We start from the raw sequence: 57,671 nt of genomic DNA on the forward strand, positions 1-57,671 counted from the left end.
TAGACCCAGTCGTGGATCAGGGTCTTGCCCTGGGCCGCCGCCGCGATCGCCGCGAAGAACGGGACGTTGTCGATGTTCAGGCCCGGGAACGGCATCGGGTGGATCTTGTCGATCGGCGCCTCCAGCTTGGAGGGGCGGACGGTGAGGTCCACGAGGCGCGTACGCCCGTTGTCGGCGACGTACTCGGCCGAGCGGTCGTGGTCGAGCCCCATCTCCTCCAGGACGGCCAGCTCGATCTCCAGGAACTCGATCGGCACCCGGCGCACGGTCAGCTCGGACTCGGTGACCATCGCCGCGGCCAGCAGGCTCATGGCCTCGACCGGGTCCTCGGACGGCGAGTAGTCGACGTCCACGTCGATGTGCGGCACCCCGTGCACGGTCAGCGTCGTCGTGCCGATGCCGTCGACCCGGACGCCCAGGGCCTCCAGGAAGAAGCACAGGTCCTGGACCATGTAGTTGGACGAGGCGTTGCGGATCACGGTCGAGCCGTCGTGCCGCGCCGCGGCGAGCAGCGCGTTCTCCGTCACGGTGTCGCCGCGCTCGGTCAGCACGATCGGGCGGTCCGGCGTGACGTCCGCCTGCACCTCTGCGTGGTAGAGCCCCTCGGTGGCCGTGATGTCCAGGCCGAAGCGGCGCAGCGCGATCATGTGCGGCTCGATCGTGCGGGTGCCGAGGTCGCAGCCGCCCGCGTACGGCAGCTTGAAGCGGTCCATGCGGTGCAGCAGCGGGCCGAGGAACATGATGATCGAGCGGGTGCGGCGGGCCGCCTCCTCGTCGATGGCGCCCATGTCCAGCTGCGCGGGCGGCACGATCTCCAGGTCCACGCCATCGTTGACCCAGCGGGTGCGCACGCCGATCGAGTTGAGCACCTCCAGGAGGCGGTACACCTCCTCGATCCGTGCGACGCGCCGCAGCACCGTGCGCCCCCGGTTCAGCAGGGAGGCGCAGAGCAGCGCCACGCACGCGTTCTTGCTCGTCTTCACGTCGATCGAACCGGACAGCCGGCGGCCGCCGACCACCCGCAGGTGCATCGGGCCGGCGTAGCCCAGGGAGACGATCTCGCTGTCCAGGGCTTCGCCGATGCGGGCGATCATCTCAAGACTGATGTTTTGATTGCCGCGCTCGATGCGGTTCACGGCGCTCTGGCTGGTGCCGAGTGCCTCGGCGAGCTGCGTCTGCGTCCAGCCCCGGTGCTGGCGGGCGTCGCGGATGAGCTTGCCGATACGTACGAGGTAGTCGTCTGCCATGGCGGCAGGCTATCTCAGATATGAGATGACGCATGTCGGGTGGTCCGAGTGGGCGACCGGCCCCGACGGCGGCACTCAGTGACGCTTCGCCGTATGGGTCCGACGCCACCCGAAGGGGCCCGGCAGGTCCATCGAGGTCGTGCGGCGTCCGGTACTGCTGTGCGTCCGCCGCGGCCCGTGCGAGCCGCCCGTCGTGATCGACCACGACTTGCGGTTGATGTTGAGACGTACTCCCGGCAGGATCCGGAAGCTTTTGCGGAACGTGAGCGGCATGAGAGCTGGCTCCTTCCGTGCGGTCTGCGGTCTCTCCCGCATACCCCCGCGTCCCCCGATCAGTCGCGGAGGGGGCAGCGCTGGTGCTTCCCCCGGGCCCGTACGACGATGAAGGGGTGATGGTGAGGGTGGCCGGGCGTGCGCGACGGCACGTCGGAGGGCACCGCTTGATGGCACCACGGAGTGATGTACTAGAGTTATCTCGACATCGAGATATCTGCCGAGGCGCACCGCGGCCGCACGGCACCGTCGAGTCTGACGGTAAGGGTTACCTAACTTAGCCTTACCTCGGCAGATCGGCAACGTGGCGAGGCGGCAGGATCGCGGTGGAACGCGCACATATATGAAGGAGACTGTCGTGTCGGCGAACAGCTTCGACGCCCGCAGCACGCTGCGCGTGGGCGACGAGTCGTATGAGATCTTCAGGCTGGACAAGGTCGAGGGCTCTGCTCGCCTTCCCTACAGCCTCAAGGTTCTGCTGGAGAACCTGCTCCGCACCGAGGACGGCGCGAACATCACCGCCGACCACATCCGCGCCGTCGGCGGCTGGGACTCCCAGGCCCAGCCCTCGCAGGAGATCCAGTTCACGCCGGCCCGCGTGATCATGCAGGACTTCACCGGCGTGCCCTGCGTCGTCGACCTCGCCACCATGCGTGAGGCCGTCAAGGAGCTCGGCGGCGACGCCGACAAGGTCAACCCGCTCTCCCCGGCCGAGCTGGTCATCGACCACTCCGTCATCGCCGACAAGTTCGGCACGAAGGACGCCTTCGGCCAGAACGTCGAGCTGGAGTACGGCCGCAACAAGGAGCGCTACCAGTTCCTGCGCTGGGGCCAGACCGCCTTCGACGACTTCAAGGTCGTCCCCCCGGGCACCGGCATCGTCCACCAGGTCAACATCGAGCACCTGGCGCGTACGGTCATGGTCCGCAACGGCCAGGCCTACCCCGACACGCTGGTCGGCACCGACTCGCACACCACGATGGTCAACGGCCTGGGTGTGCTCGGCTGGGGCGTCGGCGGCATCGAGGCCGAGGCCGCGATGCTCGGCCAGCCGGTCTCCATGCTCATCCCGCGCGTCGTCGGCTTCAAGCTGACCGGTGAGCTCAAGCCCGGCACCACCGCCACCGACCTCGTGCTCACGATCACCGAGATGCTGCGCAAGCACGGCGTCGTCGGCAAGTTCGTCGAGTTCTACGGTGAGGGCGTCGCCGCCACCTCCCTCGCCAACCGCGCCACCATCGGCAACATGTCGCCGGAGTTCGGCTCCACCGCCGCGATCTTCCCGATCGACGGCGAGACGCTGAACTACCTCAAGCTCACCGGCCGCTCCGAGCAGCAGGTCGCGCTCGTCGAGGCGTACGCCAAGGAGCAGGGCCTCTGGCTCGACCCGGCCGCCGAGCCCGACTTCTCCGAGAAGCTGGAGCTCGACCTCGCCACGGTCGTCCCCTCGATCGCCGGCCCGAAGCGCCCGCAGGACCGCATCGTCCTCGCCAACGCCTCGCAGCAGTTCGCGCAGGACGTGCGCAACTACGTCTCCGACGACGAGGAGGCCGGCAAGGAGTCCTTCCCGGCGTCCGACGCCCCGGCGACCGGCAACGGCGTCCCGACGAAGCCGACCACGGTCACGGCCCCCGACGGCTCGACGTACGAGATCGACCACGGCGCCGTCACCGTCGCCGCGATCACCTCCTGCACCAACACGTCGAACCCGTACGTGATGGTCGCCGCCGCGCTCGTCGCGAAGAAGGCCGTCGAGAAGGGCCTGACCCGCAAGCCGTGGGTCAAGACCACCCTCGCCCCGGGCTCCAAGGTCGTCACCGACTACTTCGACAAGGCGGGGCTCACCCCCTACCTCGACAAGGTCGGCTTCAACCTCGTCGGCTACGGCTGCACCACCTGCATCGGCAACTCGGGCCCGCTGCCCGAGGAGGTCTCCAAGGCCGTCAACGACGCCGACCTCGCCGTGACGTCGGTCCTCTCCGGCAACCGGAACTTCGAGGGCCGCATCAACCCCGACGTCAAGATGAACTACCTGGCGTCCCCGCCGCTGGTCGTCGCGTACGCCATCGCCGGTTCGATGAAGGTCGACATCACCAAGGACGCGCTCGGCGTCGACCAGGACGGCAAGCCCGTCCACCTGGCCGACATCTGGCCGACCGAGGCCGAGGTCAACGACGTCGTCGCCAACTCCATCGGCGAGGACATGTTCAACAAGTCCTACGCCGACGTCTTCGCGGGCGACGCCCAGTGGCAGGCGCTGCCGATCCCGACCGGCAACACCTTCGAGTGGGACAGCGAGTCGACGTACGTCCGCAAGCCCCCTTACTTCGAGGGCATGACGATGGAGACCACCCCGGTCTCCGACATCACGGGCGCCCGCGTCCTCGCCAAGCTGGGCGACTCGGTCACCACCGACCACATCTCCCCGGCCGGTGCGATCAAGGCCGACACCCCGGCCGGCAAGTACCTCACCGAGCACGGTGTGGAGCGTCGTGACTTCAACTCCTACGGCTCGCGCCGTGGCAACCACGAGGTCATGATCCGCGGCACGTTCGCCAACATCCGCCTGCGCAACCAGATCGCGCCGGGCACCGAGGGCGGCTACACCCGCGACTTCACCCAGCCGGACGCGCCGGTCTCGTTCATCTACGACGCCTCGCGCAACTACATCGAGCAGGGCACCCCGCTGGCCATCCTGGCCGGCAAGGAGTACGGCTCGGGCTCGTCCCGCGACTGGGCCGCCAAGGGCACCGCGCTCCTCGGCGTCAAGGCCGTCATCGCCGAGTCGTACGAGCGCATCCACCGCTCGAACCTCATCGGCATGGGCGTCCTGCCGCTCCAGTTCCCGGAGGGCCAGAACGCCGAGACCCTCGGTCTCACCGGCGAGGAGGCCTTCTCCTTCACCGGCGTCGAGGAGCTGAACAACGGCACGACCCCGCGCACGGTCAAGGTCACCACCGACACCGGCGTGGAGTTCGACGCGGTCGTCCGCATCGACACCCCCGGCGAGGCGGACTACTACCGCAACGGCGGCATCATGCAGTACGTGCTCCGCAACCTGATCCGCAACTAAGGGATCCGGTACGGCGGTTGGGCCGCACCCCGCTCGGCGGGGTGCGGCCCTTCGCCGTGTCACGGCCTGCGCCGGAGGTCTCCGCGGGTGACGCGGGAGGGCCCTATGGTGGACGGCGTGCGTGTGTGTCCAGAGGCGCACGCCGACGGGGGTGGGCAGTGGAACCGGGGGCAGTGGGGCTGCGGATCGCGTCCGCGGTGGTGGTGCCGTTACTGAAGCGGCTCGTGCTGCCGCCGGCCAAGGTACCGGGGGCCGAGTTCGGCGAACGGCCCGTCCGGATGAGGCACATGCTGTCCTTCGTGGGGGACCACCCCACCGTCAGCCGGGACGATCTGCACCGGCTCTCCCGCGAACTGGTGCGGCGCGCGGTGCGCGCGGCCGGCCCGCACGAGCGGCCCATCGAGGACGATGAGCACGACGCCGTCGGCCAGGCCCTGACCCGGACCCTGTTCGCGTTCGGCGAGCTGGACATGGACGACGTACGGGTCTTCCTGCTCGGGCCCGAGAAGCTCGCCGCCGCACTGTCCCGTCAAGCCGGTGCCGACACCCGGCGGCTGCTGACCCGGGACGCCGCGCTCTTCCACGACCGGCTCCTCGAGACGGCCTGCGTCCACCTGGTGCGGTTCTTCACCCAGCGGCCCGGGTTCGAGGCGCGGGCGCGCCTGGAGGACTCCCGTGAACTACGGGAAGTGCATGCCACGTTGGACGTCGTGCTGCGCCGCGTGTCGGGTGACGACTGGGGGCCCCTCGACGGCCGCTTCGAGGAGAGCTACGCGCGCTACGTCGTCCAGCGGCACGGCCGGCTCACCCTCTACGGTGTCGACCTGCGCGACCCGAGCGGTCACGAATGGCCCCTGGAATCCGCCTACTTGAGACTGCGCGCCGTCGCCGCCCCGGCCTCCGAGGACGTCCCGTCCGACACGGTCGACGACGACCGCGAGACGGGCCTGGAGGAGAGCGTCGAAGCGGCCCTCGCCACCCGGGGGCGCGTCCTGCTGCACGGCCTCGCGGGCACCGGCAAGACGACCTTCGTGCAGTGGCTCGCCCTCACCACCGCCCAGCAGGACAGCGTGCCGGGCCATCTGCCGCAGCTCCTGGGCCGCGTCCCCTTCGTGCTCCCGCTGCGCACCCTCGCCCGCGACGGCGCCCAACTCCCGCTGCCCGGGGACTTTCTGCGCTGGATGGACTGTCCGCTGGTGGGCACCGAACCCGACGGCTGGGCCACCCGCGTCCTGCAGAACGGCCGCGGCCTGCTCCTCATCGACGGCCTCGACGAGATCCCCAAGGCCGACCGCACCCGCACCCGCGCCTGGCTGCGCGAACTCCTCGGCGTCTTCCCCGGCAACCTGTGGCTCGCCACCACCCGCCCCTCCGCCCTCGGCCCCGGCTGGCTGAGCGGCGAAGGATTCCACGAGTTCACCCTCGACGCGCTGCGCCCCGGCGACCTCAAGACCTTCATCCGGCGCTGGCACACGGCGGCCGGCGCCCGCCCCGGACTCGACGAGGAGCTGATCCAGGCCCTGCGCGCCGGTCCTGGCCTGAGCAGGCTCGCCACCAACCCGCTGATGTGCAGCCTGATCTGCGCCCTGCACCGCGAGCGCCGCGGATTCCTGCCGCGCGGCCGCGCCGCCCTCTACAAGGCGGCCCTGTCCATGCTCCTCGAACGACGCGACATGGAAAGGGAGTTGTACGGCCGTGGCGGGGGTCCCGAGCTGGACGAGGAGGCCGCCACCGAACCGCTCAAGCGCCTCGCGTACTGGCTGATCCGCAACGAACGCACGCAGATCGAACGCGACGACGCCGTGGACGTGGTGCGCCGCCTCCAGCCCCAAGTGCCCAGCCTGGACCGTCTCGGAGAGCCCGAGGACGCCCTCCAGCACCTGCTCGAACGCTCCGGACTGCTGCGCGAACCCGCCGCAGGCGCCGTCGACTTCGTGCATCGCACGTTTCAGGACTACCTGGGTGCGAAGGCTGTACTGGAGGAGCGGGACTTCGGCCTGCTGGTGAAGAACGCTCACCTCGACCAGTGGGAGGACGTGGTCCAGATGGCCGTCGCACAGGCCGATCACAACGGCCGCGCCGATCTGCTGATGCGGCTGAGCGACCGCGGCAACCGTGAGAAGGACGTCACCGTCCAGGCCCGCCTGCGCCTGCTCGCCCTCGCCTCCCTGGAACAGGCGACACGGCTGGAACCCGCCGTACGGCAGACCATCGAGACCGAGGCGTCCCGCATGCTGCCGCCCCGCAGCCTGCGCCAGGCCAGGGTGCTCGCCCGCACCGGACCCCTACTGCTCGGCCTGCTGCCCGGCGCCGACGCACTCGACGGCGACGAGGAGCTCGCCACGGTCCACGCGATCTGCCAGATCGGCGGGGACGCCGCCATCCCGCGACTGCGCGAGTTCCTCTCCACCCGCCAGTCCGCCGTCCGGGCCCAACTCCTGGGCCACTGGGACCGGTTCGACACCGACACCTACGCCGACGAGATCATCCGGCCACTGCTCGCCACCTCCCCGGCAGAACCCGTCACCGTACGCTCGGCGGCCGAGCTGGCCGCCCTCGCCACCATGCCCGGCTGCGAACGCGTCGGCATCCACGGCGACTTCGACCCCGCGGCGGTCCGGGCCGCCCTCGACCCGGGCCGACTGCGCGAGCTGCGGCTGCGCGGCGCGCTGCGCCTGGACGACCTGGCGCTCCTCGACGACTTCGGAGCCCTCGAAGAGCTGACCCTGCAGAGCTGCCGCAACCTCACGGACCCGGCGCCGCTGACCCGGCTGCCCCGCCTGCGCAGCCTCGCCCTCGCCGACCTCCCGCAGTTCGAGCCGCTGTCGGACCTGGCGGGCTGCGCCGGACTCGACGCCCTGCACGTGGGCGCCGACGTACCCTGGCGCGGCATCGCCGAACTGCCCTACCTCGACCGGCTCCGGGTCCTCGCGGTACCGCCGGGCACCGTCGAACTCGGCGACATCGACCGCGCCGCGCAGCTGACGGAGCTGCGCCTGCACGAGGCCGGGGACAAGCTGCTCCCCGACGACTGGGGCAAGGCCCTGGCCAAGGTGGAGACGCTGCGCACCCTGACGCTGTCGCCGGAGCAGCTGAGCGTGCTGCTCTTCGGCCAGCGCGCGGAGATCTCCGCGGTCACCCACCTCTACGTGTACGCGAAACCCGGCGCCCCCGTGTCGCTGCGGCGCATCGCCCGCTGGCTGCCCGGCCTGGTGGAGCTGCACCTCACCCAGGGGACCGACATCGACCTGTCGTCCCTGAAGGCCATGAGCGCGCTGCGCCGGGTACGGCTCGCCTACTCGCGCAACGTGAGCGCGGCCGAGCACCTGCCCGCCGGAGTCGGCCTGGAGATATATCCGCAGCCTTGAGAGAGCTGAGCACACCGAAAGCGCGCCGAGAACACACCGAGGGGAACCGGGACACATCTGATGGGCAGGTCGCCAGCGCCATTCCTGTACGCACGCGACCCCGTGGTGCGCTCACTCGTCCCCTCGCTCACCGGCCTCGCCTACGACGAACGGGCCCGGAGAAAGCGGGAGTTCGGTGACGACGTGCCGGTCGTCCTGCTCACCGGCCAGCACGGCACGGGCCGCAGCGCCGTCCTCGACGGGCTGGCCCGGCACTACCACCGACGACTGCCCCTCGCCCATGTACGGGTCGTCCCCGCGGGCACCCCCGTCGAGCCGGACGCCGCACGGCCCGTCCCGGCGGGCGGGCCCGGCGCGGCACGCGCCGCGGACCTGGCGGAGATCATGGAGCAGCTGGTGCGCGCGTTCACACCGGCCCTCACCAGGTTCCCGGTGCTCGTGCCCGGCCTGTTCGCCGTGTCCGGCTGGCACGCGGGCGACGCCGAGGAACGGGACGCCGTCTGCGCCCGTCACGCCCGCCTGCTCCTCGCCTGCGGCCTGCGCACCGGCGACGAGCGGGAGGTCGCCCGGGCATGGTCCGCGCAAGTCGAGGCGTCCATCGCCGCGCACACCGGGGCCCCGGCCGACGCCGCCGAGGAGGCCGACTCCCTCCCGGTCACCCGGGCCGTCCTGCGCGAACTGGAGACGCTGCGGCCGCTGGGCCCCGCCCGCCAGTGGTACGAGCGCCGCCGCCTCCGGGCCGACGACGCCGACGACGGCCGGGACCCGCTGGTCGAACTGGGCCGCCGCTTCCACCGCGGGGGCGACTACCGGCGCGCCGTCGAGCACGACCTCATGGCGGCCTTCCTCCAGGAAGTCGCCGGCGCCTACGGAGGCCTGCGCCGCTGGAACCGCGAACCCTGGCCGCTGATCCTGCTCGACGAGGCGCACACCGTCGCGGGACAGCGCTTCCTCGAACTGCTCCTCGACCACCGGGCCGCACCACAGCGCCCCGTCCGCGACCGGATCACCGTCGTCGCCACCCGCCTCGGCGACGTGCCCGAGGACGAGGCCCCGTACGCCGTACGCCGCGAGCTCGACGATCTGCTGCCCCCGGCGGGCGGCCCGCAGCGCGACCACGTCGCGCACGTCTGGCAGCGCACGGGACACGACCCGTCCGCCGGGCTGCTCGTCGTGCCGCTCACCCCCCTCGGCCGCGATGACGTCCTGGCCATGCTCGACCGGGCCTCGTCCCGGCTGCTCCACCCCCATCTGGCCTCCGCGCTGCACGCACTGACCGGCGGGCACCCGCTGGCCGGGAAGCTGCTCTGCGACGCGGTGGTGCACGCGGCCGGGCAGCACCGCACCGTCACCCCCAAGGATCTGCTGAACCTGGAGACCGAGAGCGGCAGGCCCGTCACCCAGGTGCTCCTGGAGGAACTGCTCCCCGACCGGCGCCAGCGCGAGCGGCTCGTCGTGCTCTGCCTCGCCCGGGACCACGAGGCCGCCGAGGCGCTCGCCGAGGACCTGGGCCTCGACGGCCCGGAGCAACTGCCGGTGAACGCGGCGGCCCGGTACCTCGTGGAGCGGCAGTGGCAGCGGCCAGTGCCCTCCGAACTGCCGCTGGTGGAGCACACGTTGCTGCAGACGCTCCTCGTCCACGAGGCCCGCCGCACCCTGCCGCACAGCGACGAACCGCACAGCTGGCACGAGATCCACCGCTTCCTGCACCTGCACCACGTCCGGCGCGCCGACACCGAGGAGGCCGACGCGCTGCGGCACAGCCTGGCCGCCGGGAACGCGGCACAGGTGGTGGACATGCTGGCCGACGAGTTCGACGCCGAGGAGGCCGAACAGAGCGTCGAGCACTGGCTGCTGTGTCTGCGGCGCTGCGCGTCCGCCCCGACGCCGCCCACCGGCAGCTCCGCCGACGGCGCCGCCCTCTGGACCGACCAGCGCGTGGAGATCGCGCTCGGCGAGCACGCCTCCCGCTACACCCACCTCGACGAGGCGGGCCGTGGCATCAACCGGCTCCTGCACGCCCTGTGGTACCTCTCCGAGCCGTACGCCGACGCGGCCATCGACCCCGACGCCGAGACGCTGTGCCAGGCCGTCGGCGACGAACTCGGCTTCCTCTCCCGGCGCCACTCCACGTGGTACGCGGCGCTCGGCAGGGGCGCCCGCGACTGGCCGTCCGCCGCCCGCAGGAGACAGCCCCTGCCCATCCCCGCCAGCGAAGGATCATGATGTTCAGTGGCCGGCCCAAGGAGTGGGGTCCGCTGGATTGGTGCGTCGCCCTCGTCGTCGTACTCGCGCTGACCGGCACCCTCGTCATCTGGCAGCAGTCCCGTCCGGGTCCGTGCGGCGACGGCATGGACAAGCGCGGGGACGACTGCGTCGGCGTCACCGCGCGGGCCTTCGATACGGGCGACCCCGCCATCGACCGCCTCGTCCGCGCCGTGGCGGACGAGAACGCGAGTGTGGAGCGCCAGTGGGACGATCCGCAGGGCAGGACGGCCCGCATCCCGTACGTGCGGATCGCGCTGATGATGCCGTTCACCTCGGACTCCACCAGCGCCATGACCCGCGAGATGATCCAGCGCGCCCTGGCCGGCGCCCTCGCGGCGCAGCAGCAGGCGAACCGGACCGGTGGCCCCCACTACCAACTGCTGCTCGCCCCCGACGGCCGGGACCTCGACGAGTGGCAGGACGTCGTCGACCGGCTCGACGAACTGACCCGGGACGAGGAGGCGCCGCTGGCCGGCGTGACCGGCATCCCCAGCAGCACGACCCACACGCGCGAGGCGGTCGCCGACCTGTCCGGCCGCGCGATCCCCACCGTGGGCCCCGTGATCACCGCGGCCTCGATGAACTCCCGCTACTTCTTCAAGACGTCCCCCAACAACGAGCAGTTCTCCCAGGCCCTCGACAGGTATCTGAAAGCGCACCGGGAGAAGGGCCGCGGCTTCCTCGTCTGGGACAGCCGCGAGGGCGACGTCTACTCGCAGGACCTGCGGGCCGTGTTCGAGAAGCGCTTCGACGCCACCTACGACCTGGAGAAGAACAACTCCCACTTCATCGGCTCCTCCGGCGACGACCAGGGCATTCCGCAGCGGTTCGCCGACGCGGCCGAGAAGATCTGCCGCAACGAAGTGGACACCGTCTTCTTCGCCGGCCGCGACCAGGACCTGCCCGCCTTCATCAACCGCCTCGCGGAGACCGGCAGTTGTGACGGGAGCCGGAGGCTGCGGATCCTGAAGATCGGCATCGGCCTCGAACCCACCCTGAGCACCGAGGCCATCGAGCGCAGCCTGCGCTCCATCAACGCGACGATCGTGGACGCCTCCGCCTACGACCCCGCCTGGGCGGACGGCGAAGGCTCCCCGCCACGGGGCTCCGCCGCCTTCCTGGCCCGCTTCCAGGAGATCGAGAAGGAGTACGACCTGGGTCCCTCGGCGCTCTCCGACGGCTACGCGGCGATGTACTACGACGGCTTCGGCCTGCTCGCCGGCGCGGTGGACCGCACCTACCGCGAGGTCAACGAGGGCGGAGCGCAGACCCCGGAGCCCGCCCGGCTGCCGACGGCCAAGGACGTGTACAACACGCTGACCACCTCGACCGTCGACGGATCGGTCTGCAGCGGCTGTCTGGTGGGCGCGAGCGGCACCTACGGCTTCACGGGCCCCGGGGAGAACGACCAGTGGGCGGTCTGCAAGCCGGTCCCGGTCGTCGAGTTCCCGCCCGCGTCGGGCGCCGCCGCGCAGCAGCGGTCGCCGTACCGCACCTACCGCGGTGACAAGAAGGGCAGCTGCCCCTCCTGAAAGCCGCGGGCCCGCGCTTCCCGGAACGCCAAGGGCGGGCGTGAACTCTCCACGCCCGCCCCTGACTTCAGTTCACGCCCTCACCTCGGGCGTGTCACGAAAGCAGCTCCACCTCCGCCACCGTCGCCGCCCCACCGGTGAACACCAGCCGGTAGTGCTTGTAACTGTGCGGCGACGGGACCGAGAAGGCCCGCGTCTGCTTGTCCCAGGTGAAGGACTCGCCGGACCGCTTGTCGAGTGCCTTCCAGGACGTGCCGTCGTCCGATGCCTCCAGGGTCCAGCCCGTCGGGGCCTTCGCCTTGTCGGCCGACGTCAGCGTGTACTGCACGGCCTTCGTGCCGTCCGAGTTCTCCGTGCCCACCGGCAGCTCCACCGACTCCGTACTCGCGCTCGTCGCCGAGGAGTTGTCGAACAGCGGGCCCGAGCCCGTGATCGCGTCCTTGCGGGGCGTCGGCGCCTTGTCGTCCTTCGTGATGGACGTGGGCGCCGCGTCCTTGCCGGTGCCCCACGTCGACGGCTTCGAGCCCATCGCGAACTCGATGGTGCCACCGTTGGAGACGACCGAGTTCGGCAGCGATGTCTTCGACCAGGTGCGGCCGTTGACCTTCACGCCCTGCACGTAGATGTTCTTCGCGCTGTTCTTCGGCGCCTTGACGACAAGGCTCTTGCCGTTCTCCAGGTGCAGCGTCATCTTCGTGAACTGCGGGGAGCCGATGGCGTATTCGCCGCTGGCCATGTCGAGCGGGTAGAAGCCGAGCGAGGAGAAGAGGTACCAGGCCGACTGCTCGCCGTTGTCCTCGTCACCGTGGTAGCCCTGCCCGATCTCGCTGCCCGTGTAGAGGCGGGAGAGGACCTCACGGACCTTCTCCTGCGTCTTGTACGGCTGGCCCGCCGCGTCGTACATGTACGTGATGTGGTGCGCCACCTGGTTGGAGTGGCCGTACATGCCCATCCGGACGTCGCGCGCCTCGGTCATCTCGTGGATGACACCGCCGTACGACCCGGCGACGTCCGACGTCGCGGTCTCCGGCGTAGCGAAGAACGTGTCGAGCTTCTTCGCGAGGCCGTCCCTGCCGCCGTACAGGTTCGCGAGACCCTTGCTGTCCTGCGGCGCCGTGAAGGCGTAACCCCAGGCGTTGGTCTCGGTGTAGTCGTAACCCCAGATGCTCGGGTCGAACTTCGCCGAGTCCACCCGCCAGTTCCCCTTGGCATCCTTGCCCTGGAAGAAGCCGGCCTTGTCGTCGAACATGTTCACGTACTCACGGGCGCGGTTGAGGAAGTACTCCGACTCCTCCTTGTACTGCTTCTTGCCCGTCTTCTTGTAGAGGGCCTGGCCCATCTGCGCGATGCCGTAGTCGTTGATGTAGCCCTCCATCGCCCACGACATGCCCTCGCCGGTGGCGGTGCTCGTGTAGCCGAGGAAGGGGGAGGTCTCCATGCCCTTGCGGCCGACACCCGAGGCAGGCGGCACCACGGTCGCGTTCTTCACGGCCGCCTTGTACGCGGACTCGGCGTCGAAGTCGACGCCCTTCACGTACGCGTCGGCGAACGCCACGTCCGACGACGTGCCGGTCATCAGGTCGGCGTAACCGGGCGACGACCACCGGGAGATCCAGCCGCCGTCCTTGTACTGCTGCACGAACCCGTCGACCAGCTCGCCCGCCTTCTTCGGGGTCAGCAGCGAGTACGCGGGCCAGGTCGTGCGGTACGTGTCCCAGAAGCCGTTGTTGACGTACGGCTTCCCCTCGACGATCTTCGCGCCGGTGTGGGTCGGGGTGTCGGGACCGGTCATCGGCGAGAACGGCGACGCGTACTGGTACTTCGAACCGACCTTCTCGAAACCGGAGTTGGGGTACAGGTACAGGCGGTACAGGGACGAGTACAGCGTCGTGCGCTGGTCGTCCGTCGCGCCCTCGACCTCCACCTTGTCCATCAGCGCGTCCCACTGGGCGCGCGCCGCGTTGCGCACCGACGTGAACGACTTCTTCTGCGGCAGCTCCTGCGCCAGGTTGTCCTTCGCCTGGTCGATGCTGATGAGCGAGGTCGCGAGACGCAGGGTGACCGTGCGGTCCTTGCCCGCGTCGAAGGTGAAGTGCCCCTTCACACCGGAGGCCTCGGCGTCCTTGACCGGCTTGTCGAAGGTCCCGTAGACGAAGAGGCGCGTGGCGCCCGTCGACAGGCCCGACTTGACGTCCGAGTAGCCGGTGACGACTCCGCTGTCCTTGTCGAGCGTGAGGCCGCCCTGCTCGGAGACGTTGTCGAAGATGACGCTCGCGTTGTCGCCCGGATAGGTGAAGCGCAGCGCGGCGGCGTGATCGGTCGGCGCCATCTCCGCCTGTACGCCGTTCTCGAACTTCACGCCGTAGTAGTACGGCTTGGCCGTCTCGTTCTCGTGCTTGAACGGCAGCGCACGCCCGGTCCTCGACGTGTCCACCGTGGCCGCGGCCGACGGCATCATCTGGAACGTCTGGCGGTCGCCCATCCACGGACTCGGCTCATGGCTCGCAGCCAGCGCCTCCATCGTGGGCAGGTTGTCCGCGTTGTTGTCCCGCGCGTAGTCGTACAGCCAGCTGAGAGACCCGGCGTTGGTCACCGGCGTCCAGAAGTTGAAGCCATGGGGGACGGCCGTCGCCGGGAACGTGTTGCCGCGCGAGAAGCCGCCACTGGAGTTCGTGCCGCGCGTCGTGGACGCGTAGTCGCTCAAGTGCGCCTTGGGACGCGTCGGTTCGGCCCGGTCGATGGAGACGTCGTCGACCCAGCCGCGGAACTTCGACGGCCCCTTCGCGGAGTCGTACGCGACCAGGACCCGGTCGATCGTCTTGCCCGCGGCGACGGACCCGATGCCCGACTTCACGGCGTTCCACTGGTTCACGTACAGCCGCTTGGCGTCGCCCTGGCCCTGGGGCGTCAGCAGCCCGCCGTTGGAGTCGACGGCCTTCAGGTCGCTCAGGTACGTGCCGTCGGTGAAGGCGAGGTCGACGGAGACGTTCGTGGCGTCGTAGTCCCGGTCGGTGTCCGCCATCGACGGGAAGATCTTGTACGACAGCTCGGTGTCCCGCTGCACCGACACATTGACGTCGAAGACCTTGTTGTACGAGTACGCGCGCCCGTCACCCTTGTGCGTACCGGCGTAGCGCAGCGCGTTCTTGCCGGTGAAGCCGGCGCCCGCCTTGGCCGTCGGCGAGGCGCTCGGCCCGTGGTCCACGAGGGACAGCATGTCCTCGGGAGCGGGGCTCTGTTCGTCACCGGTCGACAGCTGCAGGTCGGCGAGCTGGGTGGCGTCGCTCGCGCCGTTGTTCTTCGTGAACTCGATCCGGAAGTGGGCGTACTCGGCCGGCTTCTCGATCTCGTACGTCTTCGTCTGGAGCCGCTTGTCGAACGCCTCGCCGGAGCGGGAGTCGAGCGTCGTCCACTCCTTGCCGTCGGCCGAACCCTTCAGGGTCCAGTCCTTCGGGTCGCGCTCGTCGTGGTCGTTGGCGGAGGTCAGCGCGTACTTGGTGACCTTGGCCGGCGCGTCCAGGTCGTACTCGACCCAGGCGGTCGGCGTGAACGCCAGCCACTTGCTGCTCGACTCGCCGTCGAGCAGGTTCTCCTTGGTCTCACCGCCGCCCGTGTTCTCGTCGCTGGCACGGACGTCCGTGACGTGCGCGTTGACACTGCCCGGGATGCCGCCGCCGAAGCCGCCGTCGACGCCGCTCGCCCGCTTGCTGCCGTCCTTGGCGGTGTCGACCGTGTTCAGCCAGTCCGGGGCGGGCTGGCCCGCCTCGAAGGAGGAGCTGAACTCCTGGGCCGGATGCGGCTTCTGGGTCTGCGCCGCGGCCGCGGCCCCTTGACCGACCGCCGTCAGTACCAGTGCGGCAGCCCCCAGGGCCGCCGTGGTGGCGAGGCGGTGTCTGTATCGGCTTGATCGGATTGATCTGCCCTGCATCGGTGAGCACCCTCCGGCGGTGTCGACAACGTTGTCAGTTCGCTGCGCAACGTCCAGTAGGGAGGTAAGTGGACAGTGGTGTCAAGGGTGTTGGCGTGGGTCGGGGGACGGGTTGGCATCCTTGATTCAGTCGCAGCGTTTCGATCCGGTCCCGGCCTCCGGCGGCCGGCCGCTCCCGGATCCGGGGTTCGGGGCCGGCCGGCACCAGCGGTCGCCGGGGCGGGGTGAGGCCGCCCGCGAGGGCGACGAGGGTCTCCAGGGCGCTGTCGGCCGGGTGGTGAACCTGCGTCGGATCCACCGTGATCTCTTCGGCGCAGCGGCTGTACGCGGCCACGGCAGGCGCCAGGGAGGCTTTGTGGGCGCCGACGCCCTCGCCGTACAGGCGTACTCCGGCGACACGGTGGAGGGGGGTGATCAGGAGGAGTTCGTCGACGAAGTAGCCGTGCACGAGGGGTCCCAGGGCTGAGGCGCCGTCCGGCAGCGGACACGGGGGACTCCAGTCGGGTGTGCACTGAGCGGCGCTCATGAAGCGGGAGCACCTGCCCGCGAACAGGCAGCCGCTGACGTGAAGGTCTCCGTGGGCCCGAATGATCGCCGGACGAAGGCCACCGCGCCGACGGCGACGCACGGTCCACGGGCTGTTACCCAGCGTACTCGCGCGTGGTGCGCACGGATAGACCCGGCGGGGCGCCGAACGGGTGCGCGGCGGCCTCGTGGAGCGCTGACCGGAACGGACCGTCCATGGCTGGAACGCGCACCTTGAATGCGGGCCACGCGTTCACTCCTCGAACGCACGGCGTCGCGAAATGCCCCGCAGCGCGGATTTCGCGCCGCTCATCCCCACCTGGACACGTCAGCGGCTTCCCACCCGAGCCATACCACTACATCCTTTGTATGCACGGGAGTTGGGAAGATCGACATCTCCCGGGCTGCGGCTTATTTCCGGGAGGTCTCAACTCGGAAAAGACCGGCGCCCAAACCTGCATTCGATCTTGCCCAGCTCACAGGGAGTGGACTATACCTGTCGGCGTCTGCCCCGGCCGTGTTCAGGCCGCGGCCGGACCCGGGGGACCAGGGGGAATCGGCAGGACGTGCGGGAGCACGAAAGCCGGGTATCTCCGCCGATCCCGGAACTTATCGGCACCACCCAGCTCCAACTGCGTTCCCTCGGGGCAGAACATTTCCGGACACCGCTCCGGAGATGCCTTTCCGGCCCGGGACCCGGGATTCGATCCCGGCACGACACAGCACATCACCGCGGTGCCGGGGAGGATCCGGTTCACCGCCTGAGTCCTGGAGAAGGCGAGGACTTGAGCATGGGATCCACTTCCGACCTGAACAACACCGGTGCGGGCACGAACCGCCGCGACCTGATCAAGCGGTCCGCGGCGCTCGGCCTGATCGCCGTACCGTCGATGGGCTTCCTGTCGGCGTGTGCCACCGGAGGCGGCGGCGACGACGACAACAAGACGGACAAGTCGCAGGGCAAGACGTCCGCCACGAACCCGCTGGGTGTCAAGAAGGGTGCCCCGCTCGAGGCGTTCATCTTCAAGGGCGGCCTGGGCGACGCGTACGCCAAGGACGCCGAGGCCGACTACACCAAGGCCTGGGGCGGCACCGTCAAGCACACCGGCACCCAGCAGGTCGGCCCCAAGCTGACGCCGCGCTTCTCCGGCGGCAACCCGCCGGACGTCATCGACAACTCCGGCGCCGACCACCTGGACATGAACCGCCTGTCCAGCCAGGGCCAGTTGCAGGACCTCAAGGCCCTGATGGCGGCCGCGTCCCTGGACGACAAGTCCAAGACGATCAAGGACGTCATCCACCCGTCGACGTACGAGAAGGGCCTGCACGGCGACGTCTTCGACGTCCTGTACTACGCCTTCACGATCTACGGCACCTGGTACTCCCAGAAGGCCCTCGACGACAACGACTGGGAATACCCGAAGTCGCTCGACGACATGGTCAAGCTCTGCGGCGAGATCAAGAAGAAGGGCATCGCGCCCTGGACTTACGCCGGCAAATACCCGTACTACGTCCACTTCAACCTGTTCGCCCAGATCGCCAAGATCGGCGGCATGGAGAACTGGATAAAGATCGACAACCTGGAGCCCAACGCCTGGACCAGCAATGACGCGGTCAAGCAGGTCGTCGAGCACTACGAGGAGCTGGCCAAGAAGGGCTACTTCCTCCAGGGCAGCCAGGGCCTGACCCACATCCAGTCGCAGACCGCCTGGAACAAGGGCAAGGCCGTCTTCATCCCGAACGGTTCCTGGGTCGAGAACGAGTCGGCGCCGACCACGCCCAAGGACTTCAAGATGGCCGTCGGCGCCCTCTTCGACGGCGGTTCCGGCGACAAGATGCCGCAGGGCACGCTGCGCGCCGAGCCCTCCGAGCCGTACGTCGTCGCCAGCAAGGGCAAGAACCCGACCGGCGGCATGGAACTGCTGCGCATCATGCTCTCCAAGAAGCACGCACAGAACTTCGCGACAAAGGTGAAGTCTCTGACCTGTGTCGTGGACGCCACAGAGGGCATGACCCTCTCGCCGGGTCTCGCCTCGGCCAGCTCCGTCTTCAAGGCGGCCGGCACGAACCTGATCAGCCTTCAGCTGCAGGAGTGGTACCCGGACCTCACCGACGCCAAGATCGGCGGTCTCACCGGCGACCTGCTCACCGGTGACCTCTCCGCGGCCGACTGGATCAAGAAGACCCAGGCGTACGCCGACAAGGTCGCCAAGGACGACGCGATCAAGAAGTTCAAGCGCACCAAGTGATCCGTGTGGCCCGGCAGTTCACCATTCTGCCGGGCCAATCGCCCGACGGCGCGCCGCCGTCGGGCCGTCCGGCGGCACTGCACTCGAAAGGGAAGGGCCGGGGAGCACCATGCAACACGGCAAGTACCGATTCATCGTGGGCTTCCTGGCCCTACCGGTCATCGTCTACGCGATCTTCGTGATATCGCCGTTCGTCCAGGCGTTCCAGATATCCATGACGGACTGGTCCGGACTGGTGGGCACCGCGAAGTTCGTCGGCCTCGACAACTTCGAACGCCTGTGGAACGACAGCGACTTCTGGAACGCGCTGCGGCACAACATCTACATGCTCGTCGCCGTTCCGATCGTCACGCTCGCGCTCGGACTGTTCTTCGCGTTCATGCTGAACGTCGGCGGAAAGCGCCGGAAGAACGAAGTCATCACCGGCGTCGCCGGATCGAAGTTCTACCGCTTCGTCTTCTTCTTCCCGCAGGTCATCTCCATCACGATCATCGCGGTGATCTGGTGGAACGTGTACAACCCCGACCCGCAGGACGGCATGCTCAACGCCCTCCTGAACACTGTGGGGTTGGACAACCTGAGCAATGCCTGGCTCGGCGAGAAGTCGATCGCCCTGCTCTGCATCATGGCCGTCATGATCTGGTCGAACGTCGGCTTCTACGTCGTCCTGTTCTCCGCCGCGATGGCCTCGATCCCCCGCGAGATCTACGAGGCCTGCCTGCTCGACGGCGCCGACCGCATCCAGACGTTCTTCCGCATCACCCTGCCGCTGCTGTGGGACACCGTGCAGACCGGCTGGGTCTACATGGGCATCATCGCGATGGACGCCTTCGCGCTCGTCCAGATCATGTCGGTGAACATGGGCGGTCCGAACGGCGCGACGGACGTCATGCCGCTGCGCCTGTACGTCACCGCGTTCACCAACAGTCAGTTCGGCTATGCCTCCGCGATGGGCATCGCGATGCTCATCGTCACCATGGCCTTCGCCATCCTCACGATGCGCTTCGCGCGGCGTGAGCGCATCGAGTTCTAAAGGGCGGGCACCAGATGACCATCGAAACCGGTGAGTCCGGCAAGATCGGCAAGTCGGACGAGGCGCCCCCCACGGTCCCGGGCCCGCGGGGCGGCATCTCCAAGACGTCAGGACCGGCCAAGGGGAAGAAGTCCGAGGGCGGCGTCCTCAACGTCTTCTCGCACGGCATGCTCATCGTGTGGGCGCTCATGGTGGGCGTACCGCTGCTGTGGGTGCTGTGGAGTTCCTTCAAGGACTCCAACGCGATCCTGACCAACCCCTGGGGTCTGCCCACTTCGCTGCATTTCGAGAACTGGGCCAACGCCTGGAACAAGGCGAACATGGGCCAGTACTTCCTCAACACCATCATCATCGTGGGCGGTTCGGTGACCGGCACGATGGTGCTGGGTTCCATGGCCGCGTACGTTCTCGCCCGCTTCACGTTCCCGGGCAACCGCTTCATCTACTACCTGTTCGTGGCCGGCATGTCCTTCCCGGTCTTCATGCTGGTGATCCCGCTCTTCTTCGTATTGCGGGACTTCCCGGGGACCTCGCTCCTGGCCTCTTACCAAGGCCTCATCCTCGTATACATCGCGTATTCGCTCCCTTTCACGGTCTTCTTCATGACCGCGTTCTTCCGCACCCTGCCGACGTCGGTCGCCGAGGCCGCCCTCATCGACGGCGCCTCGCACACCCGTACCTTCTTCCAGGTGATGCTCCCGATGGCCAAGCCCGGCCTGATCAGCATCGGCATCTTCAATTTCCTCGGGCAGTGGAACCAGTACCTGCTCCCGATGGTGCTCAACCAGGACGAGAAGAAATACGTACTCACCCAGGGCCTCGCGATGATCGCGCTGCAACAGGGCTACGAGAACGACTGGGGCGCCCTGATGGCAGGCATGATGATCGCCATGCTGCCCGTGCTGATCGTCTACTTCATCTTCCAACGCCAGGTCCAGGCGGGTCTGACGGCGGGGGCGCTCAAGTAAGTGGCGCCAGGCGTCCTGCCCCGGCGGACCGGGGTGGGGCGCTTTTTGGTTGTGCGGGGATCGGGCTGTGCGGCGCGTAAGGGGGGTAGCGCCGGATTCTCCCCTCACCCCGTCCATCAGTGTGGAGAGTGGGCGGGCCGCTCCCGGACGGTGGCGCCGAAGACGTTCCGCTTCAGGTGGACCACATCGAGCCCGAGGCCGCCGGCGGTTCGGACCGTGTGTCCAACCTGACCTTGTGCTGCGGGAGTTGCGACCATCGGTACGACCGGAACCGGCACGGATTGCCGAAGTCGCACATGTTGGACCCTCTGCGTGTCGGAGAGGCCATGGACTCGGTCCGGATCGTGCGTTGCCACGGCGTGGTGCAGGTAATGACCGGGACGGGACGGGGGCGCTGCTCTCGCACGCGCGCGACCGCCGGGCCAGGCAGGTATCGAGGGACTCACCGTGGCCGTGTTGCCGTGCGCGCTTCGGGACCCACCGGGTCGCGACCCCTGATGGCTACGTCGACACCTCGTACGAGAACCTTCACCTTTTGCAACGTGGAGATGGGCACGAGTACACGGTCAGGGGTGAAATCGGGTGTAACTGAGCCATCCTGGCCCTGTGTGTCGTGCTGACCAGCTCTGGGATGGGACGGATTCCTCTCAAGTACTTGACTGCGATATCCCTCTCAGCGGAGCTTGGAGTTCATAACTTGTACATGGCCAGGACGCTGTCTCAGCGGGCTGTGCCACAGGGGAGCGACGGGGCTTCCTGGTCAACGGGCAGAGGGTGTGGGTCAATGGAGACTCCGGGGTCGCAGTCGTCGCTGCACCGGGCCAATCTGGAGCGGGTCGTACGCGCCGTGCGGCTCGCCGGTTCGCTCACGCAGGCGGAGATCGCGCGGAGCACGGGGCTGTCCGCGGCCACGGTCTCCAACATCGTCCGGGAGCTCAAGGACGGGGGAACCGTCGAGGTCACGCCCACCTCGGCCGGGGGGCGCAGGGCCCGCAGCGTGTCGCTCAGCGGCGACGCGGGCATCGTGATCGGCGTCGACTTCGGCCACACGCACCTGCGCGTGGCCATCGGGAACCTGGCCCACCAGGTGCTCGCCGAGGAGTCCGAGCCGCTGGACGTGGACGCCAGCGCCGCGCAGGGCTTCGACCGGGCCGAGGAACTGGTCGAGCGGCTGATCGCGGCGACCGGGGTGGACCGGTCGAAGGTGGCGGGCGTCGGGCTCGGCGTGCCGGGCCCGATCGACGTGGAGAGCGGCACCCTGGGCTCCACGTCGATCCTGCCGGGATGGACCGGCACCAAGCCCGCGGAGGAGCTCGGCCGGCGCCTCGGCGTCCCCGTGCACGTCGACAACGACGCCAACCTGGGCGCGCTCGGCGAGCTGGTCTGGGGGAGCGGGCGGGGCGTACGGGACCTCGCGTACATCAAGGTGGCGAGCGGTGTCGGCGCCGGCCTCGTGATAGACGGGAAGATCTACCGCGGGCCGGGCGGCACGGCGGGGGAGATCGGGCACATCACGCTGGACGAGTCGGGCCCGGTGTGCCGCTGCGGCAACCGCGGATGCCTGGAGACGTTCACGGCCGCCCGCTACGTGCTGCCGCTGCTCCAGTCCAGTCACGGCACGGATCTGACCCTGGAGGGTGTCGTCCGGCTCGCCCGTGACGGGGATCCGGGCTGTCGCCGGGTGATCGCGGACGTGGGGCGGCACATCGGCTCGGGCGTCGCGAATCTCTGCAATCTGCTCAACCCGAGCCGGGTCGTCCTCGGCGGCGATCTGGCAGAGGCCGGGGAGCTGGTCCTGGGGCCCATCAGGGAGTCCGTGGGACGCTATGCGATCCCGAGTGCCGCCCGGCAACTCTCGGTCCTCCCAGGGGCGTTGGGGGGCCGCGCGGAGGTGCTCGGCGCGCTCGCTCTCGCCCTCAGCGAGATGGGCGATTCGACCCTTTTGGACGGATCTGTTCCCGCAGTAACACCTGCCTTCACTTAGAGAACGCATGACACCGTTGCCATCTCGTTAAGGATTTACTCCTTGACGCTGGGGTTGCGGCCGAGTTGACTTCCAGCCACCTCGGCCGCAACGTCGCGGCCTCGTCAGGGAGGTTTCTGAAGTGAACACGCGTATGCGTCGTGCCGCCGTTGCGTTCTGTGCCACCGCCATGGCGGTCTCGCTCGCCGCCTGTGGCTCCGCCAAGGAGTCCAAGGGCGACGACGGTGACAAGACGAGCACCAAGAAGGGCGACGACATCACCGTCGGCCTGCTGCTGCCGGAGAACCAGACCGCGCGCTACGAGAAGTTCGACAAGCCGATCATTGAGAAGCAGATAGCGACGCTGACCAATGGCAAGGGCAAGCTCGAGTACCTGAACGCCAAGCAGGACGCGACCCTCCAGTCGCAGCAGATCGACACGATGATCACCAAGAAGGTCGACGTGCTGATCCTGGACGCGGTCGACTACAAGGCCGTCGCCAACGGCGTGAAGAAGGCCAAGGACGCGAACATCCCCGTCGTCGCGTACGACCGCCTGGCCGAGGGCCCGATCGCCGCCTACACCTCGTTCGACAACACCGAGGTCGGCAAGACGCAGGGCGAGGCGCTCCTGAAGGCCATGGGCTCCAAGGCCACCAAGAGCAGCAAGATCGTGATGATGAACGGCGCGATCACCGACCCGAACGCCAAGCAGTTCAAGGACGGCGCGCTCTCGGTGCTCAAGGACAAGGTGACCATCGCCAAGTCCTACGACACCAAGGAGTGGAAGCCGGAGAACGCCAACCAGAACATGGAAGGCGCCATCTCCGCGGTCGGCAAGGACAAGATCGCCGGCGTCTACTCCGCCAACGACGGCATGGCGGGCGGCATCATCACCGCGCTCAAGGGCGCGGGCCTGAGCAAGCTTCCCCCGGTCACCGGCCAGGACGCCGAGCTCGCGGGTGTGCAGCGGATCGTCACGGGCGAGCAGTACATGAGCGTGTTCAAGTCGTACCCGACGGAGGCCGAGACCGTCGCGAAGATGGCCGTCTCCATCGTCAAGGACGGCAAGCTCGACAGCTCCCTCGCGACGGGCACCGTCGACAGCGGCACCGAGAAGGGTGTCCCGTCCGTGATCGTCCCGGTCGTCTCGCTGACCCAGGACAACATCAAGGACACCGTCGTCAAGGAGGGTTACTACACCCTCGACGAGATCTGCACGGCCAAGTACAAGGCCGCCTGCGGCAAGATCGGTCTGAAGTAACCCCCTTGTTCTGCACGGGACTTGCGCACCGCTTCCGGTAGCGCTCCCGTGTAAGCACGTCCGGCGCCCCGCCGCCGACAGCCCCGCAGCTCAACGGCGGGGCGCCGGACGGAACACCCCCCTCAGTCTTCTCCCCTGTTCAACCTCCCGCCGGGTCAGGCCTTTGGCGGCGAAGGAGATGGTTCACGTGTCCGCTACGCCCGTGCTGGCGTTGCGCGGGGTCTCCAAGCGATTCGGTGCCGTCCAGGCGCTCACCGACGTAGAGCTTGAGGTCCACGCCGGTGAGGTGGTCGCCCTGGTCGGCGACAACGGTGCCGGAAAGTCCACCCTTGTCAAGACGATCGCCGGTGTCCACCCCATCGATGAAGGTGTCATCGAGTGGAACGGCAAGGCCGTCACGGTCAACAAGCCGCACGACGCCCAGAACCTGGGCATCGCGACCGTCTACCAGGACCTCTCGCTGTGCGACAACATCGATGTCGTCGGCAACCTCTACCTGGGCCGTGAGCTCAAGCGTCGCGGTGTCCTCGACGAGATCGAAATGGAGCGCCGCTCCCGCGAGTTGCTCGAGACCCTGTCGATCCGCATCCCCAGCGTGCGGATCCCGATCGCCTCGCTCTCCGGCGGTCAGCGCCAGGTCGTGGCCATCGCCCGCTCCATGCTCGGCGAGCCCAAGCTGGTCATCCTGGACGAGCCGACGGCCGCCCTCGGTGTCGAGCAGACGGCGCAGGTGCTCGACCTCGTCGAGCGGCTGCGCGAGCGCGGCCACGCGGTCATCCTCATCAGCCACAACATGGCCGATGTGAAGGCTGTCGCCGACAAGGTCGCCGTTCTCCGGCTCGGCCGCAACAACGGTGTGTTCGAGGTCAGGACGACCTCGCAGGAAGAGATCATCTCCGCCATCACCGGCGCCACGGACAACGCCGTGACCCGTCGTGCGGCGCGCAGCAACGCGGAGGCTCAGAAGTGAGCATCGACAAGACCAAAGCCCCTGTGGACGCCGCACCCGCGGCCGCGGGTGCCACCGTGACGGCCGTCGACCCCCGGCTCCTCGTGCGCGAGCAGGGGTTCGCGGGCTACATCGGCGAGTTCAAGCGCAAGATCCGCGGTGGTGACCTCGGCGCCATTCCGGTCGTCATCGGCCTGATCGTCATCTGCGCGATCTTCCAGAGCCTCAACTCGGCGTTCCTGGGCGCGGAGAACCTCAACAACATCTTCGTCGCCATGGTCGCGACGGGCATGATGTCGGTCGGCATCATCTTCGTGCTGCTGCTCGGCGAGATCGACCTCTCGGTCGGCTCCGTCTCCGGTGTCTCCTCGGCGATCATGGCCGTGATGAGCATCACCCACGGGGTCAACGAGTGGCTGGCCGTCCTGACCGCCCTCGCGGCCGGTGCCGTCATCGGCGCCCTGCACGGCTTCTTCTTCGCCCGGATCGGCGCGCCCGCGTTCGCCGTGACCCTGGCGGGCCTGCTGTTCTGGAACGGCTTCATGCTCCAGATCCTGGGCTCCAACGGCACGATCAACATCGACAGCGAAGGCGTCGTCGGCAACCTGACGAACTACTACTTCGCGGACGTCGCCGCCGCCTACGGCCTGGCCGTCGTCGCGATCGTCGCCTACTTCGTGCCGACCTTCCTGGCCAACCGGCGTCGCGAGGCCGCGGGCATCCCGTCCCGGCCGCTGAGCGACATCGTGCTGCGCACGGTGCTGCTCGCGATCGCCGCGTTCGGTGTCGCGATCATCTTCAACCAGTACAAGGGCCTGCCGCTCGCGGTGCTGCTCTTCGCGATCGTCCTGGTCGGCAGCGACTTCGTGCTGCGCCGTACCACGTACGGCCGCAAGGTCTTCGCGCTCGGCGGCAGCGTCGAGGCGTCGCGCCGTGCCGGTATCAACGTCACGGCGGTGCGGGTCTCCGTGTTCGCCATCGCCGGTCTGTTCGCGGCGGTCGGCGGTCTCTTCTGGGCCTCCAAGATCGCGGCGGCCAACCAGAGCGCCGGCTCCGGCGACCTCCTGATGAACGTCATCGCCGCGGCCGTCATCGGTGGCACCAGCCTCTTCGGTGGCCGGGGCCGCACGTGGAACGCGCTGCTCGGTGTGCTGGTCATCACGTCGATCCAGTACGGCCTCGCGCTCCAGGGCATCGCCACTCCGATCCAGTACATGATCACCGGTGGTGTGCTCCTCGCCACGGTCGTCATCGACTCGATCACCCGCAAGACGCAGAAGTCGGCCGGCCGCGCCTGACCGCTTCCGACCGGGTTCACCTGGGCTGACTGTGCCCGGCGTCAAGGACGACGCCGGGCACAGTCATGTCCTCGTGGGAACGCCTGTTCCCATTGGGGTAGGCCGATCGTGTGGCCGGCAACGCCCGGCCCGCCCGCCGCCCCCGAAGGCGGAACATTAGACTCGACAGACCCGGCAAGCTCGAACAGCTCAGCCAGCTACTCACAGCTCTATCGCAAGGAGGCACGGGTGCCGCTGCTGACCCGCATCAAGGGACCGCGCGATCTGGACCGACTCACCCTGGAGCAGCTGGACCAGCTGGCGGGAGAGATCCGGACCTTCCTCGTCGACGCGGTGTCGAAGACAGGCGGCCACCTCGGCCCCAACCTCGGTGTCGTGGAGCTGACCATCGCCCTGCACCGCGTATTCGAGTCGCCGCAGGACAAGGTCCTGTGGGACACCGGTCACCAGTCCTACGTGCACAAGCTGCTCACCGGCCGGCAGGACTTCTCCAAGCTGAAGATGAAGGGCGGCCTGTCCGGCTACCCCTCGCAGGCCGAGTCCGAGCACGACGTCATCGAGAACTCGCACGCCTCCACCGTCCTCGGCTGGGCCGACGGCCTCGCCAAGGCCAACGAGGTACTGAAGAAGGACGACCACGTCGTCGCGGTCATCGGTGACGGCGCCCTCACCGGCGGCATGGCCTGGGAGGCGCTGAACAACATCGCCGCCGCCAAGGACCGCCCCCTGGTCATCGTGGTCAATGACAACGAGCGCTCGTACGCTCCCACGATCGGCGGCCTGGCCAACCACCTGGCCACCCTGCGCACCACGGACGGCTACGAGCGCTTCCTGGCGCGCGGCAAGGACCTCCTGGAGCGCACCCCGGTCGTCGGCCGGCCGCTCTACGAGACCCTGCACGGCGCCAAGAAGGGTCTCAAGGACTTCATCGCACCGCAGGGCATGTTCGAGGACCTGGGCCTGAAGTACGTCGGGCCGATCGACGGCCACGACATCGAGGCCCTGGAGTCGGCGCTGGTCCGCGCCAAGCGCTTCGGCGGCCCGGTCATCGTGCACTGCCTCACGGAGAAGGGCCGCGGCTACACGCCCGCCCTCCAGGACGAGGCGGACCGTTTCCACGGCATCGGCCCCATCCACCCCGACACCGGCCTGCCGGTCAAGGCGTCCGGCGCCGACTGGACCTCCGTCTTCGGCGACGAGATGGTCGCGCTCGGCAAGGAGCGCGAGGACATCGTCGCGATCACGGCCGCGATGCTGCAGCCGGTCGGCCTGAAGAAGTTCGCGGACGCCTTCCCGGACCGGGTCTACGACGTGGGCATCGCGGAGCAGCACGGCGCGGTGTCGGCGGCGGGCCTGGCGGCGGGCGGCCTGCACCCCGTCTTCGCCGTCTACGCGACCTTCCTCAACCGCGCCTTCGACCAGCTCCTGATGGACGTGGCCCTGCACAAGTGCGGCGTCACCTTCGTCCTGGACCGGGCCGGCGTCACCGGCACCGACGGCGCCTCGCACAACGGCATGTGGGACATGTCGATCCTCCAGGTCGTCCCGGGCCTGCGGATCGCCGCCCCGCGCGACGCCGACCAGGTCCGCGCCCAGCTGCGCGAGGCCGTCGCGGTGGAGGACACCCCGACGGTCGTGCGCTACTCCAAGGGCGCGGTCGGCCCGGCCGTCGAGGCCGTCGGCAGGGTCGGCGGCATGGATGTGCTGCGCGAGCCGGGCTCGGACCGGCCCGACGTCCTGCTCGTCTCGGTCGGCGCGCTGGCGTCCATGTGCCTGGAGATCGCCGGCCTGCTCGACAAGCAGGGCATCACGACGACCGTCGTCGACCCGCGCTGGGTCAAGCCGGTCGACGAGGCGATGGCCCCGCTCGCCGAGCGGCACCGCGTCGTGGTGACGGTCGAGGACAACTCGCGGGTCGGCGGCGTCGGCTCGGCCGTCGCCCAGGCCCTGCGCGACGCGGGCGTCGACGTCCCGCTGCGTGACTTCGGCATCCCGCCCCGCTTCCTCGACCACGCCTCCCGCAAGGAGGTCATGGCGGAGATCGGCCTGACGGCCCCCGACATCGCCCGGCAGGTCACGGGCCTGGTGGCGAAGCTGGACGGCCGCCACGAGCGCTCCGCCGCCGAGGAGATGGAGCCCGCTCGCGACTGAGCCCCGCACCGTGCGCGGCAGCGAAGGGGCCGGCCGGACTCACCCATAGGGTGGTCCGGCCGGCCCCTTTCGCGTGAAATCCCGGGACTGACCGGCCCGCCGGAGGCTACTCGTCCCGATCATGTCGGGACGACAAGGCGCACGGAGGCAAACCGGTGACCACCCAGCCAGCAGCGGGACGCGAACGCAGCGGCCTGTTCAGGACGAAGTCCATCGAGCAGTCCATCAAGGACACCGAGGAACCCGAGCACAAGCTCAACAAGTCGCTCTCCGCCCTGGACCTCACGGTCTTCGGCGTCGGCGTCGTCATCGGCGCCGGCATCTTCGTGACCACGGGCACCGTGGCCAAGAACTACGCGGGCCCCGCCGTCGCGCTCGCCTTCATCGTCGCGGGCATCGTGTGCGCCCTCGCGGCGCTGTGCTACGCCGAGTTCGCCTCCACCGTCCCGGTGGCGGGCTCCGCGTACACCTTCGCGTACGCCTCGCTCGGTGAGTTCGTCGCCTGGATCATCGGCTGGGACCTGGTCCTCGAACTGGCCCTGGGCGCGGCCACCGTCTCCGTCGGCTGGGCGGGCTACGTCCAGTCGCTCCTCGACAGCTGGGGCATCCCGCTGCCGACGGCGCTGCTCGGCCCGTCCGACGGCACGTTCGGCTTCAACATCGCCGCCGCGCTGCTGATCCTGGTGATGACCGGGGTCCTGGTCGCGGGCGTCAAGCTGTCCGCGCACGTCACCTCGCTGGTGGTCGCCGTCAAGGTCCTCGTCGTCCTGATCATCATCGCCGTCGGCAGCTTCCACATCGTCGGCGCCAACTACTCGCCGTTCATCCCGCCGAAGAAGGACGTGTCCGGCGGCTCCGGAGCCAGTGCGACGCTCCTCGAAACAGCCTTCGGCTACACCCCCTCGGCCTTCGGCGTCATGGGCATCTTCACCGCCGCGGCCGTCGTCTTCTTCGCGTACATCGGCTTCGACGTCGTCGCCACCGCCGCCGAGGAGACCGTCGACCCGGCCAAGGACGTCCCGCGCGGCATCATCGGCTCGCTCGCCATCTGCACGGCCCTGTACGTCGCCGTGTCGATCGTCGTCACCGGCATGCAGAAGTACAGCTCCCTCAGCGCGGACGCCCCGCTCGCCGACGCGTTCAAGGCGATCGGCCAGCCGTTCTGGGCGGGACTCATCAACTTCGGCGCCATCATCGGCCTGGTCACCGTCGTGATGATCCTGCTGCTCGGCCAGGGCCGCGTCTTCTTCGCGATGAGCCGCGACGGACTCCTGCCGAAGGTCTTCAGCGAGGTCCACCCCAAGTTCCGTACGCCGTACCGCTCGACGATCATCCTCGGCGTCGCGTCCGCGATCCTCGCCGGGTTCGTCTCCCTCGAAGAACTGTCCAAGCTGGTCAACATCGGCACGCTGTTCGCCTTCGTCGTGGTCGCCCTCGGCGTGATCATCCTGCGCCGGACCCGCCCCGACCTGCCCCGCGCGTTCCGCGCCCCCTGGGTGCCCGTGCTGCCGATCGCCTCGGTCGCCGCGTCGGTCTGGCTGATGCTCAACCTGTCGGTGGAGACCTGGCTGCGCTTCCTCGCCTGGATGGTCCTCGGCCTCGTCATCTACTTCGTGTACGGCCGTAAGCACAGCGGGCTGGCGCGGAGCAGGCAGGCGAGCGACAACTCGCAGTAACCGTCAAGGAATGCGCCCGGCCCCGTATGTCCCGCTTCGATGCGGACTGCGGGGCCGGATAGTTTGGCGCCCATGCTCACCGAGGCGCGGACACCACTACCGTACGTATCCGAATCCCGCCGCGCCTGCGACCGCAGACCCGCGCCCGGCTACTGGCGTCGCCTGGCCCCGCTCCTCGCCCTCCTCGCCTGCGTCACCCGCGTCCCCTCCTTCGTCCGGCCGCTCTGGAACCCCGACGAGGGCTATCTCGCCGTCCAGGCAGGGATGTTGGCGCACGGCGGCCGGCTCTACGAGACCGTCGTCGACCGCAAGCCACCGCTCGTGCCCTGGCTGTACGAGGCCGCGTTCGCGGTCTTCGGATCCGGCTCGCTCACCCCGCTGCGGGTCTGCGCGGTCGCCGCGCAGCTGACCACGGCACTGCTGCTCGCCTCGATCGCGCACCGCCGCTGGGGCCCCACGGCGGGCCGCACCGCGGGCGTGCTGTACCTGCTGGCCTCGGTCGGGCTCAACCCGGAGGACGCGCAGGCCGCCACCTTCGAGGTGTTCATGCTGCCGTGGACCGCGGCCGCCCTGTGGTGCGCGGACCGGCGCCGGTGGGGCCTGTGCGGGGCCGCCGTCGCCTGCGCGTTCCTGGCCAAGCAGACCGGGGGAGCGGTCCTCGTGCCCGTCGCCTGGATGCTGTGGCGCTGCGGGACTCCCCGAAGAGACCTGGTGCGGTGCGCGGTCGGGGCGGCACTGCCGGTGCTCGCGGTCGCCCTCGCCACGGACCCGGCGGGTTTCCTGTTCTGGACGGTCACCGGGTCAGGCGCGTACGCCTCCTTCACCGGCTCCGAACTCCACGTACTGGGACGGGGATTGACGAACGCGGCGATCCTCGCGGTGGCCTGCGCCGGGATCCTGCCCCCGATCGCCCGCGCGCTGCGCGTATCCCGTACGGGGTGCGGGGACCTGTGGCTGTGGCTCGGCTCGTCCGCCGGGGCAGTACTCCTCGGCTTCCACTTCTTCGGCCACTACTACCTCCAGCTCATTCCGCCCCTCGCCCTGTTGGGCACCGCCGCACTCCAGACCCTGCCGCGCGAACGCCTCGGCACGGCGCTGCTCACGTCCGCGTGCTGCTGCGCGCTGTTCGTCACGTGGGGGCTGCTCGCACCGCGCCCCGAACTCGCGCACGCCCAGCGCGTCGCGCAGGAGGTACGCGCGCGCTCCGCACCGCACGAACCGGTACTGGTGTGGGGCATGCACCCGGAGACGTACTGGCTGGCCGGCCGCCGACCCGCGACCCGCTTCCTGACGGCAGGCCTGCTCACGAACTACAGCGGCGGCCGGGACGGGCCGCAGGTGGGGGAGAAGTACGCGGTGGCGGGCGCCTGGGACGTATTCCGGGCGGAGTTCGCGACGCGGGCACCACGGCTGGTGGTGGACGACTCCCGGGGAGCCCCGTACGGAGCGCAGCGCACGCGCTCACTGCGACGCATGCTGGCGCCCTACGAGGTGGTGGGCGACGTCGACGGGGCGGTGGTGTACGTACGTCGGGGGTGAGGCGGCACAGCCGTTACGGGTACACCGTCCGGGGCCCCACGCAGCGCGCCCCCGACTCCTCGACCCTGCGCCGCAGTTCACGGTCCGCCGTCACGACCACGCACGGGCCCGCCGCGCCGGCCGCCACCGCCACGATGTGGTCGTCGCCCTCGCCGGGTGCCTCCTCGACCCGGACTCCCGGCAGCGGCTCGACCCCGCGGGCGCGGCCCTCGACCACCAGTACCACCTCTTCGTCGGGGTGTTGCTCGGCGTAGAGCGCGAGACGGTCGCGCAGGCGTACGGCGGCGGCGTGCCGGTCGCGCCACCAGCCGTCGGGGACGGAGCCGACGACGTTCGCGCCGTCCACCACCAGGAGAGTCGTCGTCATGGGCGTTCGCCTTTCCGCCACAGATCCGTGACCAGGCCGATGGCCGCGACGGCGCGCGCCGTGTGCCGTTCGTCCGTGCGGATCCGGTTGCTCAGCTCGATGTGCAGGAACGGTACGTGCTCCGCCTCGGCCTTGCGGCCCTGCACATTCGTGTGGCCCGCCAGTGGGCAGGTGCGGGCCCAGGCGCGGCACACGGCGAAGTCCCGCTCGCCCAGCGCGTCCGCGAGGAGGCGGCCCTCGGCGCGGGCGACCGAACCGCGGCCCGTGGACGCCACGACGTCGTGGCGCGGCGCCGAGTCGTCCGCGAAGCCGTGCAGTTGCACAGCGGGCCGGCCCCGCTCGGCCAATGTGTCGCAGACAGCGTCGAAGACCGTGTCCCGGCGGTGCGCGACATCGGCCGCACCATCCTCACCGGCTTTGCGATGTGCGCCTGCAATCACCATGATGCCGCCGCGGGAGCCGCGCAGGACGCCGACGCCGAGGCGCTCCGTGTTGCGGTCGGCGACCGGGTGCGGGACCTGGACGGTCCAGCGTCTGTCGCCCGGGGTGCTGTCCTCGGCGACGTAGACCCGTCCCCAGCCGCGCGGCGCGGAACCGTCGTCGGTGCGGTCGGCGATCTCCGTGTAGCGGCGCCCCGAGACGCTGTCGGTGAGGGTATGGAGGGTGAAGTCGATGTCCGACAGGCGGCGTTGGGCCTGCTTCCGCTCTCCGTCCAGCAGGAGGGCGACCCCGTGTGCGATGGCCTCGCGGTCGCTTCGTGACGGCTCCCGGTAGCCCGTGTCGGGCCCGAAGCGCGCGGTGTAGTCCGTCACGCGCGCCATCAGGTCCACCCTGGTGCGGTCGTCGGAGCGCGGCGCGGAGCTGTCCCCGGCGGTGTCCCTGAGGGTCGGCGACAGCGTCAGCAAGGCGGCCGCCGCGACGGCAACGATCAGTGTTGTTGCAATCGTTATCGTCTTTGTCCGGTTGGTCGTCATAGTTGTATAAAGATAGTCGCGTGATCAGACGCCCCTTCCACACCCCTCGCCGCAGCCGTCTCGGTATGTCCGGCGCCGCCCTCGTCGCGCTGCTCGCGGGCACCGCGGCCTGTGGCCCGTTCGGCTCGGACGACGAGAAGGCCGCCGCCGACGGTCCTTCGTTCACCGTCGCCGCCGCCGGTGACATTCTCATCCACCCGCAGCTCACCGAGCAGGCGGCCAAGGACGCGAAGGCGACGGGGAAGGGCGAGAAGGGGCTCGACTTCGACCCCCTGATGGCCGGCATCAAGCCCGTCATCAGCAAGGCCGATCTCGCGATCTGCCACTTCGAGCCGGTCGCGGGCAAGCCCGAGGGTCCCTTCGAGAGCTACCCGGCCTTCCGGGTCCCGCCGCAGATCGCCACGTCGATCAAGAACGTCGGCTACGACACCTGCTCCACCGCCTCCAACCACACCCTGGACCATGGCGTCGGCGGCGTCACCAACACCCTGAACGTCCTGGACAAGGCGGGCCTCAAGCACACGGGTTCGGCCCGCAGCGCCGCCGAGGCGGCCAAGCCGCTGATCGTGGACGTCAAGGGCGTCAAGGTCGCCCAGCTCTCCTACGCCTTCGGCTTCAACGGCAACGAAGTGCCCAAGGACAAGCCCTGGTTGGTCAACCAGACCGACTTCGACCGGATCGCGGCCGCCGAGAAGCGGGCCCGCGAAGCCGGCGCCGACGTGGTGATCCTCTCCATCCACTGGGGCCGCGAGAACCAGCCCAACCCGAGCAGTTCACAGCTCAAGCTCGGCCGGCAGATCGCCGAGAAGACCGGGATCGACCTGGTCATCGGCCACCACGCGCACGTCGTGCAGCCGATGGAGAAGGTCGACGGGACCTGGATCGCGTACGGGCTCGGCAACGAGGTGGCCCGGCACGACGTCCCCACCGGGCTGACCGAGGAGGGCGTCATCGGCTGGTTCGAGTTCACCAAGCGCGGGGGCGAGTGGGATGTGCGGGCCAAGTATCTGCCCACGCTCACCGAGATCCCGCCGGAGCCGGACGAGTCGGGCAAGCTGCCCGCCGGAGCCGTCACCGACCACCGGCTGCTCGACGTGGCCGCCGCTCTGCGCGACGACAAGGACCTGAGCGCACAGCGCCGTGCCCGCTACCGGCTCGCGTTCGAGCGCACGGAGGGCACGATGCTCAACCGTGGCGCATCCAAGGACGGGCTCGTGCCGCTGAAAAGCCTGCCGCAGTAGCCGGACCGTTGGGGCGCTTTCGGTTCTGATCGGGTCAGAGTGACGTGCCTCACTTCTTGTCGTCACTCGTACAACCCTTTGTCGCGCAAACACGTCAGATGTTTCCGAATCGCAGAGTTTCATGCGCGATTTTGCGCATCCGCGCGCCCAGACCTGCCCGAGAGGAGCCCCCCGTTGGCCGCTTCGCGCACGAAGCGGCGGCACAAGGTCCGCCGACGTGCCGACATGTCCCTGTTGGGCGGCATACGTCCGCCCATCGCAGTGCTGTCGGTTCTGCTTCTCGCTCTGGCGGGCATCACCGCCCTCACTCTCGGACGCGTCGACGACGTCGGCGTACCGAAAGCCGTCATGACCTCGCAGCAGCACTTCGCCGAGGACGGCGCCATCGCGATGCGCGCCTCCGTCGACGAAGGCGTCACCGACCTGACGCGGACGGCCGCCCTGTTCAGCGCCGGTGACCAGGTGCCCGCCGACGCCGTGCTCGACAAGATCGGCAACGTCTACCAGAAGTGGAACGGCAGCGCCGTCGTCGAGATCAAGTCCGGCAAACTGCTCGCCGCCCGCGGTGAGAACGTGCCGCTGAGCGCGATCGACCGCACCAAGCTCGCCGGGAAGGACGGCCTCGCCCCGCGCATGGTCCGCCTCCAGAACGGTGAGACCCGGCTGCTCAGCTTCGCGCTGCTGCACTGGCAGGGGCAGCCGCAGCAGCTGCTCGTGACCTCCACCAGCCTGAAGTTCCCCGGCATCAGCCTCGGCGAGTTCCGCTCCATCGCCGTCATCGACCGGTCCGGCACCGTGCTCAGCAGCGACGGCATCCCCGAGCCCGAGCAGGTCCTCACCGACCTCCAGCGCAAGGAGGTCAAGGAGTCCAACCGGCAGCTGAACGACTTCTCCAAGACCGCCGCGCGCAGGGCCGGACAGAACCCCCTCACGACGAAGGAGCCCGGCTCCGGGGGATTCCTCGGCGTCAGCGGCTCGCTCACCGGCGACCGTTACCAGGGCGAACGGCAGATCGCCGGCTACGCGACGCTCGCCCCGGCCGTGGCCGGGGAGTCCACCGTCGCCACCGGACTCGGCCTCACCGTCGTCGCCATGACGAAGGTCGCCGAGAACTCCGACGCCACCAGCAGCCCGGTCTTCGGCCTGTTCGCCGCGGCCGCGCTGCTCTTCATCGGCGCCCTCACCGTCGCGTTCCTGCTGGGCACCGTGCAGCGCCCGCTGATCCACCTGTTCCTGGAGAGCCGCCGCCTCGGCCGCGGCGACCTGGCCCGGCCGGTGAACGTGCCCCGGCGCGGCGAGGCCGCCCGGATCGGCGCCGCACTGGAGCGGCTGCGCCGCCAACTCCTCGGCGAGGACGCCCCGTCCGGCGCGGACGGGGGAACCGCGGCCCGCCGCCGGTTCGGCGCCCGCGCCCTGCTCGCCGTCGCCGCCGTGCTGTTGCTCGTGTGGTGCGCCCCGCTGCTGCTTCTGCTCAACCGGGCCGGCGACACCGTCGTCGTACCGCAGCAGATGGTCAACGACCAGCGCGAGCGCACCGACACCCTCACCGACCGGGTGCGCCGCGCCCTCAACGAGGGCCAGGCCGACCTGACGTCCGTCGCGTCCCTGATCGGCGACCGCACCGGCCCCGCGGAGATGACCGAGGTGCTCAAGAGCACCATGAACGAGCACGACCGCTACCAGTCGCTCTACGTCCTCGACGCCAAGGGCGCTGTCCTCGCGAAGAGCGGTGACGGCGTCCACAGCGCCGGCAAGGGCCCGTCCGACAAGCCCATCCGCGTCCTCGACGACCAGGGCAAGAAGCCCGTCATCGTCGGCACCGCCGAGCTGCCGGGCCGTGACGGCGCCGCCGTCGTCGGCGAGTTCCGCATCGACTTCCTCAACTCGCTGCTCAAGCGGCCGGGCCTCGGCGACGTCCGCGTCGTCGACGAGAAGCGCCGGATCATCGGCGGCAACACCGGCTACCTGGCCTTCCACCAGCTGCCCGGCAGTCGCCTCGACGAACTGGTCGAGGGCAGCAACCAGAAGGTCGGCCTGAGCCCGCGCCCCAGCGGCGTGCTGTTCCGCGACGGCGGCGACAACCAGATCGCCGCCGCCGCCCCCTTCGTCGGCGGCGGCGCCGCCAAGGAACTGGGCTGGACCGTCGTCAGCTGGCAGTCCGCGTCCGGCCTCGCCATCCCCGAGTACCAGTACCAGAACCGCACCGTCCTCGCGGGCCTGCTCGGCATCACCGCGGCCGCGGCCTGCCTCGGCTGGCTGCACATCATCGTCGTCCGCCCGCTGCGCGAACTGGCCCGCCAGGCCGAGCAGTTGGCCGACGGCGACCGCAAGTCGGTGCTGTATCCGCGCCACCACGACGAGGTCGGAGCGGTCACCCGCAGTCTCGAACTCGTCCGGCAGCAGCTCCAGGGCCTGCAGCAACAGCAGCGACGGCAGGGCGGCCCTCCGCGCACGCCCGCCGGAGCCGGAAGGAACTAGGACACCCGTGCTCTTCCTCTACACCGTGCTCGTGGTGTGCGGTGCCATCCTGCTGATCGCCGGAGTGATCGAACAGCGACGGCACTTCGCCAACCTCGAACACATACCCACCCGCGTGCTCGTCAACGGCATCCGCGGCAAGTCGTCCATCACCCGCCTGTGCGCGGGCGCCCTGCGCGGCGGCGACCTGACGACGGTCGCCAAGACCACCGGCACCGCGGCCCGGTTCATCCACCCCGACGCCACCGAGGAGCCGGTCTACCGCAAGTTCGGCATCGCCAACGTCGTCGAGCAGATCGGCATCGTGCGCCGGGCCGCCGCGTACCACCCGGACGCCCTGGTCATCGAGTGCATGGCGGTCATGCCGGCGCTCCAGGAGATCAATCAGTCCAAGCTGATCCGGTCCACGATCGGCGTGCTGTGCAACGTCCGTGAGGACCACCTCGCCGAGATGGGCCCCACCCTCGACGACGTCGCGCGTTCGCTGTGCCGTTCGATGCCGCAGGACGGCATCTGCGTCACGGCGGAGGTGGAGCGCTTCCACATCCTCCAGGAGGAGGCGGACGCCCGGAACTGCAAGCTGGTCTACGCCGACCCGGAGATGGTCAGCGACGAGGAACTGCGCGGCTTCAGCTGGTTCACGTTCAAGGAGAACGTCGCCATCGCCCTCGTCGTCGCCGATCTCCTCGGCCTCGACCGGGACACCGCCCTGCAGGGCATGTACGACGCCCCGCCGGACCCGGGCGTCCTCTCCGTCGAGCGGTACCGGACCTCCGACGACAAGAAGCTCCGCTTCGCGAACGTCTTCGCGGCCAACGACCCCGAGTCGACGCTGATGAACATCAACCAGCTACTCGACCTCGGCGCCATCCACCGCCCGCTCAACGTCGTCATCAACTGCCGCCCCGACCGCGTCGAGCGCAACGGTCAGATGGGCGAGATCATCCCCGAGCTCGACCCCGAGCAGGTCTTCGTGATCGGCCACCCCGCCAAGTCCGCGATCGACGCGATCCCCGCCGCCTTCCGCGACCGGGCCGTCGACCTCGGCGGCGACCGCCGCGACCCCGACGAGTTCATGGGGCAGCTCCTCGGCCGCCTCGGCCCGGACTCCTCCCTCGTCGCCATCGGCAACATCCACGGCCAGGGCGAGCACCTGCTGGAGTACCTCGCCGAACTCCCGGCCGACGAGGCACCCGACGAAGCCGAGATCGCCGCGGCCATCGCGCCCGTCGAACCGCCCCGGCACGTCGACACGGTCCAGCTGTACGCCCCGCACATCGACCCGTACCAGCCGTACTCGCCGGCGTACGAGACGCGCTACGCGACGCCGCCCGCCGTACCGGTGCAGCGTGACGTGCACCAGCCGTACCCGCAGCAACAGCAACAGCAACAGCAGCACGGCGAACCGGCCGCCCCGCGCGGCCTGTTCGAGCCCGTCGTCCCCCCGACCACACCTGCCGACGACCTCGAGCAGTGGCACAACTCAGCAGGAGAGCAGCACCGTTGATCCCCTCCGTCCTCACCCCCGAGATCGCCGCGGTGGGTATCGCCATCGGGCTGCTGTTCTCCCTGGTCTGCTACCTGACCACGAACCTGTCTCCCGGCGGCATGATCACGCCCGGCTGGCTGGCGCTCACCCTCGTCGAGGATCTGCAGCGCGCCGCGATGGTCGTCGGCGTCACCGTCCTGACGTACGCCGGCACGCTCCTGCTGCAGAAGTACGTGATCCTCTACGGCAAGCGGCTCTTCGCGGCCGTCGTGCTGCTCGGCGTCAGTCTCCAGGCCACGGTCATGATCGTGCTGTCCCTGGAGTTCCCGCTGATGTACGCGAACCAGACGCTCGGCTTCATCGTGCCCGGCCTCATCGCGTACCAGCTGGTGCGCCAGCCCAAGGGGCCCACCCTGCTCGCGACCGGATCGGTGACGCTCATGGCGTACGTCGTCCTGACCGCCGCCATCCTTCTCGGCTTCATGCCGTCCGCCTGACCGCCGACCACCCGACCGGAGCCGATTTTCATGCCTCCCAAGAAGAAGCGTCCCGTCCTGCACGCCGTCACCGTGCTCGCCCTGCTCGGCGCCAGCGGCTACCTCACCGTCGAACTGAAGAAGGACGAGCAGGAGAAGGCGCCCGCGGTGCAGGCCGTCACCGACTCGCCCCAGCTGTCGTCGAGCACAGGACAGAAGGTCGGCAAGCAGACCTGGGAACGCCTGAAGAACCCCGAGCGGTCCGTGCTGCGCGGTGAGGGCGGCCAGGTCCTCGCGACGTTCACCGACGGCGCCCGCACCGCCACCCTCAAGGGCGCCTCGCGCACCTTCAGCGAGCCCTCCAACACCAAGTCCCGTGTCGTGACCGAGGACTGGGTGCGGCTCATGCCGGAGGCGTGGCGCAAGGGCGCCGAGAAGGAGAAGTGGTTCAAGGACTGGTTCAAGGAGTTCTACGGCAGCGAGGAGGACGACGTCTTCGCGTACGCCTTCCAGTACGCGGAGGGCGCGCCGGCGAAGAAGGACGACGAGGGCATCCAGTACGCGGGGGACGCCTTCTTCGGGCCGTTCAAGGAGGACGGCGTCGACCGCCTCGAACAGAACGACTTCTACGACTACTTGGGTACCCCGTACACCTTCCGTGACGGCACCACCATGCAGGCGCACAAGGAGCGTTTCCGCTCGCTGGACTGCTCCGGCTTCATGCGCATGGTGTGGGGCTACCGGGCCCGGTTCCCGCTGGCCGCCACCAACAAGGTGGGCGACGGACTGGCGCGTACCGCGGACGGCATGGCCCGCTCCAAGATCGGCGTCGACGTCATCAAGCTCCAGGGCTCCTCGCCCTGGTACACGCGCCCGACCAACATCGACGTGCTGCAACCCGGTGACCTGCTGTTCTTCAAGATGGACCACCGCACGGGCAACCACCTGGACCACGTCGCCCTGTACCTGGGCCTCGACGGCGACGGGCACCGCGTCTTCATCTCCAGCCGCAAAGAGGTCAACGGCCCCACCATGGGCGACAAGGGCGGCACCTCGCGGATCGACGGCAACGGCTTCTACGCCGGGCTGTTCCGCAGCGCCAAACGCCTGTGACCGCCGGGGGCGGGACATGGGCATGACCCGCCCCCATTTAAGGTGGAACGGTGAACGGCGACTGGCTGAGACGCGCACGCGACGGCAGACTCTGCGCCTACGCGTACACCCCTGACGGCGACGCGGTCATCTGCCGCACCGAGCGCACGCCCGGCGGCGCCTGGAGCGAGCCGCGCACCGTGGGCGGCGACCAGCGCCTGTACACGGTCCTCGCCCTGGCCCAAGGGCCCGGAGGCTACACCCACTTGGCGTCCTGGCGCCCCACGGTTCCGGGCGAATCGGGGCTGGTCCACTCGACCCACTTCCAGCCGCACCTCGCCGCGCTCGACTGGACCCCCATCGGTCACCCGAACAAGAAGGGCGACCGCACGGGCCCGCCCGCGGTGGCCGTCGACGCGCAGGGCCGCGCCCACGTCTTCGTCCGCAACAAGGGCGGCGGCGTCAGCATGCGCGCCCAGCTGGAGAAGGGCGGCTGGGGCCCCTGGCGCGACCTCAAGGGCAAGGGCACACGCGGTGAACTCGCCGCGGTGACAGGCGAGTCGGGCCTCGTCACCCTGTACGCGGCGAGCGCGGACGGTATTCTCCGCTGGCGCCAGGAGAAGCCCGGTGGGACGCCGGTGCAGGACGAGAAACCGCAGCCGGCACAGGTGCGCCCGGACACCCTGCGCGCCCTGGCCACGTCCCCCGAGCACGTCACCCTCTTCTTCACGGACGAGGACGGCGGCCTGTGCGCCTGGCGCGGCGACGACGCCCCGGAGCGCTTCATGGAGGCGGCCGGTCCCGGCGCCGTGGCGGCGATCCGCTGCTCGTTGGACGGCGTGGACTGCACCCTGCTCGCCCAGCGGGCCCACAGTGGCCGCGTCGCCTTCGCCGCGTACCCGACGGAGCTGGAGTCGGCCGGCGCCTGGTGGGCGGAGTCGGGACCGGCCCTGCCGCCGGACGCGCGTATCGCCCTGGCGGAGGACGTGAGCGGCCGCGTGGTGGCGGCGACCTGCGTCCCGGGGAACCCGGACCGCATGCACATGACGCGCCGCAAGGACGAGCCGGGGCTGGCCCTGGAGGCCTGGCGGCAGGTGTACTGAACGGCGGCAGCCGCCCCCACGTCGTGAGGGCGGCTGCCGGTTGCACCAGGGGCGGTTACGCGGGCACGCTCGCGACACCGGCCGCCAGGAACCGCTTGCCGGTCACGCGCTCCGAGACACCCTCACGGTCCAGGTACGGCGTGATGCCGCCCAGGTGGAAGGGCCAGCCGGCGCCCGTGATCAGGCACAGGTCGATGTCCTGGGCCTCGGCGACGACACCCTCGTCGAGCATGAGCCCGATCTCCTGGGCGACGGCGTCGAGCACGCGGTCGCGGACCTGCTCCTCGGTCAGGACGACATCGCCCTGCTTGAGGAGCGCGGCGACCTCGGGGTCCAGCTCCGGCTTGAAGCCGTTCTCGGCGGAGTACACGTAGAAGCCGCGCTTGCCCGCCTTGACGACGGCCGCGAGGTTCGGGGAGACCGTGAAGCGCTCCGGGAAGGCGCGGTTCAGCGTCTCCGAGACGTGCAGACCGATGGCCGGGCCGACGAGTTCGAGGAGCACCAGCGGCGACATCGGCAGACCGAGCGGCTCGACGGCCTTCTCGGCGACCTCGACGGGGGTGCCCTCGTCGATGACGTTCTGGATCTCGCCCATGAAGCGGGTCAGGATGCGGTTCACGACGAACGCCGGGGCGTCCTTCACGAGGACCGCGGTCTTCTTCAGCTTCTTGGCGACGCCGAACGCCGTGGCCAGCGCCGCGTCGTCCGTCTGCTCGCCGCGCACGATCTCCAGGAGCGGCAGGATCGCGACGGGGTTGAAGAAGTGGAAGCCGACGACCCGCTCGGGGTGCTTCAGCTTCGACGCCATCTCGGAGACCGACAGCGAGGAGGTGTTGGTGGCGAGGACGGCGTGCGCCGGAGCGACGGCTTCCACCTCGGCGAACACCTGCTGCTTGACGCCGATCTCCTCGAAGACGGCCTCGATGATGAAGTCGGCGTCGGAGAAGCCCTCGGCCTTGTCGAGCACGCCGGAGACGAGCCCCTTCAGGCGGTTGGCCTTGTCCTGGTTGACGCGGCCCTTGCCGAGCAGCTTGTCGATCTCGGCGTGGACGTAGCCCACACCCTTGTCGACGCGCTCCTGGTCGATGTCGGTGAGGACGACCGGGACCTCCAGGCGGCGCAGGAACAGCAGCGCGAGCTGCGAGGCCATCAGGCCCGCACCCACGACGCCGACCTTCGTGACCGGACGCGCCAGGTTCTTGTCCGGGGCACCGGCGGGACGCTTGCCGCGCTTCTGCACCAGGTTGAACGAGTAGATCCCGGCGCGCAGTTCACCACCCATGATGAGGTCCGCGAGGGCCTTGTCCTCGGCGTCGAACCCGGCCTGGAGGTCACCGCTCTTCGCGGCGGCGATGATCTCCAGCGCGCGGTACGCGGCCGGGGCCGCGCCGTGCACCTTGCCGTCGGCGATGGACTTGCCGCGCGCGACGGCCTGGTCCCAGGCCTCACCGCGGTCGACGTCCGGGCGCTCGACCTTGACGTCGCCCTTGAGGACGTTCGCGGTCCAGATCAGCGACTGCTCCAGGAAGTCGGCACCCTCGAAGAGGGCGTCGGCGATCCCCAGCTCGAAGACCTGCTTGCCCTTGAGCTGCCTGTTCTGGTTGAGCGAGTTCTCGATGATCACCGAGACGGCCTTGTCGGCGCCGATCAGGTTCGGGAGCAGCGCGCAGCCGCCCCAGCCCGGGACCAGACCGAGGAAGACCTCGGGGAGCGAGAAGGCGGGCAGCGCCTTGGAGACGGTGCGGTACGAGCAGTGCAGACCGACCTCGACGCCACCGCCCATGGCGGCACCGTTGTAGTACGCGAACGTCGGCACGGCCAGGCCCGCGAGGCGCTTGAAGACCTCGTGGCCGCCCTTGCCGATGGCGAGCGCGTCGTCGTGGTTCTTCAGCAGCTCGACGCCCTTGAGGTCGGCGCCGACCGCGAAGATGAACGGCTTGCCGGTGACCCCGACGCCGACGATGTCGCCGTCGGCCGCCTCCTTCTCGACCTGGTCGATGGCGGCGTTCAGGTTCGCCAGCGAGCCCGGACCGAAGGTGGTCGGCTTGGTGTGGTCGAAGCCGTTGTCCAGCGTGATCAGCGCGAACCGGCCGGCCCCGTACGGCAGATCGAGGTGCCGTACGTGCGCGGAGGTGACGACCTCGCCGGGGAACAGCTCGGCCGCACCCTTCAGAAGCTCAGCGGTGGTGGTGCTCACTTGTCGCCTCCGGCGTCCTTGTGGTGCGGGTTCTCCCAGATCACCGTGGCGCCCATGCCGAAGCCGACGCACATGGTGGTGAGGCCGTAACGGACCTCCGGCTGCTCCTCGAACTGACGGGCAAGCTGCGTCATCAGACGCACACCCGAGGAGGCCAGCGGGTGGCCGTACGCGATGGCGCCGCCGTACTGGTTGACGCGCGTGTCGTCGTCGGCGATGCCGTAGTGCTCCAGGAACGCGAGGACCTGGACGGCGAACGCCTCGTTGATCTCGAAGAGGTCGATGTCCTCGATGCCGAGGCCCGCCTTGGCGAGCGCCTTCTCGGTGGCCGGGATCGGGCCGTAGCCCATGACCTCGGGCTCGACGCCGGCGAAGGCGTACGACACGAGGCGCATCTTGACCGGGAGGTCGTGCTCGCGGGCGAAGTCCTCGCTCGCGATGATGGAGGCGGTGGCACCGTCGTTCAGACCGGCCGCGTTGCCCGCGGTGACGCGGCCGTGCGTACGGAACGGCGTCTTGAGGCCCGCGAGGTTCTCCAGGGTCGTCCCCGGCCGCATCGGCTCGTCGGCGGTGACCAGACCCCAGCCGGTCTCGCCCACCTCGGCGTTGGTGTTGCGCACCGAGATCGGGACGAGGTCCTGCTGGATCTTGCCGTTCGCGTACGCCTTCGCCGCCTTCTCCTGCGAGCGCACGGCGTACTCGTCGGCGCGCTGCTTGGTGATGGTGGGGTAGCGGTCGTGCAGGTTCTCGGCGGTCATGCCCATGAACAGGGCGGACTCGTCGACCAGCTTCTCGCTGACGAACCGCGGGTTCGGGTCGACGCCCTCGCCCATCGGGTGGCGCCCCATGTGCTCGACACCGCCCGCGATGACGGCGTCGTACGCGCCGAAGGCGACGGAGCCCGCGGCGGTCGTGACGGCCGTGAGCGCACCGGCGCACATACGGTCGATGGAGTAGCCGGGGACCGACTGCGGCAGCCCGGCGAGGATGCCCGCGGTGCGGCCGAGGGTCAGACCCTGGTCGCCGATCTGCGTGGTCGCGGCGATGGCGACCTCGTCGATCTTCGCGGGGTCCAGGTTCGGGTTGCGGCGCAGCAGCTCCCGGATGGCCTTCACGACGAGGTCGTCGGCCCGGGTCTCGTGGTAGATGCCCTTCGGGCCCGCCTTGCCGAACGGGGTGCGGACGCCGTCGACGAAGACGACGTCCCTGACGGTACGAGGCACGATGGCTCTCCTCCAAGATGCGGGACGGCACTGCCACGGCGCGCGGCTGAGCGCGCGCTCATGCCCTCATGCTACTTGCGGGTAACCATGCTGCCCAGCCCCCTCGCCCCAAGCGGCGAACGTCACATTGCGGTTCACCGCCGGGGGAGGGTCCTTTGAGCGCCGCGGGGAACCGCGCGACCGGCCACGACGCACCCGCGGCCGACGACGACGCGCAACCCCAACGGCGATCAGCCCGCCGCCAGCGCGGCAACCAGCACCGGCGTGACCTGCTCCACCTGCCAGCGCCGAGCTCCGTGCGAGGAGAGCGCCGCCCCCACCGACTCCGCGTCCACCGAAGCCGGCGGCTCCCAGCAGACCCGCCGCACCGTGTCCGGCGTGATCAGGTTCTCCTGCGGCATGTTCAGCGCCTCGGCCAGCGTCGAGACCGCGGCGCGCGCCGCGGACAGCCGTGCCGCGGCGGCCGGGTCCTTGTCCGCCCAGGCCCGGGGCGGCGGCGGCCCGGCGATCTGCTGCCCGGGCTGCGGCAGCTCCGCGTCCGGCAGCTCCCTGGCCCGGTCCACGGCGGCCTGCCACTGCTCCAGCTGACGGCGGCCCATGCGGTGACCGAAGCCGGGCAGCCCGGAGAGGGCGTGCACGTTGGGCGGCAGGGCGAGAGCGGCCTCGACGATGGCCGTGTCCCCCAGCACCTTGCCCGGCGACACGTCACGGCGCTGCGCGATCTGGTCCCGCGCGGTCCACAACTCGCGGACGACGGCCATCTGCCGGCGCCGGCGCACCTTGTGCATGCCGGACGTCCGCCGCCACGGGTCCTTGCGCGGCGGCGCGGGCGGCGCCGAGGCGATCGCGTCGAACTCCTGGTGGGCCCAGTCGAGCTTGCCCTGCCGGTCGAGCTCCTTCTCCAGGGCATCGCGCAGGTCGACGAGCAGCTCGACGTCGAGGGCCGCGTAGCGCAGCCAGGGCTCGGGCAGCGGCCGCGTCGACCAGTCGACCGCGGAGTGCCCCTTCTCCAGTACGTAGCCCAGCACGTTCTCGACCATGGCGCCGAGTCCCACGCGCGGGAACCCGGCGAGCCGGCCGGCCAGCTCGGTGTCGAACAGCTCCGACGGCACCATGCCTATTTCGCGCAGGCACGGCAGGTCCTGGGTGGCGGCGTGCAGTACCCACTCGGTGTCCTCGATGGCCGCGCCGAAGCCGGACAGGTCGGGACAGGCGACGGGGTCGATGAGCGCGCTGCCCGCACCTTCGCGGCGCAGCTGCACCAGATAGGCGCGCTGTCCGTAGCGATAACCGGAGGCGCGTTCGGCGTCGACGGCGACGGGTCCGGTGCCCGCGGCGAAGGCCGCGACCACCTGCGCGAGCGCGGCCTCGTCGGCGATCACCGGCGGAATGCCCTCGCGCGGTTCCAGCAGGGGGGTCGGCGCCGTTTCGACGTCGTCCGGAGGGGCGCCTCCGGTGGTGCGCAGTGAACTGTCTGCTGCGGTCTCTTGGGCGTCGGTCACCTGTCAAGAGTATCTGTGAACGTACGGCGCCCGTCGACGGAACGTTCCGTCGACGGGCGCTGAAGGTACGTAAACCGGAAAGATCCGGCCAGGTGGCGATCAGTCGGATCAGTGGATGATTCCGGTACGCAGGGCGACCGCCACCATTCCGGCCCGGTCACCCGTGCCGAGCTTGCGGGCGATCCGTGCGAGGTGGCTCTTGACGGTCAGTGCGGACAGGCCCATCGAGACGCCGATGGCCTTGTTCGACTGGCCTTCGGCGACGAGGCGGAGTACTTCCACCTCGCGTCCGGACAGTTCGCGGTAGCCGCCCGGGTGGCTCGGGGCGCCCGGGGGGCGGCGGTGCATACGGGCGGCCGCGGAACCGATCGGTGCGGCGCCGGGGCGGTTGGGGAGTCCTACGTTCGTGCGGGTGCCGGTGACGACATAGCCCTTGACGCCGCCCGCGAGGGCGTTGCGTACGGCACCGATGTCGTCGGCGGCGGAGAGGGCCAGCCCGTTGGGCCAGCCCGCGGCTCGGGTTTCGGAGAGGAGCGTCAGGCCGGATCCGTCGGGGAGGTGGACGTCGGCGACGCAGATGTCACGGGGGTTGCCGATGCGGGGACGAGCCTCCGCGACGGACGAGGCCTCGATCACGTCACGAACACCGAGGGCCCACAGATGGCGGGTCACGGTGGAACGGACGCGGGGGTCGGCCACGACCACCATCGCGGTCGGCTTGTTCGGGCGGTAGGCGACCAGGCTTGAGGGCTGCTCGAGGAGAACGGACACCAGGCCTCCTGGGGTGGGGACGGAGCCGGCTCGGGGGGTGCGGCGGGACGAACCGTGCTTTCAAGGTCACAGAGGTCTTCGGCAGCAAACCCGCCCGCCTTTAGAGAAAGATCACGATTTGGTGAGTAACAATCCGCGCAATTCGGACAGAGTATCGATCATCCGAAGATCAAAACGAATCGAAACGAGTAGCGGCCGCGTCAGACACTCGCCGACGCGGCCGAAAACAGTCCCTATATAGAGGCCCCGTGGAGCCTTGTGGAGCCTTGTGAGGCGGAGGTGCGGGAAGGAGGGGTCAGGAGGGCTGGGGGCCCCGGCGCTGCGGCAGCGTGACCACACCACTGTCCGGGCCGTTCGAACCCGCCACCACCGGCGGCAGACCCGCGACCTGACACAGCAACTCGCACCACGCGGCGAGATGCGCGGCCGTGTCGGGCACGCCGCCCCGGCCCTCGCGCGGCGTCCAGGACGCGCGGATCTCGATCTGTGAGGCGGGCGGCCGGTCGCCGATCCCGCCGAAATAGTGCGAACTGGCGCGGGTGACCGTGCCGGACGGTTCCCCGTAATCGAGACCGCGGGCCGCCAGCGAACCCGTCAGCCACGACCAGCAGACGTCGGGGAGCAGCGGATCGGCGGCCATCTCGGCCTCGAGTTCCGCGCGCACCAGCGTCACCAGACGGAACGTGCCGTTCCACGCCTCGTGCCCGGCCGGATCGTGCAGCAGCACGAGCCGCCCGTCGGCCAGCGCCTCGTCGTCCGCGGCGTCGACGACCGTGGCCTCCAGCGCGTAGGAAAAGGGAGCCAGGCGCTGTGGGGGGCGCGTGGGGTCGATCTCGATCTCCGGGCGCAGCCGCGCGGCCCGCAGGGCGTCGACCGCCGTGCGGAAGGCCTGGGGAGTTGACGGAGCCGTGTCGTCCTCTTGTGCAGCGTTCATGTCCCGAGCGTTCTGCCCCTCCCGCACCGATTCACTCATCCCGTCCGAGTCGCCAGAGTCTTCCGGGCTGTCGGACCGTTGTCCCTGAGCCGCAGCCATGCCGGGAAGGTTAAGGGGAACGAGCGCCGTGCGCAGGTAGGGACACCCGGCGCCGATGCCGTTCTCCCGACACTTCGGGGCCGTGCGAGACTCTCGGGTGTGAGTGCCAACACCGAGGCCACGGGCCAGCAGCCGTCAGTGACGAACGACGCCGTCAAGGATTCCGCCTTCCTCAAGGCGTGCAGGCGTGAGCCCGTGCCGCACACGCCGGTGTGGTTCATGCGGCAGGCGGGGCGCTCGCTGCCCGAGTACCACAAGGTGCGCGAAGGCATCCCGATGCTGGAGTCGTGCACGCGGCCCGAGCTGGTCGCCGAGATCACGCTGCAGCCGGTACGGCGGCACAAGGTCGACGCGGCGGTCTACTTCAGCGACATCGTCGTGCCGCTCAAGGCCATCGGCATCGACCTCGACATCAAGCCCGGTGTCGGCCCGGTCATCGCGAACCCGATCCGCACCCGCGCCGACCTCGACCAGCTGCGCGACCTGACCCCGGAGGACGTCTGGTACGTCACCGAGGCGATGGGGCTGCTGACCGCCGAGCTCGGCGGGACGCCGCTCATCGGCTTCGCGGGCGCGCCGTTCACTCTCGCCAGCTACCTCGTCGAGGGCGGCCCGTCCCGCAACCACGAGCACACCAAGGCGCTCATGTACGGCGACCCGCAGCTCTGGGCCGACCTGCTGGACCGCCTCGCCGAGATCACCTCCGCCTTCCTCAAGGTGCAGATCGAGGCGGGCGCGAGCGCCGTGCAGCTCTTCGACTCCTGGGTCGGCGCGCTCGCCCCGGCCGACTACAAGCGCGCCGTCATGCCCGCCTCGCAGAAGGTCTTCCAGGCCGTCGAGTCGTACGGTGTGCCGCGCATCCACTTCGGTGTCGGCACCGGTGAACTGCTCGGGCTCATGGGCGAGGCAGGCGCGGACGTCGTCGGCGTCGACTGGCGGGTGCCGCTCGACGAGGCCGCGCGCCGCGTCGGCCCCGGCAAGGCACTGCAGGGCAACTTCGACCCGGCGATCCTCTTCTCCACGCCCGAGGCCGTGGAGCGGAAGGCCCGCGAGGTGCTCGACGCGGCCGCCGGCCTGGAGGGCCACGTCTTCAACCTCGGGCACGGCGTGCCGCCGAACACCGACCCGGACGCGCTGACCCGCCTCGTCGAGTACGTCCACACGCAGACCGCGCGCTGACTCGGCGAGCCCGCCTCAGCCGCTGTCCTCGGCCCCGGACGTCATCGCAGTTCCGGGGCCGGAATGCCGTCCGCCGACCACAGCGCGGCCAGCGAGGCGTGCAGGGTGTGTCCGGGCCGCCAGCCCAGCTCCCGCCGCGCGGCGGTGATCCGGGCGCACTGCCAGGGCACCTCCGTGGAGCGGCCGACCGCGCCGAGATTCTCCACGACCTTGCCGCGGAACCCGGACGCGCGCACCAGGCCGTGCACCAGGTCGCGCATCGGGACGGCGTGGCCGCTGCCGATGTTCAGCAGCGGGGGCAGCGGGCGCGGCGCGGTGAGGGCCAGGGCGGCCGCGGTCGCCACATCGCGTACGTCGACGAAGTCGCGGTGCGCCGACAGGTCGCCGACCTGGACCGTACCGGCCGGGTCGAGGTGCGTGGCGGCCCGGAGTTCGGCGGTGAGACGGCCCGGCAGGCCCGCGCTGGGCGCGCCGGGACCGACCGGGTCGGTCACGCGCAGCACGACCGCGTCGAGCCCGGAACCGGTGACCGCGAGGGTGCCGGCGAGCTTGCTCGCGCCGTACGCGGAGACGGGCCGGGCCGGGGTGTCCTCCGCGGTCTGCTCGCCGAGGATCGTCGGCCCGTACTCGGCGGCGGAGCCGAGATGGACCAGGCGTGCGGTCGGCGCCGTGCTGTGCAGCGCTTCACACAGGACGGCCGGGCCACGGGAGTTGGCCTCGACGAGGGTCAGGGCGCTGCCGCCGACAGCTCCGACGCAGTTGACGACGGCGTCGGGCGCGGCGAGTTCGATCAGGCCCGCGAGGGCGCCCGGCTGGACCGTCGCCAGATCGAAGCGCAGGTCGTCGTCGGGGTGGCGGCCACCGGTGAGCAGCCGCACGCCCGGCAGGCCGCGCAGCCGTTCGGCGATGTGCCCGCCCAGGTATCCGTTGGCGCCGAGAACGAGAATGCGCACGACCCGCTCACGCCCCCTTCGGGAACAGGGAACGGTGCGTGGTGGATTCGGCGCGGGCCCGGCCGTGGTCGACAAGAGGTGCCGTTGTCATGGGTGCTCCCGGGAATCGGACTGGTGGTGGTGCGGGTGTGGGCGAGGTCCGGGCCCGGCGTGCGATGTGATCAGGCGTGAGCGGTGGGACTGTCCAGGCGACGGACGGCGACGGCCGGCAGCGAACGTGAGGGAAACGGCATCGCGGGCATCGCGGCACTCCGCGTTCGTTCGCCACGGATCGGGCGGTGACGCGGGATCACCCGCTCGGCAGGTTCGGCGTCACCCGCTCGCCGTGCGGCGCCGCTCTGGCGGAGCGATTCATGTGGTCGTGGTCCCCTCCCGTCGGGCACGCGACGGCTCCCCACCGTCGTGTGCCCGCCCCCCAGCGGCGCGGCCCTGTTTCGTGGTGCGTGGCCGTGCCGCCCTGACGCGTCACATAGTGCGTCCCGCTCACGGGCTGTGCGCGGATTCTGTGAAACGTGGCGGAAAGCTTCCGACAGCTCGTAAGCAGTGAGACGGGTGGGGTTCAGGGGCGCGGAGGTGCGCCTGAACGAGGGGTTCCCCAGGGCGGGTTGGCCGATCAGGCGTTTCCGCGCCGCGCAAGCGCTCTCTGCGTGCGTGTTCGTACGCTCTCCCGCGCGCTCATCCGGCCGCGCGGACCGCCGCCACCGCCTTGCGCGCCGCCACCAGCACCGGATCCCACACCGGGGAGAACGGCGGGGCGTACCCCAGGTCGAGCGCCGTCATCTGCTCCACCGTCATCCCCGCGGTCAGCGCGACCGCCGCCACGTCGACCCGCTTCGCGGCGCCCTCGCGCCCCACGATCTGCACCCCGAGCAGCTTTCCGGTGCGCCGCTCGGCGAGCATCTTCACCGTCATGAGCGCCGCGCCCGGGTAGTAGCCCGCCCGGCTCGTCGACTCGATGGTCACCGTCACGAATCGCAGCCCGGCACGACGCGCGTCCTTCTCGCGCAGCCCCGTGCGCGCGATCTCCAGCTCGCACACCTTGCTCACCGCGGTCCCCACGACCCCGGGGAAGGTCGCGTAACCCCCGCCCACGTTCGACCCGATGACCTGCCCGTGCTTGTTCGCGTGCGTGCCGAGCGCGATGTGCCGCTCGCGCCCCGCCACCAGGTCGAGGACCTCGACGCAGTCGCCGCCCGCCCAGATGTCCTCGTGGCCGCGCACCCGCATCGCCAGATCCGTGAGCAGACCGCCGTGTTCCCCGAGGGGCAGGCCCGCGTCCCGGGCGAGCGACGTCTCCGGCCGCACGCCGATGCCCAACACCACGACGTCCGCCGGGTATTCGGCGTCCTGGGTCGCCACGGCCCGCACCCGGCCGTCGTCCCCGGTGCGGATCTTCGTGACCTCGGCGTCGTCGACCATGGTGATGCCCATGCCCGTCATGGCCTCGTGCACCAGGCGCCCCATGTCCGGATCGAGCGTCGACATCGGCTCGGCCCCGCGGTTGACGACCGTCACCTCGTACCCGCGGTGGATCAGCGCCTCGGCCATCTCCACGCCGATGTAACCGGCGCCCACCACGACCGCCTTGCGCCCCTCGGTCGCCCGCAGGGTGTCGAGCAGCGCCTGCCCGTCGCCGAGCGTCTGCACCCCGTGCACCCCCGCCGCGTCCATCCCGGGCAGCTCGGGCCGGACCGGGCGCGCCCCCGTCGCGATCACGAGCTTGTCGTAGCCGACCCAGGACTCGGTCCCGCCGTCGAGGTCACGCGCCCGCACCCGCCGCTTCCCGGCGTCGATCTCCACGATCTCGGTACGCATCCGCAGGTCGATGTCGCGCGCCCGGTGCTCCTCGGGCGAGCGCGCGACCAGTGCGTCCCGCTCCTCGACCTGGCCGCCGACCCAGTACGGGATGCCGCATGCCGAGAACGAGGTGAAGTCCCCCCGCTCGAAGGCCACGATCTCCAGCTCGTCGGGGCCGCGCAGCCGGCGCGCCTGCGACGCGGCGGACATGCCCGCCGCGTCGCCGCCGATGATGACCAGCCGCTCACGCGCGGAGTTCTCAGTGCTCATGCGCTGTACGCTACGTCGGCTGCCCGGGACGGTCCTGCCCGTCGGCGCGCCGAGGCCGCCGGGGTCGTACGAACCGCAGCCACAGGAAGACGAAGAGCCCCGCGACCGCGGCGAACGGCAGTACCGCGGCGAGCGCCATCGCCACCCACTCGAGCGCTGTCACGAAGGCGGCCCAGCCACCCGAGAGGGCGTCGAGGAACCCGGGATCGTCGTCGTCGCTCCCGGACTTCGCAGGGGTTTCGGACAATTTCAGGGTGATCGTCGCGAGCGTCGTCCGGTCCTTCAGCGACGACTGCCGCGCGAGCAGCGACTCCAGCTCCGACTGACGGTTGCTCAACTCCCCTTCCAACGTGACCACATCGCTCAACTTCGTCGCGCGGTCCATGAGTTCACGTACCCGTGCCACGCTCGCGCGCTGCGTCGCGATGCGGCTGTCCACGTCGACGACCTGATCAGTGACGTCCTTGGCGGTGATGTTCCGCTCCAACAGGCGCCCTGAGCCCGCAAGTTGGTCGAGCACGTCCTCGTACGCATCCTGCGGCACGCGCAGCGTGACGCGCGACCGCTCGCGGCCGTCGCCGTCCCGGTCCGTCGTCTCGCTGCCGACGATGCCGCCCGCGTCCTCGGTCACCGTGCGCGCCCTGTCCAGCGCGTCCGGCACGTCCTTGACCCGCACGGACAGGGCGGCCGTGCGGATGATGTGGACGCCCGTGAGCTTGGGCGGCTTCTTGGCGCTCGACGCCTCGCCGCCGCTCCGGCCGTCGGCGGCGGCCCCGCCCGCGTCCGGCCCGGCCTTGATGTCCGCGGCGCGCTTGTCACCGTCCCCACTGTCCCCGCTGTCGCCCGCGCCCGAGCAGCCCGCGAGCGCGAGCGCCGCCATGAGCAGCAGCGCGGCCAGGGCCCGCGCGGGCCGCGGCCGTGGCCGCGTACGTGTCGTACAGGACGTGTTCATCGTCGTACCCCCGGGGGACGGTGACGGTCATCGGACGCCTCCTTCGACGCGCGACTGGGCCGTCCGGTGGTTGCCGAGGGGTCCCGAACCGGTCACGGTCCGGACTCGGCAGAGGCGACGGCGGCGTTCTGAGAGAGTGGGGGCATGCGCGAAACGGACACAGGTACGGGTACGGGAACGGGACGGGACCGGAAGGTCCTCGTCATCGGCGGCGGCATCGCGGGCCTCGCGGCAGCGCACAGACTGCTCGACGACTCCAGCGCGGACGACCCGGTCGAGGTGACCGTCCTGGAGGCGTCCCCCCGGCTCGGCGGCAAGCTGCGCGCGGGCGAGATCGCCGGCGCGCGCGTCGACCTCGGCGCCGAGTCGATGCTGGCGCGCCGCCCCGAAGCGGTGGGCCTGGCCCGCGAGGTCGGCCTGGCGGACCGGCTGCAGCCGCCCTCCACGGCGACTGCCTCGATCTGGACCCGCGACACCCTGCGCCCCATGCCCAAGGGCCACGTGATGGGTGTCCCCGGCAGCGCCGAGGCGCTCGCCGGTGTCCTCTCCGAAGAGGGGCTGCGCCGCATCGAGCAGGACGCCGACCTGCCCCCCGCGGAACTCGGCGACGACGTCGCCGTCGGCGAGTACGTCGCCGCCCGCCTCGGCCGCGAGGTCGTCGACCGTCTCGTCGAACCGCTCCTCGGCGGGGTCTACGCCGGCGACGCCTACCGCATCTCGATGCGCAGCGCGGTACCCAACCTCTTCGAGGAGGCCCGCCGCCACCCGTCCCTGACGGCGGCCGTACGCGCGATCCAGGCCCGCACCGCCGAAAACCCGCAGACGGGCCCGGTGTTCATGGGCATCGAGGGCGGCGTCGGCACCCTGCCGGACGCGGTCGCGGACGACGTGCGCAAGAAGGGCGCCGAGATCCTGACGGGGGTGCGGGTGACATCCCTGCGGGCCCACGGCAGCAGCGTCGACCAGCGGCTCCGCCGCGGCACGCGCCCGGCCACGAAGGGCGAGCGCGGCACCACGCGGCGCGGGCTCCGCTGGCGCGTGGTCACCGAACAGGGCCGCACGTTCGAAGCGGACCAGGTGATCATCGCGCTCCCCGCTCCCGCGGCGGCGAGCCTGCTGCGCACCGCGTCCCCCATGGCCTCCCAGGAGCTGCGCGGCATCGAGTACGCCTCGATGGCCCTGACCACGATGGCGTTCCGCCGGAGCGAGACCCGCTTCCCCGAGGGCAGCGGCTTCCTGGTCCCGCCCGTCGACGGCCACACCATCAAGGCCGCCACCTTCGCCTCGCAGAAGTGGGGCTGGATCGGCGCCGAGAACCCGGACCTCTTCGTCGTACGCACCTCGGTCGGCCGCTACGGCGACGAGAAGGACCTCGACCGCGACGACGCCGACCTCGTCGCCGCCTCACGCCACGACCTGCGCGCGGCCACCGGCCTGACGGCGGCCCCCGTCGCGGCCCACGTCACGCGCTGGCAGGACGGCCTGCCCCAGTACCCCGTCGGCCACGCGGCCCGCGTGGCCCGGGTCCGTGCGCACATCGGGCAGCTCCAGGGCCTCGCCGTGTGCGGAGCCGCGTACGACGGCGTCGGCATCCCCGCGTGCATCGCGGGCGCGTACGCGGCCGTCGACGAGCTGCGCGGCTCCACCGGCGCCCGCGAGGAGCTGAAGGCGAACCCGGTGCAGAGCCTGCACGGGGGCGCAGGAGAATAGGGACATGAGCGACGACACCCCTACCACTGACCCCGCGCGGATCCCGAACAAGGGCAAGCTGGCGAAGGACCTCAACGAGGCCATCCGCTACACACTCTGGTCGGTCTTCAAGCTGAAGGACGTACTCCCCGAGGACCGCGAGGGCTTCGCGGACGAGGTCCAGGAGCTGTTCGACAAGCTCGCCGCGAAGGACGTGACGGTCCGGGGCACGTACGACGTGTCCGGGCTGCGCGCCGACGCCGACCTCATGATCTGGTGGCACGCCGAGACCTCCGACGAGCTGCAGGAGGCGTACAACCTCTTCCGCCGTACGAAGCTGGGCCGCGCCCTCGAGCCGGTGTGGTCGAACATGGCGCTGCACCGCCCCGCCGAGTTCAACCGTTCGCACATCCCGGCGTTCCTGGCCGACGAGACGCCGCGCGACTACGTCTCGGTCTACCCCTTCGTGCGCTCCTACGACTGGTACCTGCTGCCCGACGACGAGCGCCGCAAGATGCTCGCCGACCACGGCAAGATGGCCCGCGGCTTCGCGGACGTGCGCGCCAACACCGTCGCCTCGTTCTCGCTCGGCGACTACGAGTGGATCCTCGCCTTCGAGGCCGACGAGCTGTACCGCATCGTCGACCTGATGCGTCACCTGCGCGCCTCCGAGGCCCGCCGTCACGTGCGCGAAGAGGTCCCGTTCTACACGGGCCGCCGCAAGAGCGTGGCCGACCTGGTGGCGGGGCTCGCCTAGATCGCACGGCCCTCTGGAGCGGGCGTCACGGGGCTCTGCCCGGACCCCGCTCCTCGATCGCCGGAGGGGCTCAGTTGCCGAGCGGCGCCGGTTCAGGATGCGGAGCACAAGCCGCGGCGCGCCGCTCCGGCACCACTCCGTCCAGCAGGTACGCGTCCAGGTGCCCGTTCATGCACGCGTTGGCGCCCCCGGCGACCCCGTGCGTCCCCGCGCCCCGTTCGGTGACGAGCACCGACCCGGCGATCCGCCGGTTCAGCTCCCGCGCTCCCGCGTACGGCGTCGCCGCGTCCCGCTCGGCGGCCAGGATCAGCGTGGGCGGCAGCGCGCCGGGCGCGGTCCGCACGTCGACCGGCTCCTGGCGCGGCGTGGTCCAGTACGCGCACGGCAGGTTCGTCCACGTGTTGTCCCACGTCTCGAACGGCGCGGTGCGGGCGAGCTCCGTGCTGTCGCGGTCCCAGGTGCCGAAGTCCGTCGGCCAGGGAGCGTCGTTGCACTCGATCGCGGTGTACACCGCGCTGCTGTTCTCGTTCTCGACGGAGGCCCGCGGGCTCGGCGCCGCCTGGTCGATCAGCGGCTTCGGGTCGCCCTTCACGTACGCGGAGAGGGCCGCGGCCCGCATCGGCCAGTAGTCGTCGTAGTACCCGGTCTGGAGGTACGCGGACTGCAGCTCCCCGGGGCCGACCTTGCCGCCGGCCGGCCTGTGCGCCAGCTCGGCCCGCACCTTCTCGTAGGACGTCATCACCTCGTCGGGCGTCATGCCCAGGTGGTACGTGTCGTCGTGCTTGGCGACCCAGGTCCGGAAGTCGGCCCAGCGGAGCTCGAACGCGGCCGACTGCTCCAGGTTGCTGGAGTACCAGATCCGGCTCGGGTCCGGGTCGACCGCCGAGTCGAAGACGATCCGCCGCACGTGCGAGGGGAACAGCTGTGCGTAGACGGCTCCGATGTACGTCCCGTACGAGCCGCCCATGTACGTCAGCCGCTTCTCGCCGAGCGCGGCCCGCAGCACGTCCAGGTCCCGGACGTTGTTCAGGGTCGTGTAGTGGCGCAGGTCCGGGTTCCTCTCCGCGCAGCCGCGCGCGTACGCCTGCGCCCGCGCGATCCGCTCCTTCTTGTACGACTCCGAGGGGTGCGTCGGCGCCTGCGTGGGGCCCTTAGCGAGCCGCTTCGGGTCCTTGCAGGACAGCGGCGCGGAGCGGCCCACACCGCGCGGCGCGTACCCCACGAGGTCGTACGCGGCGCCGAGGCGCTTCCACTCGGGCATCGCGCCGACCAGCGGGAAGTACATGCCGTTGCCGCCGGGCCCGCCGGGGTTGAAGACGAGCGCGCCCTGCCGGGCGACCTTCTGTCTGCCCTGCTTGCCGGTCGTCTTGACGCGGCTGACGGTCAGCTTGATCTGCTTGCCGCGCGGGCGCGTGTAGTCCAGCGGTACGGACACGGTGGCGCAGGTGACCGGGGCGGGCAGGTCCTCCGCGGCGGGGCAGCTCTTGAAACGGAGGCCGGTGGCGGCGGCGCGCTGCGCGGCGACGGCGGTGCCCAGCGTCTGCGGGGATCCGGGCGCGACGGGGTCGGCGCTCGCGCTGCCGGCCGGGGCGCTCACGAGGGCCGACAGGACCAGCGATCCCGCGGCGGCGTAGAGGGCGGATGCTGCTCTCATCGCTTGGATGCATCCCTTTCGTCGTGCTCCCGAGCCCTTGCGGCCCGCGGCCGAAAGCTAAAAAGCATAAGTAAAAGGGATACTTGGGGCGGTCGTTGAGGATGTAAAGCACCTGACCGCCGTGTCGGATCAAAGACTCCGATGCGCCGCCCGGGTGATGTTCACGTCCGGGGGCGGGACGCCGCGGGCGGCAGGGTGAGCGTCGGCGTCGGCGTGACCGGTGTCGCCGGGTCCGGGGACGTGGTCGGCCCCGGCGGGGCGGGGGAGCGGGTCTGCGGCGGCGGGCTCGCCGTGGCCGCGTTCCGTGCCAGCGCGTCGAAGTCGACGAGACCGGTGGCCTCCAGGATCTTGATGTGGTCGAGGACGGTGGTGTTGGCGTCGTCCGCGAGGTCCCGCACGAGCGAGTTGCGGGTCGAGGCGCGCACCTGGGCCACCAGCGAGAACACCTGGCCGTGCGCGCGGCGCAGGACGTTGGCGAACTCGCGCTGGTAGCCGTCGCCCTTCGCTGCGGTCAACGTCCGCAGCCATCCCTGCTGTTGGGGATTCGGCTGGTTCGGCAGCTCCAGGTTCAGCTGGGCCGCGACCTCGCGCACCCGGGCGTCCAGGAACGTATGCCCCTCGACGAGATGCTCGCCCGCCGTCTCGACGGCCTTGCTGGGCGCGCGCTCCTCGGCCTGCTGGCCCGCGGGCATCTCCCACAGCCCGGCCAGCCGGACCTTCGTGATGAAGACGCGGTCGGTGGCGGAGAGCGGGCCGAATCTGGTCGGCACGGTCTGGGTGTTGAGCGTGTCCAGGCCGGTGCCCGAGCGGTCGGCGTACGACCAGACCGGGAACACGAGCGCGGCGAGCGTCGCCACGAGCCCCGTGATGATGAGCACGGTGCCGTTGACGCGGATACCGCCGGACGATTCTGTGGGCGAGAGCAGTCGCATGGTGCCTCCTGGTGCGGCACCGCACGCTAGTGCGCCCTGGGCACGGAGTGCCGGGCATCAGCCGCGACTACGCCAACGGCCGTATCGGGCACGGGGGTTGTGCGGCCCGCGCGCCCCGCACAGGACAGTACGGGCCGGGGCGAGGTCTCAGCCCCGGCGCAGCGCGAACCGTGCCGCCCGCAGCGCACGCGCCACCGGGCGCCCGGCCAGCGGCGCGGGACCCGAACGCTCCAGCCAC

General features: G+C 70.2%; 40 protein-coding genes (2 of these 40 running past the window's edge). 24 read left to right on the forward strand and 16 right to left on the reverse strand.

Annotation, left to right across the window (positions count from 1 at the left end):
- Positions 1-1,247: the 5' portion of a UDP-N-acetylglucosamine 1-carboxyvinyltransferase gene (locus AB0J02_RS25975; protein WP_363196163.1), read on the reverse strand. It extends 283 nt beyond the left edge of the window; only the first 1,247 of its 1,530 coding nucleotides appear in the window; the start codon lies at positions 1,245-1,247; its stop codon lies off the left edge, out of view.
- A gap of 75 nt (positions 1,248-1,322) precedes the next feature.
- Positions 1,323-1,520: a DUF4236 domain-containing protein gene (locus AB0J02_RS25980; protein WP_363196164.1), complete on the reverse strand. Its 198-nt coding sequence runs from the start codon at positions 1,518-1,520 to the stop codon at positions 1,323-1,325.
- A 358-nt stretch (positions 1,521-1,878) separates the two neighbouring features.
- Here AB0J02_RS25980 and acnA point away from each other — a divergent pair, with 358 nt between their 5' ends.
- The 4 genes from acnA to AB0J02_RS26000 all read left to right on the forward strand — a co-directional run bounded on the left by acnA (position 1,879) and on the right by AB0J02_RS26000 (position 11,761).
- Positions 1,879-4,593 carry an aconitate hydratase AcnA gene (acnA, locus tag AB0J02_RS25985; protein ID WP_363196165.1) on the forward strand — a complete coding sequence of 905 codons (2,715 nt, stop codon included), beginning with the start codon at positions 1,879-1,881 and terminating at the stop codon, positions 4,591-4,593.
- 158 nt (positions 4,594-4,751) lie between these two features.
- Positions 4,752-7,961 (forward strand): NACHT domain-containing protein, encoded by a 3,210-nt coding sequence (locus AB0J02_RS25990; RefSeq protein ID WP_363196166.1) that lies wholly within the window; start codon positions 4,752-4,754, stop codon positions 7,959-7,961.
- 102 nt (positions 7,962-8,063) lie between these two features.
- A complete protein-coding gene (locus tag AB0J02_RS25995; protein WP_363196167.1) occupies positions 8,064-10,187 on the forward strand; it encodes an ATP-binding protein in 2,124 nt (707 codons plus the stop codon).
- The gene (locus AB0J02_RS26000; RefSeq protein WP_363196168.1) at positions 10,184-11,761 is read left to right on the forward strand and encodes an ABC transporter substrate-binding protein; all 1,578 of its coding nucleotides are present in this window, start codon (positions 10,184-10,186) and stop codon (positions 11,759-11,761) included. The genes AB0J02_RS25995 and AB0J02_RS26000 overlap by 4 nt, the downstream gene beginning before the upstream one ends.
- Before the next feature lie 94 nt (positions 11,762-11,855).
- On the opposite strand, the gene AB0J02_RS26005 is transcribed toward AB0J02_RS26000, so the two are convergent.
- Positions 11,856-15,689, reverse strand: a complete 3,834-nt coding sequence (locus AB0J02_RS26005) for a GH92 family glycosyl hydrolase (RefSeq protein WP_363196169.1) — start codon at positions 15,687-15,689, stop codon at positions 11,856-11,858.
- 1,316 nt (positions 15,690-17,005) lie between these two features.
- Here AB0J02_RS26005 and ngcE point away from each other — a divergent pair.
- From ngcE to AB0J02_RS26060, 11 genes are all read left to right on the forward strand, one after another.
- Positions 17,006-18,463 carry an N-acetylglucosamine/diacetylchitobiose ABC transporter substrate-binding protein gene (gene ngcE, locus AB0J02_RS26010; RefSeq protein ID WP_363196170.1) on the forward strand — a complete coding sequence of 486 codons (1,458 nt, stop codon included), beginning with the start codon at positions 17,006-17,008 and terminating at the stop codon, positions 18,461-18,463.
- Between the two features lie 109 nt (positions 18,464-18,572).
- Positions 18,573-19,496 (forward strand): sugar ABC transporter permease, encoded by a 924-nt coding sequence (locus AB0J02_RS26015; protein ID WP_363196171.1) that lies wholly within the window; start codon positions 18,573-18,575, stop codon positions 19,494-19,496.
- 14 nt (positions 19,497-19,510) lie between these two features.
- Positions 19,511-20,464, forward strand: a complete 954-nt coding sequence (locus AB0J02_RS26020; RefSeq protein WP_363196172.1) for a carbohydrate ABC transporter permease — start codon at positions 19,511-19,513, stop codon at positions 20,462-20,464.
- Positions 20,465-20,640: 176 nt separating this feature from the next.
- A complete protein-coding gene (locus AB0J02_RS26025; protein WP_363196173.1) occupies positions 20,641-21,084 on the forward strand; it encodes an HNH endonuclease in 444 nt (147 codons plus the stop codon).
- Between the two features lie 164 nt (positions 21,085-21,248).
- Positions 21,249-22,448, forward strand: coding sequence for an ROK family transcriptional regulator (locus AB0J02_RS26030; protein ID WP_363196174.1), 1,200 nt, complete (start codon positions 21,249-21,251; stop codon positions 22,446-22,448).
- Positions 22,449-22,581: 133 nt separating this feature from the next.
- Entirely contained in the window at positions 22,582-23,691 is a 1,110-nt protein-coding gene (locus AB0J02_RS26035) for a substrate-binding domain-containing protein (protein ID WP_363196235.1), read from the forward strand.
- 178 nt (positions 23,692-23,869) lie between these two features.
- A complete protein-coding gene (locus AB0J02_RS26040) occupies positions 23,870-24,661 on the forward strand; it encodes an ATP-binding cassette domain-containing protein (protein ID WP_363196175.1) in 792 nt (263 codons plus the stop codon).
- On the forward strand, positions 24,658-25,938 hold the full coding sequence (locus tag AB0J02_RS26045) for a sugar ABC transporter permease (RefSeq protein ID WP_363196176.1): 1,281 nt from the start codon (positions 24,658-24,660) through the stop codon (positions 25,936-25,938). Before AB0J02_RS26040 ends, AB0J02_RS26045 begins: the two co-directional genes overlap by 4 nt.
- A 228-nt stretch (positions 25,939-26,166) precedes the next feature.
- On the forward strand, positions 26,167-28,089 hold the full coding sequence (gene dxs / locus AB0J02_RS26050) for a 1-deoxy-D-xylulose-5-phosphate synthase (protein ID WP_363196177.1): 1,923 nt from the start codon (positions 26,167-26,169) through the stop codon (positions 28,087-28,089).
- Between the two features lie 155 nt (positions 28,090-28,244).
- Positions 28,245-29,765: an amino acid permease gene (locus tag AB0J02_RS26055; RefSeq protein WP_363196178.1), complete on the forward strand. Its 1,521-nt coding sequence runs from the start codon at positions 28,245-28,247 to the stop codon at positions 29,763-29,765.
- A gap of 72 nt (positions 29,766-29,837) precedes the next feature.
- Positions 29,838-31,304 (forward strand): glycosyltransferase family 39 protein, encoded by a 1,467-nt coding sequence (locus tag AB0J02_RS26060; protein WP_363196179.1) that lies wholly within the window; start codon positions 29,838-29,840, stop codon positions 31,302-31,304.
- 13 nt (positions 31,305-31,317) lie between these two features.
- Here the strand turns inward: AB0J02_RS26060 and AB0J02_RS26065 are convergent, their stop codons facing one another.
- Positions 31,318-31,671, reverse strand: coding sequence for an NTP pyrophosphohydrolase (locus AB0J02_RS26065; RefSeq protein ID WP_363196180.1), 354 nt, complete (start codon positions 31,669-31,671; stop codon positions 31,318-31,320).
- A complete protein-coding gene (locus tag AB0J02_RS26070) occupies positions 31,668-32,645 on the reverse strand; it encodes a hypothetical protein (RefSeq protein WP_363196181.1) in 978 nt (325 codons plus the stop codon). Before AB0J02_RS26070 ends, AB0J02_RS26065 begins: the two co-directional genes overlap by 4 nt.
- A 65-nt stretch (positions 32,646-32,710) precedes the next feature.
- Between AB0J02_RS26070 and AB0J02_RS26075 the strand changes: the two genes are divergently transcribed.
- From AB0J02_RS26075 to AB0J02_RS26100, 6 genes are all read left to right on the forward strand, one after another.
- Complete coding sequence (locus tag AB0J02_RS26075; protein ID WP_363196236.1) at positions 32,711-33,886, forward strand: CapA family protein; 1,176 nt, start codon at positions 32,711-32,713, stop codon at positions 33,884-33,886.
- Between the two features lie 225 nt (positions 33,887-34,111).
- On the forward strand, positions 34,112-36,364 hold the full coding sequence (locus AB0J02_RS26080; protein WP_363196237.1) for a HAMP domain-containing protein: 2,253 nt from the start codon (positions 34,112-34,114) through the stop codon (positions 36,362-36,364).
- A gap of 7 nt (positions 36,365-36,371) precedes the next feature.
- Positions 36,372-37,871, forward strand: a complete 1,500-nt coding sequence (gene pgsB / locus AB0J02_RS26085; RefSeq protein ID WP_363196182.1) for a poly-gamma-glutamate synthase PgsB — start codon at positions 36,372-36,374, stop codon at positions 37,869-37,871.
- Positions 37,868-38,350, forward strand: coding sequence for a poly-gamma-glutamate biosynthesis protein PgsC/CapC (locus AB0J02_RS26090; protein ID WP_363196183.1), 483 nt, complete (start codon positions 37,868-37,870; stop codon positions 38,348-38,350). Before pgsB ends, AB0J02_RS26090 begins: the two co-directional genes overlap by 4 nt.
- Positions 38,351-38,380: 30 nt before the next feature.
- On the forward strand, positions 38,381-39,442 hold the full coding sequence (locus tag AB0J02_RS26095) for an NlpC/P60 family protein (RefSeq protein ID WP_363196184.1): 1,062 nt from the start codon (positions 38,381-38,383) through the stop codon (positions 39,440-39,442).
- A gap of 50 nt (positions 39,443-39,492) precedes the next feature.
- Positions 39,493-40,524, forward strand: a complete 1,032-nt coding sequence (locus AB0J02_RS26100) for a hypothetical protein (RefSeq protein ID WP_363196185.1) — start codon at positions 39,493-39,495, stop codon at positions 40,522-40,524.
- Between the two features lie 55 nt (positions 40,525-40,579).
- Here the strand turns inward: AB0J02_RS26100 and AB0J02_RS26105 are convergent, their stop codons facing one another.
- From AB0J02_RS26105 to AB0J02_RS26125, 5 genes are all read right to left on the reverse strand, one after another.
- Positions 40,580-42,721 carry a 3-hydroxyacyl-CoA dehydrogenase NAD-binding domain-containing protein gene (locus AB0J02_RS26105; RefSeq protein WP_363196186.1) on the reverse strand — a complete coding sequence of 714 codons (2,142 nt, stop codon included), beginning with the start codon at positions 42,719-42,721 and terminating at the stop codon, positions 40,580-40,582.
- On the reverse strand, positions 42,718-43,944 hold the full coding sequence (locus tag AB0J02_RS26110; protein ID WP_363196187.1) for an acetyl-CoA C-acyltransferase: 1,227 nt from the start codon (positions 43,942-43,944) through the stop codon (positions 42,718-42,720). The genes AB0J02_RS26105 and AB0J02_RS26110 overlap by 4 nt, the downstream gene beginning before the upstream one ends.
- Positions 43,945-44,174: 230 nt before the next feature.
- Complete coding sequence (locus AB0J02_RS26115; RefSeq protein WP_363196188.1) at positions 44,175-45,446, reverse strand: ribonuclease D; 1,272 nt, start codon at positions 45,444-45,446, stop codon at positions 44,175-44,177.
- 108 nt (positions 45,447-45,554) lie between these two features.
- Positions 45,555-46,217, reverse strand: a complete 663-nt coding sequence (locus AB0J02_RS26120; protein ID WP_324773580.1) for a response regulator transcription factor — start codon at positions 46,215-46,217, stop codon at positions 45,555-45,557.
- A gap of 295 nt (positions 46,218-46,512) precedes the next feature.
- Positions 46,513-47,151 carry a DUF3000 domain-containing protein gene (locus AB0J02_RS26125; RefSeq protein ID WP_363196189.1) on the reverse strand — a complete coding sequence of 213 codons (639 nt, stop codon included), beginning with the start codon at positions 47,149-47,151 and terminating at the stop codon, positions 46,513-46,515.
- A 198-nt stretch (positions 47,152-47,349) separates the two neighbouring features.
- Between AB0J02_RS26125 and hemE the strand changes: the two genes are divergently transcribed.
- Positions 47,350-48,429, forward strand: coding sequence for a uroporphyrinogen decarboxylase (hemE, locus tag AB0J02_RS26130; protein ID WP_363196190.1), 1,080 nt, complete (start codon positions 47,350-47,352; stop codon positions 48,427-48,429).
- A gap of 41 nt (positions 48,430-48,470) precedes the next feature.
- On the opposite strand, the gene AB0J02_RS26135 is transcribed toward hemE, so the two are convergent.
- The 3 genes from AB0J02_RS26135 to AB0J02_RS26145 form a co-directional block, all read right to left on the reverse strand.
- Positions 48,471-49,382 carry an NAD-dependent epimerase/dehydratase family protein gene (locus AB0J02_RS26135; protein WP_363196191.1) on the reverse strand — a complete coding sequence of 304 codons (912 nt, stop codon included), beginning with the start codon at positions 49,380-49,382 and terminating at the stop codon, positions 48,471-48,473.
- A 675-nt stretch (positions 49,383-50,057) separates the two neighbouring features.
- The gene (locus tag AB0J02_RS26140; RefSeq protein ID WP_363196192.1) at positions 50,058-51,449 is read right to left on the reverse strand and encodes an FAD-dependent oxidoreductase; all 1,392 of its coding nucleotides are present in this window, start codon (positions 51,447-51,449) and stop codon (positions 50,058-50,060) included.
- A 10-nt stretch (positions 51,450-51,459) separates the two neighbouring features.
- Positions 51,460-52,401: a DUF4349 domain-containing protein gene (locus AB0J02_RS26145; RefSeq protein WP_363196193.1), complete on the reverse strand. Its 942-nt coding sequence runs from the start codon at positions 52,399-52,401 to the stop codon at positions 51,460-51,462.
- Positions 52,402-52,545: 144 nt separating this feature from the next.
- Between AB0J02_RS26145 and hemG the strand changes: the two genes are divergently transcribed.
- On the forward strand, positions 52,546-54,111 hold the full coding sequence (gene hemG, locus AB0J02_RS26150; RefSeq protein ID WP_363196194.1) for a protoporphyrinogen oxidase: 1,566 nt from the start codon (positions 52,546-52,548) through the stop codon (positions 54,109-54,111).
- A gap of 4 nt (positions 54,112-54,115) precedes the next feature.
- Positions 54,116-54,847, forward strand: a complete 732-nt coding sequence (hemQ, locus tag AB0J02_RS26155) for a hydrogen peroxide-dependent heme synthase (RefSeq protein WP_363196195.1) — start codon at positions 54,116-54,118, stop codon at positions 54,845-54,847.
- 70 nt (positions 54,848-54,917) lie between these two features.
- Here hemQ and AB0J02_RS26160 read toward each other — a convergent pair whose 3' ends face one another.
- From AB0J02_RS26160 to AB0J02_RS26170, 3 genes are all read right to left on the reverse strand, one after another.
- Positions 54,918-56,501 (reverse strand): alpha/beta hydrolase, encoded by a 1,584-nt coding sequence (locus AB0J02_RS26160; protein WP_363196196.1) that lies wholly within the window; start codon positions 56,499-56,501, stop codon positions 54,918-54,920.
- Between the two features lie 161 nt (positions 56,502-56,662).
- Positions 56,663-57,433 (reverse strand): DUF4142 domain-containing protein, encoded by a 771-nt coding sequence (locus AB0J02_RS26165; protein WP_363196197.1) that lies wholly within the window; start codon positions 57,431-57,433, stop codon positions 56,663-56,665.
- A 147-nt stretch (positions 57,434-57,580) separates the two neighbouring features.
- Positions 57,581-57,671 carry the 3' end of a DUF692 domain-containing protein gene (locus AB0J02_RS26170; RefSeq protein ID WP_363196198.1) on the reverse strand. Its footprint extends 1,223 nt past the window's final position, so 91 of the gene's 1,314 nt are visible here — the last part of the coding sequence; the start codon falls outside the window, past its right edge — the gene reads right to left on this strand; it ends in the stop codon at positions 57,581-57,583.

It is taken from the genome of Streptomyces sp. NPDC050264 (genome assembly GCF_040655895.1).
Taxonomy (GTDB): domain Bacteria; phylum Actinomycetota; class Actinomycetes; order Streptomycetales; family Streptomycetaceae; genus Streptomyces.

Coding starts and splice junctions, on each gene's coding strand:
- AB0J02_RS25980 (WP_363196164.1), bottom strand. CDS start 1,520: ATGCCGCTCACGTTCCGCAAAAGCTTCCGGATCCTGCCGGGAGTACGT.
- AB0J02_RS26000 (WP_363196168.1), top strand. CDS start 10,184: ATGATGTTCAGTGGCCGGCCCAAGGAGTGGGGTCCGCTGGATTGGTGC.
- AB0J02_RS26005 (WP_363196169.1), bottom strand. CDS start 15,689: ATGCAGGGCAGATCAATCCGATCAAGCCGATACAGACACCGCCTCGCC.
- ngcE (WP_363196170.1), top strand. CDS start 17,006: ATGGGATCCACTTCCGACCTGAACAACACCGGTGCGGGCACGAACCGC.
- AB0J02_RS26015 (WP_363196171.1), top strand. CDS start 18,573: ATGCAACACGGCAAGTACCGATTCATCGTGGGCTTCCTGGCCCTACCG.
- AB0J02_RS26020 (WP_363196172.1), top strand. CDS start 19,511: ATGACCATCGAAACCGGTGAGTCCGGCAAGATCGGCAAGTCGGACGAG.
- AB0J02_RS26030 (WP_363196174.1), top strand. CDS start 21,249: ATGGAGACTCCGGGGTCGCAGTCGTCGCTGCACCGGGCCAATCTGGAG.
- AB0J02_RS26035 (WP_363196235.1), top strand. CDS start 22,582: ATGCGTCGTGCCGCCGTTGCGTTCTGTGCCACCGCCATGGCGGTCTCG.
- AB0J02_RS26040 (WP_363196175.1), top strand. CDS start 23,870: ATGGTTCACGTGTCCGCTACGCCCGTGCTGGCGTTGCGCGGGGTCTCC.
- AB0J02_RS26060 (WP_363196179.1), top strand. CDS start 29,838: ATGCTCACCGAGGCGCGGACACCACTACCGTACGTATCCGAATCCCGC.
- AB0J02_RS26065 (WP_363196180.1), bottom strand. CDS start 31,671: ATGACGACGACTCTCCTGGTGGTGGACGGCGCGAACGTCGTCGGCTCC.
- AB0J02_RS26070 (WP_363196181.1), bottom strand. CDS start 32,645: ATGACGACCAACCGGACAAAGACGATAACGATTGCAACAACACTGATC.
- AB0J02_RS26075 (WP_363196236.1), top strand. CDS start 32,711: ATGTCCGGCGCCGCCCTCGTCGCGCTGCTCGCGGGCACCGCGGCCTGT.
- AB0J02_RS26080 (WP_363196237.1), top strand. CDS start 34,112: ATGTCCCTGTTGGGCGGCATACGTCCGCCCATCGCAGTGCTGTCGGTT.
- AB0J02_RS26095 (WP_363196184.1), top strand. CDS start 38,381: ATGCCTCCCAAGAAGAAGCGTCCCGTCCTGCACGCCGTCACCGTGCTC.
- AB0J02_RS26125 (WP_363196189.1), bottom strand. CDS start 47,151: ATGAACGCTGCACAAGAGGACGACACGGCTCCGTCAACTCCCCAGGCC.
- AB0J02_RS26140 (WP_363196192.1), bottom strand. CDS start 51,449: ATGAGCACTGAGAACTCCGCGCGTGAGCGGCTGGTCATCATCGGCGGC.
- AB0J02_RS26145 (WP_363196193.1), bottom strand. CDS start 52,401: ATGAACACGTCCTGTACGACACGTACGCGGCCACGGCCGCGGCCCGCG.
- hemG (WP_363196194.1), top strand. CDS start 52,546: ATGCGCGAAACGGACACAGGTACGGGTACGGGAACGGGACGGGACCGG.
- hemQ (WP_363196195.1), top strand. CDS start 54,116: ATGAGCGACGACACCCCTACCACTGACCCCGCGCGGATCCCGAACAAG.
- AB0J02_RS26160 (WP_363196196.1), bottom strand. CDS start 56,501: ATGAGAGCAGCATCCGCCCTCTACGCCGCCGCGGGATCGCTGGTCCTG.
- AB0J02_RS26165 (WP_363196197.1), bottom strand. CDS start 57,433: ATGCGACTGCTCTCGCCCACAGAATCGTCCGGCGGTATCCGCGTCAAC.